This window comes from Micromonospora sp. NPDC005205, assembly GCF_040608275.1.
GTDB lineage: Bacteria > Actinomycetota > Actinomycetes > Mycobacteriales > Micromonosporaceae > Micromonospora.
The window spans coordinates 456,547-514,217 of sequence record NZ_JBEXHV010000002.1; the positions used below are offsets into that span (position 1 = coordinate 456,547).

The following is a 57,671-nucleotide window of genomic DNA, read 5'->3' on the forward strand; positions in this document are numbered from 1 at the left end:
CGTCGGCGAACAGTCGCACGAGATCCCGTGCCGACGCTTCGTCCAGGCCCGGAACCAGCCGACGAAGGGTGGGGCTGTCGACCGCCGTCGCAAACTCAACGGGAGTCACCCCCGCCGCGAAGACGTCGTCCACACTGTTGGCCGACAGAACGGTGCGGGCACTACCGCCATCCGGTGTGGGCTGGCTGAGATCGGCGCTCGCTGGAACGTTGGCGTCGGGCGACGGCGGGGCCGAGCCCGGGCCGTCGAGGAGCAGGTACATCCGGTTGATGTACGGATCGCCGTGGCCGCCGTCGTCGTGTGTCGGCGGGTGATCCGGCAGGTCGGGCCGTTCGCTGAACCGGCCCCGGGGCAGTCCGCCGAGCGGCATCGGTCGGCCGTCTCCGCTCAGCACCAGCGCGTCGATGCCGACCACGTCGGGGTAGAGCGGCCGGTCCCGGACCACGCCGTTCTGTGGGTCCACGTAGAGCACTGTGCCGTTCTGGTTGAGCGCCACCCAGGCGTGCGAACCGCCGTGCGCCCACTCGGTGACCAGGAACGAGTAGCTGCCGTGCCCGCCCAGCAGCAGTTGGTCGTGCAGGTTGCGGTAGCCCCGGTCGGCGGCCTGCCGCGCCTGTGCGGAGTCCGTGCGTTGGCCGGACGCCGGTGCGAGGAGTTTCTGGAAGCGCCCGCCGGTCACGTCCTCCACCCGGCCCGGGCCGCCCGCCTCGCCACGGATGGGGCGCCGGATGTCACCGTCGAGGTAGCCGTCGAAGGTTCGTGGCGCCGACACGCGGGGGCGCCCGTGCACCCACGTCTCGAACAGCGACAGTGTGCAGTCCAGGCAGTTGATGCCCCGGGTGGCGTCGGCCACGGGACCGCCGTCGTTGAGCAGCCCGAACCAGCCGCCGTGTCGGGGGTCGGCGGTGCGGGTGACGGTGCCGTCCGGTCCACGGGGCATCTGTCGTTCGACGTCGACCTGGTGCAGGGCGAGCGGTGGCCGGAGTCCTCCGGGCTGCCCGTACGGCCGGGAGTCGTCGATCGGCGGCGGATCGTCGTCGCCGGTGAGCCTGGACGGGCCGGTGGTCTCCACCGCGCCGAGCGCGAGCGCGCCCACGTCCCGGTTGGCGTGCTCGAAGGTGGCGCTGATGTCCACGACCGGCGGGGCCGTGGTGCCGGCCAGCACCGCGTCTGCCAGGTCACGCCATTCGGAGTACGCGCGTGCTTCCTCGTTCGCGGCGCGCTGCCAGCCGTCGGCCCACTGCCGGTTGCCGGCCTGGTGCAGTTGGCGGGCGTAGGTGGCGTACTCGACGGCTCGGCGATCGTGCTCCACGGCACGGGTGCGCAGTCGGGCGGCCTCGGCCTGCCGGCGGTTGTTCTCGAACCCGATCCGCAGCGACTCGTAGTGGTCCTGGTAGCGCCGCCGCTCGGCGGCTTCGGCTGCTGCGGCCCACTGCGCCGCGTACGCGTCGTCGGTTTCGGGCTCGCGCACCGACGGGGCACCGAACGCGGCCACGTCGACGGGGATCGACGCCCTTCCCCGGGCGGGATGGTCGGGCGCGCGCACCGGTGCGGGCGTCTGCCGGGTCGGGACACGCGCCGGCACGGTGAATCGACCCACCACCGGTGGGGTGGAGGCGACGGGCAGCGGCCCGTTGGCGGTCGTCGGGGCGCCGAAGGTGATCGGTGCCGCCGGGCCTGGGGTGATCGTTGGTGCGGAGGGGCCGGTCGCCGGAGGCCAGGCGGTCGGTGCGGAGGGGCCGGTCGCCGGAGGCCAGGCGGTCGATCCGGAGGTGGTGACGTGCGGGGAACTGCCGGGCTGGACCGGCGGCACACCGGTGGCAGCCGGCCCGCTGCCCGATTCGAGGGGACCGACCACGGGCGCGGACGCCGACGAGAGCCTCGGATCAGCACCCACCACAGATTGACTCGGATCGCCTACCGTCGACGTGGCCGGGTTGGTGGTCGCCGCCGACAGCACGGGGTCGGCCGTGACCGGGTGCGGGACGCCCGCTCTGTCGCCGAACGACCCATCCGTCTCGGAGGCGCCGACCGGACTGTGCGCCACGTCCACGTCGGACAGCGCGCCAACCGGTGTCGGGGACGACGTGTGCACCTCGGGCACGACCGGAGACGCCGGCCCGGCTCCTCGTGACTGCTCGGCAATCGGTGGCGTCGGCGCAGCCAGCTGGTCCGGCGTAGTGGCGGCGACAGCCTCCGTCGCCTGCATCGGAACGCCCGCAGCCGTCACCAGACCACCCGAAGCCACACCGCCGACAGCCCCTGCGGAAGAAGCACTCGCGGCAGACGAGACCCCGAAGGAGGGAGCTGCTCCGGTAGCGGCCGCATCCCCCGCGACGGGCAACACTGGCGGAAGGGAGGGGCCCGTGAACGATGCTCCGGTGAGGGCGTTGGCCTGCGCGTCGAGCCGGGCGCGTAGCGCGTGGTCGGTCTGCCCGGTCGCCGAACCGGTGGCCCCGGACGCGGCGGCGCGCGCCACGTCCTCCATCGAGGTCAGGCCCTGACCGGTGGCCAGGCTCGCCGCGCTGTCGGCGAGCACCTCGCCGGTCATCTCCCGCCCCAGGTGCTCCCCGACCTTCGCCGCCCGCCCGGTGGCGTGCCGGCCCAGGCCAGCCAGCGGTGCCACCGCCCCGCCGGCCAACCCGCCCACCGCCGACGCGCCGAGATCGGTCAGGTCCAGGCCGTGTGCCCGCCCGGTGGAGTTCTGGTACGCCTGGGTGGCCAGGGTGACCCCGGCCTCCTCGGTGGCCTCCTCCAGCCCGCCCCGGGCGGCCCGCTTGGCGAGCCCACGCGCGCCACCTCGGGCGACCTCCTTGGCGGCCCGCTCGCCGGCCTCCTTGAGCCCGTGCTTGAGGGACTTGCTGGCCAGTTGGCCCATCAGCCGCTTGAAGATCTGTTGGACCAGCAGCCGGGTCGCGGTGATCGCCACGCCGGCGGCCGGGGTTGCCGCACCGGCGGTCAGCACCGCCGCCACCGCAACGGTGAGCAACTCGATGACCAGGATGCCCAGCTCGATCCAGACTTCCAGCTTGGCGCCCTCGATGTCGCAACCGCACTCCTCGACCAGTCGGCCCAGGTCGGCCGTGACCGCGAGCAGCACGGGCAGCGGGGCGTCGGCGCTCTCGGCGATCCCCCGCCAGGCCGCCTCGAACGCCGCGTCGAAAGCTCCGACGCCGCCGTACCCGTTGTGCACCTCGACGGCGGCGGTGGCGGCGTCGGCGTGCGGCCCGGCGAGCACGGAGGCGACCGCGTACCACTGGTCGGCGACGTCCCAGACGGCCCGCTCGTTGCCGTCCGGCCACTGCACGCCGACCACCCAGTCGAGTGCCTCGTAGATCCAGCCGGGCACGTCCCACGGCGCGTGGTCCAGGGGGTGCGGGATGGGGCTCGGCAGCACGCTCATCTCAGCTCGTCGGCCGTCAGCGCCGGTCGGCGGCCCGGCCGACCCGGGCGGCGTTGGCCCCGTCGGTCTGCACGCTCGCGTCGACCGCCTCGACCACGTCGCTGCCCAGCTCGGTGAGCCGGTGCCCGACGCCGGCCCAGGCCCGCAGCACGGTCTGCTCGAACCCGCGGTAGTTGCGCTCGAAGGCGGCGCCGATGTCGTCGCGACCCCAGGGCCGGGCACCGCTGGCGGCCTCGATCGCGCCTCCCTCCGCCGCACGTCGGGCCGTCACCGCCTCGCCGGCGAGCGCCAGGTCGGCACCGCCCCGGCGGGCCCGGGACGGATCAAGCCAGAGCTGCCCGTCGGTCATGGCTTCGCCTCACCTGTGCCGAGGACGGCGTCGGCCCGACCGAGCAGCGTGGCGTAGTCGCCGGTCCTGAGGAAGTCCGTCGCCCCGGAGCCGGCCGGCATGCTCTCGGCGACGAGGTCGCGGGTGGCGTCGGCGGCGGCGGTCGCGGCGGCCCGGATCGTCTCGGTGACCTTTCGGCCGAGCGCGTCGGCGTCGCGGGCCCGGTAGATGGCCGGCGTCAGCTCGACCTCGATCACCTGGCCCTGCGCACCAACTGTCACCGTCACCTGCCCGTCGGCCGAACGGCGGGTCACCCGCAGCGCGGCGAGTCGCGTCTGGAGGGTGTCCAAACTGGATCTGAGCTGCTGGTATTGCCCATAGACGTCGTCGAATCGGGCCCGTAGCTCGCGATTGACGCTCCGGTCCGCCTGTTCCCCCACCGCCGCCCTCCCGTCACCGTCGGTAGAGCGAAACAATACCGGCCGCCATCGATCCGTGTAGTCCGGTAGTTTCATAGCGTGATCGACCGTCAACAGGCCGAGCAGCTCGCCGCCACCTGGGCCCGCCGTGACTCGCAGCGTCTCGGCCACGAGTGCACCGCGATGGTCGACGAGTTCGACCTGGGGTGGGTCATCACGTCCGTCGTGCCCACCGAGGTGCCCACGGTGCCGGGTGACCTGCCGACGACAGTCATCGACAAGCAGACCGGCACTGTCACCACCTGGCCCCGGGTGCCGAGCGCCGTGGTGGCCGAGCTCTACCGGCGTAGCCGGCCCCCCGGGCCGACCGCCCTCCGCACTCTCGACCCGTCGAGCCTGCTGGTCCGGGAGATCCATCGGGGTGCCACCCCGAACACCGCCGCGCACCTGACCATCGACGGACGGATCTGGACGGCCCAGGGCACGAAGGCCGACGTGCCACTCAACCATCACCCCCTTGTCCGCGACTATCTCGACCAACTGCCGCCCGGTGAGTTGGTTCGCGGCGGGGCGGCGCACGCCGAGCTGATCGTGGTCTCCGACGTCCTGCACGAGTACGACCACCGCCGCGCCGCCGAGGGCATCGCGCCGATGGGGCGGGCCGAGGCGGCGGCGCTGCTGGAGGGGGCCCGCTTCGAGATCTTCCGGGTCCGTGAGCCGGGCGACCCCGCTGGCGGGCCCGCCGAACGGCCCTGCGACTCGTGCATCTCCTTCCTGGTCCGGGCGAACGTCCTCCCGGAGTCGACTCGCGCCTGGACCGAGACCTGGAACGCGCCGGAGGCACCCGACCCTGATCCTGGGCGGTTCCCGGCGGAGGTCGCGAACGCACTGGTCGCGGCCGGTTGGCAGCCACACATCGGGGATCAGATCATGGCCGCCGCCGCCGTACGGGACGTCACGTCGGTGCCGGGGCGCAACCATCGGCACGAGGTCTTTCCCGCCGCGGTGGAGGCGCTCACCGCGTTCCCCAGCCTGGTCGGTGCGCGACGCGGCCGGGGCGAGCAGGTGTGGATCTCCCGTTTCGACATCCGCCCGCACACCGTCGCGCACACCGCCGACACCCTCGCGGACTTCGGCGCGGTGCTCGGCGTACGCCTCTTTCCGATCGGCACCGAGCAGCAGGACAGCATCCTGGCGGTGGACGAGCGCGGCCGGGTCTTCGCGCTCGACCAGGCCGGCGAGTGGTTCCTCGGCGACACCATCGACGCCGCGCTGACCACCCTGCTGCTCGGCCGCGCACCCGCCCGGGTGCGCGACGACGGCACCTGGCCGGCCGACCCGAGTTAGAGCGCGAGGCCGGTCAGCACCATGACCCGCGCCTCGGTGTAGTCGTCCATCGCGCTGCGCAGCCCTTCCCGGCCGACGCCGCTGCCCTTCACTCCGCCGTAGGGCATCTGGTCGGCGCGGTACGACGGCACGTCACCGATGATCACCCCGCCCACCTCCAGCGCGCGGGCGGCGGCGAAGGCCGCGTCCAGGCGCCGAGTGAAGACGCCGGCCTGCAAGCCGTACGCCGAGTCGTTGACCGCTGTGAACGCGGCCTGGTCGTCGGCGACCGGGGTGACCACCAGCACCGGCCCGAACACCTCCTCGGCCACGACCTTGGCGTTCGCCGGCACGCCGGTGAGCACGGTCGGGGGGTAGGTCGCGCCGTCGCGGAGGCCGCCCACCTCGACGGTGCCGCCGGCGGCGACCGCCTCGGCCACCCACGTCTCGACCCGGCGGGCCGCGTCCTCGGACACCATCGGCCCGACGTCGGTCAGCTCGGACGCGGGGTCACCGGTCCGCAGCCCCCGCACCGCCGCCACCAGTCGGGGCAGGAAGTCGGCGTGCACGGCGTGGTGCACGTACACCCGCTGGACGGCGATGCACGACTGGCCGGCCTGGTAGTTGGCGAACGTCGCGATGCGCCGCGCGGCGAAGTCCAGGTCCTCGTCGGCGGTCCAGTCCGCGCAGAGCACCGCGGCGGCGTTGCCGCCCAACTCCAGTGTCACGTGCTTCTGGGGCGCGGCGCGGCGGATGGCCGCGCCGACCGGCCCGGAGCCGGTGAACGACACCACGGGTAGCCGGGGTTCGGTGACCAGTTCGGCGGCGCGGTCGTTGGGCAGCGGCAGCACCGAGAACATCCCGGCCGGGAGGTCGGTCTCGGCCAGCAGCTCGCCGAGCAGCAGCGCGGTCAGGGGCGTCGCGGGCGCGGGTTTGACGATGATCGGCGCGCCGACGGCGATGGCCGGCGCCACCTTGTGGGCGACGAGGTTGAGCGGGAAGTTGAACGGCGTGATGCCCAGCACCGGCCCGCGCGGCACCCTGCGGACCAGGGCGATCCGCCCCTCGGCGGCCGGGTCGGTGTCGAGTCGTTGCAACTCGCCGGAGAAGCGGCGGGCCTCCTCGGCGGCCCACCGGAACGTCGACACCGCACGCCCGACCTCGGCGCGGGCCCACTTGAGCGGCTTGCCGTTCTCCGCGGTGATCAGGGCGGCGATCTCGCCCGCGCGCTCGGCGAGCCGCCGGGACACGTGGTCGAGGGCCGCCGCGCGGGCGTGCGCGGGCAGGGCCGCGGCCTGCGCGGCCACACCGGCCGCCGCGGCGACGGCGGCGTCGACCTGCTCGGGCGTGGCGACTGTGGTACGCCCCACCGGGCGGCCGTCGTACGGGTGGTGGACTGTCAACTCACCCTCGCCGGTGGCGGGGCGGGAGGCGACGAAGATGGGTACGGGCTCCACGCGGAGCAGAGTAGCCGAGCGACTGGCCGACGGAAACAGTCGCGATAACCCTTGTCTGCCGCGAATTCAGTAGCGAAGATGGCAGAGAGATTGCGATAACCGCCGCAGAACCGCGCCCCCGGCCCCCTCGGAGTGATCCCTCATGAGTGACCAGCAGCAGCTGCGCAACTTCGTCAACGGCTCCTACGTCGACCCGTCCGATGGCGGTTACGCCGACCTGGTCGACCCCTGCACGGGTGAGGTCTTCGCCCAGGCCCCGGTCTCCGGCGCCGCCGACGTGGACGCGGCGATGAACGCCGCCGCCACCGCCTTCGAGAGCTGGCGGGAGGTCACCCCGGCCGAGCGGCAGCGGGCTCTGCTCAAGCTCGCCGACGCCGTGGAGGCGCGCGCCGCCGAGCTGGTCGACGCCGAGGTGCGCAACACCGGCAAGCCCCGCCAGCTCACCGCCGAGGAGGAGCTTCCCCCGGCGGTGGACCAGTTCCGGTTCTTCGCCGGTGCCGCCCGGATGTTGGAGGGGCGGTCCGCCGGGGAGTACCTGGCCGGGCACACCTCCTACGTGCGGCGTGAGCCGATCGGCGTCTGCGCGCAGGTAACCCCCTGGAACTACCCGCTGATGATGGCGGTCTGGAAGATCGCCCCCGCGCTCGCCGCCGGCAACACAGTGGTGCTCAAGCCGTCGGACACCACCCCGGTGTCGACGCTGCTGCTCGCCGAGATCGCCGCCGAGTTCTTCCCGCCGGGGGTGTTCAACGTGGTCTGCGGCGACCGGGACACCGGTCGTACCCTCGTGTCGCACCCGACCCCGCAGCTGGTGTCGATCACCGGCTCGACCCGCGCGGGCATGGAGGTGGCCGCCGCGGCGGCCCCCGACCTGAAGCGCACCCACCTGGAGTTGGGCGGCAAGGCCCCCGTGGTGATCTTCGACGACGCGGACGTGGCGGCGGCCGCCGAGGCCATCGCGATGGGCGGCTACTTCAACGCCGGGCAGGACTGCACGGCGGCCACCCGGGTGCTGGCCGGCCCCGGCGTCCACGACGACTTCGTGGCGGCGCTCGCCGAGCAGGCCCGCAACACGAAGACCGGCGCACCGGACGACGCCGACGTGCTCTACGGTCCCCTGAACAACGCCAACCAGCTCGCTCGGGTCAGCGGTTTCGTGGACCGCCTGCCGGACCACGCCGCGATCCAGACCGGCGGGTCCCGGCAGGGCGAACGCGGCTACTTCTACGCGCCGACAGTGGTCTCCGGGCTGCGTCAGGCCGACGAGATCATCCAGGACGAGGTGTTCGGGCCGGTCATCACCGTGCAGCGCTTCTCCGACGAGGACGAGGCGGTGCGCTGGGCCAACGGCGTCGACTACGGCCTGTCCGCGTCGGTCTGGACGCGCGACCACGGCCGGGCCATGCGGATGACCCGTCGACTCGACTTCGGCTGCGTCTGGGTCAACACGCACATCCCGTTCGTCTCCGAGATGCCGCACGGTGGCTTCAAGCACTCCGGGCACGGCAAGGACCTCTCGGTCTACAGCCTGGAGGACTACACCCGGATCAAGCACGTCATGCACAACATCGAGGGCTGAACCATGCCGACCAGTGAGGAGCTGCACAAGCGGCGCGGCGACGCCGTGGCCCGAGGTGTCGGCAGTGTGATCCCGTCCTACGTGGACAGGGCGTCCGGCGGGACGATCACCGACGTGGACGGCCGGGAGTGGATCGACTTCGCCGCCGGCATCGCCGTGACCAGCGTGGGCAACTCGGCCCCGAGGGTGGTCGAGGCGGTCCGGGCGCAGGTGGAGCGGTTCACCCACACCTGCTTCATGGTCGCGCCGTACGAGTCGTACGTGGCGGTGTGCGAGCAGCTCAACGCGGTGACGCCCGGCGGGTTCGCGAAGCGCTCGGCGTTGTTCAACTCCGGCGCGGAGGCGGTGGAGAACGCCGTCAAGGTTGCCCGGCACGCCACCGGGCGGCCGGCGGTCGTGGTGTTCGACCACGCGTACCACGGCCGGACCAACCTGACCATGGCGTTGACCGCGAAGAACATGCCGTACAAGCACCGGTTCGGGCCGTTCGCCGGGGAGATCTACCGGGTGCCGATGTCGTACCCGCTGCGTGATGGTGGGCTCTCCGGCGCGGAGGCGGCGGCCCGGTCGATCGAGATGATCGAGAAGCAGGTCGGCGCGGAGAACGTCGCCGCGCTGCTGATCGAGCCGATCCAGGGCGAGGGTGGCTTCGTCGTACCCGCGCCGGGTTTCCTGCCCGCGTTGCGCGGGTGGGCGACGGCGGCCGGGGTGGTCTTCGTCGCCGACGAGATCCAGACCGGTTTCTGCCGTACCGGTGACTGGTTCGCCTGTCAGCACGAGGGCGTCGAACCCGACCTGGTGACAGTGGCCAAGGGCATCGCCGGTGGTCTGCCGCTGGCCGCGGTGACCGGTCGGGCCGAGCTGATGGACGCGGTGCACGTCGGTGGGCTCGGCGGCACGTACGGCGGCAACCCGATCGCCTGCGCCGCCGCGCTGGCCACCATCGAGACCATGCGCGAGCTGGATCTGGCCGGTGCGGCCCGACGGATCGAGTCGGTGCTGGCCCCCCGGCTACGGGCCATCGCCGAACGGGATCCCCGGGTCGCCGAGGTACGCGGGCGGGGCGCGATGCTCGCCGTGGAGCTGGTGCTGCCGGGCACCCTCACCCCCGACCCGGCCGCCACGGCGGCGATCTCGGCGGCCTGTCACGCCGCCGGCCTGCTCACACTGACCTGCGGCACGTACGGCAACGTGCTGCGCTTCCTGCCCCCGCTGGTGATCTCCGACGGGCACCTCACCCGAGGCGCGGACCTCCTCGACGCCGCCTTCGGGTGAGCGGCGGAGGGGCCCGGTGCACGGGCCCCTCCGGCGACGGGCCCGGGTGTGCCGGGCCCGTCCGGCGATGTCAGCGAAGCACCTCGACGGTGTTGCGGCGCACCAGGTTCTTGCCCGGCTCGCGGATCTGCTCCATGGCGGCGGAGTTGAGCAGCACGCAGCTGCCCGACGGGCCGGTGACCGTCACAGTGGTCGCCCGGTTGTTGTCCAGGTTGGTCACCCGCAGCCGGGTGCCCACCGGGAACTGCCCACTGGTCGCCGCCGGACCGGCCGCCTCCTCGAAGAAGGTGATCGCCCCGGAGCACACCGACCGGGGCGCCGGGCCGGGCACGCCGGGAGACGCGACGCCGGGACGGACCGTGCCGGGGGCCGGAGCGCCGGCGGGCGGGGCCGCGCCGTCGACGCGTTCCACCACGTTGCGGCGGATCACGTTCTTGCCCGGCTCGCGGACCAGCTCCATGGCAGCGGCGTTGAGCAGCACGCAACTGCCCGACGGGCCGGTCACCGTCACAGTGGCCGCCCGGTTGTTGTCCAGGTTGGTCACCCGCAGCCGGGTCCCCACCGGGAACCGGTCGCTGGTCGCCGCCGGCGCCCCGCCCTCCGCGGAGAAGGTGACCGATCCGGAGCAGACCGACGACCGTGCCGGGGCGGTGTCGGCGAACCCGAAGCTGGTCCCCACCGACACGCCCACCGCGGCGAGCACCGCCACACTCGCTGCCAGCACGTGCCTGCGCTGCACCCTCATCGCCGTCACTCCCGTCCTCGGTGGTGTTCTTCACCCACCGGTACGGACCGGAGCGTCCTACCGTTCAGCCGGCACGGGTATCGATCGTGCGGCGGCCAGGTCCACCGGCCCGTACCGGGTGCTCGGGGCCCTGGTGACCAGCGCCCAGTAACGGTCGCCGTACGACCAGTGCCACCACTCGGTCGGGTAGTTGACCATCCCCGCGCCACCGAGGGCGTCCACCATGATCTGCCGGTGCCGGCGGGCGGCGCCCCCGATCGTCGGCGCGTCGGTGAAGCAGGCGTCGGCGCTGTCCTCCGGTGTGGCGTCGATGGCCGTGCCCAGGTCCAGCTCCACACCGTCGTCGGTGCAGAGCGTCAGGTCCACCGCGCCACCCGTGCTGTGCGGGGCCACCTCGACCGGTGACACGAACTTCGTGGTCTCCCGGTGCAGCCGCTGCGGCGACCAGTCCGGGTGCCGCCGGCGCAGCTCGTCGCGGTAGCCGGTGAAGATGGCCAGCTGCGCCTGGTACGGCCGGTAGCCCTCGACCACCAGCAGCCGCAGCCCACCGGGCAGGGCACGCTGCGCGGCAAGCAGGCGGTCCACGACACCTGCGCGCAACCGGGCGTACGCCCCGGCCGGGTCGGCCGCCCGGCCGTCGAGCCGCAACTCCGACACCTCACGCAGGTCGACGAACTCCTCGCCGTCGTCGGCGCTGGGCACCGCCGCCACCCGGGGGTCGGAGAGCAGGATCATCGGATGCTCCCCGGCGTGCCCGCAGACCGTTCCGCATGCCGGACCCGGGCCAACTCGACGAGTCGGTCCACCACCTCCCGGTAGCCGACCCCGACGGCGGCCCACACCTTCGGGTACATCGAGTGCGCGGTGAAACCGGGCATCGTGTTCAGCTCGTTGACGTAGAGCTCACCGGCGTCGTAGAAGAAGTCGACCCGGGCCAGACCCCAACCGCCGATCGCGGCGAACGCGCGCAGCGACGACTCGCGGACCCGCGCGGTCACCTCGTCCGGCAGCACGGCGGGAACGATCATCGGGTCGGCGTCGCCGAAGTACTTCTGCTGGTAGTCGAACCAGCCGCCGCTGACCTGCACCTCGCCCACCGCCGACGCCTCGGGACGCCAGCCACCGAGCACCGCGCACTCCAACTCCCGGCCGACGACCCCCTGCTCCACAATGACGAGTTGGTCGTGGCGAAGCGCCTCCTCCACGGCGGCGGCCAGGTCGTCACCCACGTCGACGCGGGAGATGCCGATCGACGAGCCCATGCTGGCCGGCTTGACGAACAGTGGCCGGCTCAGCCCGGTCACCAACTTCTCCGGGTCGTCGACCTCCCGGTAGGTGTGCGCGTCGAACGACACGTACGGGGTGACGGGGATGCCCTCGGCGCGCAGCGCCCGCTTCATCGCCACCTTGTTCATGCCGACGGCCGAGGCGAGGATGCCGCACCCGACGTACGGCACGTTCAGTGACTCCAGCAGCCCCTGCACCACGCCGTCCTCTCCGTACGGACCGTGCAGCACGGGGAAGACCACGTCCAGCTCGGCGTGCACCGCGCCGGGGGCGTTACCGGCGGACACCTGCACGACACCCGCACGCGGACCGGCCCGCAACTCGACGGCCGGCCCGGTCACCACCAACTGGTCGTCGATGGCCCGCTCGCCGGCCGGTCGGTCGCGCAACTCGGCCAGCAGCGCGTCGGGCATCAGCCGGAAGCCGCCGCTGCGGGTGACACCGATGGCCACAGTGCGGTAGCCGCCACCGGCGAGCGCCCGGGCCACCCCGAGCGCGGAGGCACAGGAAACCTCGTGCTCCGCCGACGGCCCACCGAACAGGATTCCGATCCGAACCGGCGCGCTCACGCCGCCACCCCTTCCTCAGCCAGGTCGGCCGATCGCGAGGCCATCAAGCGGGCCACCAGCGCCGCCTCCACGTTCCCGCCGGTCAGCACCACGCCAACCGTCCGCTGCCGGTCGCTGTCCGACGCCCCTCGGCCTTCGCCGGCCGGTGGAAGCCGGAGGGCTCCGGCCAGGCCCGCCGCCCCGGAGGGCTCGGCGAGCACCTTGAGCTCCGTCAGGATCAGCCGGAACGCCGCCGCGATCTCGTCGTCGTCGACCCGGACGACCCCACGCAGCGTGTCCCGCACGATGGCGAACGGCAGCTCCCCCACGCAGGACGGCCGCAGACCGTCCGCGATGGTGGACGCCGGCGCTACCGGCACGCGTACACCTGCCTCCAGGCTGCGGGCGAGCGAGTCGCAACCCACCGGCTCCACGCCGTACACCTCGATGCCGGAGCCAGCGGCGGCCAGGCACGCGCCAGCCACCCCGCCACCACCACCCACCGGTACGACCAACGCGTCCAACGGCGTCCCCACGCGCTCGGCGTCCTCGATCAGCTCCAGGCTCGCGGTGCCCTGCCCGGCGATCACGTCCGGGTGGTCGTACGCGTCGACGACGGGGTGACCGCTCTCGTCGCTGAGCCCGTTGGCCACCGCCACCCGCTCCTCGACGCTGGTGCCGGCGAACACCACCCGCGCCCCCGCCGCGCGCGCCCGGTCGACCTTCGTCGACGCGGCGTCGACCGGCAGCACCACTGTCGCCGCGAGCCCGTGCTGCCGGGCCGCCAACGCCACCGCCACCGCGTGGTTGCCGGTGCTCTGCGCGATCACCCCGGTGTGGCCGGCCACCGCGAGGCGGCCGACCGCACGCAGCGCACCCCGCATCTTGTACGAGCCGCCGTGCTGGAGGTTCTCCGCCTTGAGCAGCACCCGTGCCCCGGCAAGCTCGTCGATCACCGGGGAACGCAGCACTGGGGTGCGGACCACGTGGCCGGCCAGCCAGCGGCTGGCCTCCTCGACATCGGCCCGGACCTGACCAACTGTGCCTGTCATCGTCTCTCCTTTTCGGGCACGCCACAGGCAGGGTCCAGCGGTACGTGGACCCCGGTGACTGTGGGTGGAAGTGTCAGTTCACTGTGGGTAGCTGGACGTCGACCCGCAGGCCGCCGTACTCGGCGGGCCGGGCCGCGATGATGCCGTCGTGGGCCTGGGTGATCGAACGGGCGATGGCCAGGCCCAGCCCGGCCCCACCGCCCTGCGAGGTCCGGTCCCGGGCAAGTCGGCGGAACGGCTCGAACAGACCGGCGACCGCCTCGGCCGGCACGGGCTGGCCGGTGTTGACCACTGACAGCGCGGGCACGCCGCTCACCACGACGGTCAGCGAGCCGCCCGGCCGGTTGTACTTGATCCCGTTCTCCACCAGGTTGGTGACCAGTCGTTCCAGCAGCACCCGCTCGCCGACGACCATCCGGGGTTCGAGATGGGTCTCCACGGTGACGCCGGCCTCCCGGGCCCGGTCCAGGTAACCGGCGAGCACCGCCTCGACGATCGCGTCCAACCGCTGCGGTATCCGCGAACGGAGACCCTGGTCGCTCTCGCTGAGCGCGAGCAGGCCCTCGATCAGTCGTTCGTTGCGCTCGTTGGTCTCCAGCAGCTGACTGGTCAGCAACTCCAACTGCTCGCCGGTGAGCGCCCTGGCCATACCGACCTCGATGAGCGTCCGCTGCACGGCGAGGGGCGTACGCAGCTCGTGCGAGGCGTTCGCGGCGAACCTCCGCTGCCCCTCGTAGCCGGCGGAGACGCGTTCCATCATCTCGTCGATCGCCCTCGACAGCCGGGCCAACTCGTCGCCACCCCGGGGCCGGATCCGGTGACCGAGGTTCTGCGGGCCGAGCTGCCCGATCGGCCCGGCCAGGTCAGCGACCGGGCGCAGGCACCACGCCGCGGCGAACCAGAGCCCCACCAGGACGGCGAGGGTCACGAGCAGGACGGCCAGCAGGGGCAGCATGAAAGCCCCCGGCCGTACGTTGCGGCACACCGCCGACATCCCCGGCACGGGCAGGTCACAGAACTGCTGTCCCCAGTTCCAGGTCACCCCCGACAGCCACTTGCCCATCGCCGGCAGTACCGGGCCGGCCAGCAGCGCCAACAGCCCCACCAGCAGCACCCGACGTCGGGGCGTCCAGCTCACGCCGTGCCGCCGATGCGGTAGCCGGCCTTCGGGACGGTGTGGATGATCGCGGGATCGCCGAGCTTCTTGCGCAGGGTCATCACGGTGACCCGTACGGCGTTGGTGAACGGGTCGGCGAACTCGTCCCAGGCCTGCTCCAGCAACTCCTCGGCGCTGACCACCTGGCCGTCCGCGCGCAGCAGCACGTGCAGCACCGCGAACTCCTTGGGGCTCAACGCGAGAGGACGGCCGTCCCGGGTGGCCAGGTGCCGACCCACGTCCAGGGCCAGGCCGTCCTGGGCGAGCACAGGTGGCAGCGCCGGCGTGGACCGTCGCCCGAGGGCCTGCACCCGGGCCACCAACTCGGCGAAGGCGAACGGCTTGGTCAGGTAGTCGTCCGCGCCGAGGCCGAGGCCCTCCACCCGGTCCCGGATGCCGGCCGCCGCGGTGAGCAGCAGCACCCGGGTGCCGACCTGTGAGTCGGCGATGCTGCGGCACACCTCGTCGCCGGTGTGGCCGGGCATGTCCCGGTCCAGCACCGCGACGTCGTACCGGTTCACCCCGACCCGCTCCAGCGCACCGTCACCGTCGTAGCAGACGTCGACGGCCATCGAGAGGCGGCGCAGCCCTTCGGCCACCATGTCCGCCAACAACCGCTCGTCGTCCGCCACCAGCACCCGCACGTTTTCCCGCTCCCCCAGTTCGGCTTGCCCGGCACACCGTCGCAGGCCCGGGTTAAGGGTTCTGTAAGCACCCGCCGCAGCCATCCTCCACGCGGCTGTCCAGCGGGCAAACCATCGCAACCCAGCCCCCGCCCCCTTCGTCCCCGTCTCACACGCCCCGCGCCAAACGTCCCAACACCACGAAGAGCCAAAGCAATCAACAGTGACCCGCGTCACGAGGCCCCCGAAAGTCACCCACCCCCGCCCCGCCCCGCCCCGGCCCGGCCGAGCCCCGCCGAGCCCCGCCGAGCCCCGCCCCGCCCCGCCGATCTTGCACTTTGTGTTGCCGAAATATGAGTAAGGCGTTTTTTGTCGGGGCAGAAAGTGCAAGATCGGCGAGGACGCGAGGGCGAGGGCGAGGGCGAGGGCACGGGGGCACGGCACGGGGGGTGGTTAGGAGAGGGCTGCGCGGATGGTGGCTTTGATGTGTTCTGGGCGGCGGTAGAGGTCGCGGTCGGTGAAGTAGCGCATCCGCCAACCCGCTGCGGCCAGCCAGTTGATCCGCTCACGGTCGTGCCTGAGTCGATCGCGGCTCAGGTGCGACAGCCCGTCGTACTCGATGCCGATTCGGCGTTCGCGGTAACCCAGATCGAGCCGGTACAGAGGGATGCCATGGCGGTCGGTAACCCATAGTTGCGGCTCCGGCGGCGGCAGGCCTCCGTCGATCAGGATCAGTCTCAACTGGCTTTCTTGTCGGCACTCCGCCCTGCCGTCTGCCAGCGGTATTAGTTGGCGGGCCTGGCGGACACCCCGCAATGAGTTGTGGGCCGCAACCTCGACCAGCAGGTCATCCTGGGTGACCAAGCCCGACCGCAGCGCGGCGTCGAGCACTGGGAGTGCGTCGACCCGACGAGCGGCGCGAGCGAGGTCGACTGCACAGCGCGCCGGCGGCACGCAGGGTATGCCTGCGACAAAGATCGGCCAAGCAGGTAGAACCGTCCGGTGAACGACCACCCCGGGCAGACGGGGCTTTGGCACCTCGGCGGGCAACTGGATGTGGATCAGATCGTCGCGCAGGACCCCGAAGCCGTATCGGCGGGCGGCACTCTGCCGCGCCAACATCGCTCCGTCGGGCAGCCGGAGCATCAGGGCACGCAGTTCGTCGTCGTCGTCGCAGGGCTTGTCGGCGTAGACCCCTCTGCGCACACGCAGGATTTCCTCGCGGTCGAGCCGAGTACGTATCCGTCCAACGGTGAGCTGCCGCATCAGCGCGTCCGTACGCCACAACTGAGTTGCCATGGAGGGAGGCTGACCGACCCGAATCTCCGCGAGCGCCCCGTAAGAACGACCTGTGGAAAACCAACTCCCCTGTGGACAACTCCCATAAGACCCTCAGCCGTGCTAGCACCAACCCCCAAGATCCCACCCCAAAGCCCTCACCCTCGCGATCTTGCACTTTCTGTCGAAGATATGTCCGATAGGGGGCATAAGTAACCGCAAAAAGTGCAAGATCGCGGGGGTGAGAGGGGTGAAAGGGGCGCGACGCAGGTCGGGGGGGTTCAGGACTAGTCGCAGGCTATGCCGTCGCCGTCTCGGTCCAGGTCGTAGATGTCGTCGCCGATGACCCTGATCGGCCCGCTGACGTAGGCGGGGCCGTTGCCACTGCCACCCGCGCAGTCGACGTCGCTGGCGATCGGGACGCAGCCGCTGTAGTTCGGGTCGCACTTCGACGACTGCGGCTTCTTGGTGCCGACGGCCACGACCTGGGTCACCGGCTGCTTCGTCACTGCGGATTTGACCAGCTTCCTGGCCGTCCGCACGCCGTCGGTGGTGGTCACCTCGTAGGTCATGGTCCGGACGCCGTTCACGCCCTTGGTCCGGACGACCCGCTTGCCCTCGGCCAGTGACGAGTCCTTGACGGTCCGCTCGCCGTACCGGATGGTGGCCTTCTCCGTCACGGTCGTCACCTGCACCACCGGCACGGCCGCCGCCGACGAGGGCGCCGTCGCAGGCACCGACGAGGGCACTGTGGAGGGCGCGGCGATCGGCGACTCCTCCTGGGCCGGGGCCTCCTCGGTCGGCTCGCCGGGCGCGGCCAGGATCGGCTGTTGTGGTTGCTCGGCGGCGGTGCCGGTCCTGGTCGGCTCCGGCTCGCCGGTCAACGCGCCGACGATGGCGGTGCCGGTGCAGCAGAGCAGCAGGATCGACAGCGTGACCGAGCCGAGGATCACGGCGACCCGGCTGGCGGGAGTGGCCCGGCGGAACCAGTTCGGTCGGGGCGTCTGGCCGAACGACGGCGGGTACGGCGGCCCCGGGTGCTGTGGTGGTTGCATCGTCACGGCGATGAGTGTCGTCGCAAACACAGCGTGCAATATCCTCCGTCGCGTTCGTCACCTGCGCCTTTCGCTTCGCGGGAAAGATCGGTGGGCGCGTTGGCGGGCGACGAGTCGGCAGGTGCGGCAACCCTCCAGGCTGGCCGGGCAGGGCCGATCGTGCGGGTATCAGCACCAACAAAAGCCGCAGATCACCACGCACCGCATCGGCAGCGGCCGGAGATCGAACGGCGGTGACGGAACTGTCGCTATGCCGTCAGCGGGGTGGGCTCACCGTTCCTCCATCGCCCATGGTGAGCCGTAACCGTTCAGCAGGTCGAGGAAGGGCATCGGGGGCAACGCCTCCGGTCCGAGCACGCCCACGCCGGCCCACGCGCCGCTGGCGAGCAACTCCAAGGCGACGACCGGGTTGACGGCGGTCTGCCAGACCACCGCCTGGTGCCCGTACTCCCGCATCGACCATTCGTTGTCGACCACGTGGTACAGGTAGACCTCGCGGGGTTGCCCGTCCGGGCCGAGGCCGCGTACCCAGGTGCCGGCACAGGTCTTGCCGCGCATCCGGGCGCCGAGCGTGGCCGGGTCGGGCAGACTCGCGGCCACCACGTCGCGCGGGGAGACCTCGACGCCGCGTACCAGCACCGGGGAGACGGCGTCCAGTCCGAGCTTGTGCAGCGTCTTGAGCACCTCGATGAACTCGTCGCCCAGGCCGTACTTGAAGGTGACCCGCCGGGCCTTGACCCAGCGCGGGATGAGCAGCACCTCCTCGTGCTCGACGTTGACGCACTCGACCGGCCCGATCCCCTCGGGGAAGTGGAAGACCTCCGGCTCGGAGAACGGTTCGGTGGTGAACCAGCCCCGGTCCTTCTCCCAGATGACCGGCGGGTTGAGGCACTCCTCGATGGTCGTCCAGATGGAGAACGAGGGCGCGAAGTCGTACCCGTCGACTGTCAGGTTCGACCCGTCCCGGACACCGATCTCGTCGATCTCGCTGAACAGTTCGTCGGCGGCGTAACGGGCGAAGACGTCGGAGAGGCCGGGCTCGACCCCGATGCCGCACAGCGCCAGCCGACCGGCCGCCGACCAGGTGTCGGCCAGCGCGAACTGTTCGTCGCCGAGCTTCACGCCGGTCTCGACGTGTGACAGCGACATCGCCATGTCCAGGTAGTCCGCGCCGGCCGCGAACGCGCCGTCGAAGATCGGCATGACGAACCGCGGGTCGACGGCGTTCAGCACGTGCGTGATCCGGTGCTCCCGGCACAGTGCGGTGACCGCGTCGGCCGAGGAGGCGTCCACCTGGGCGGCGACGAAACGGTCACCGTGCCCGGCGACCGCCCGTTGGGCCCGAACGGGGTCGTGGTCGGCCACCACGATGGTCTCGAAGAAGGTCCGTCGGGCGGCGATGGCTACGGCGGCGGAGCCGACGCCACCGGCGCCGACGAGGAGGACACGCATCAGGAATCAAACCCCAAACCGAAACGATCGAGAGTACGGAGCCAGAGGTCGCGCCGACCCTCGCGCGCGTCGGCGCGGGCCAGTGACCAGCGGGTGAGATTGATGCCGACCGCGCGGACGGGTTCCGGTGGGAACGGCAGTGGCTTGCGGCGAACCAGGTCGAGCCGGGTCAGCGGGGTGTTCCCGCCGTCGAGCAGGTCGAGCAGCACCCGGGCTCCGAAGCGGGTGGCTCCGACGCCGAGGCCGGTGTAGCCGGCCGCGTACGCCAGCCGACCGCCGTAGGCGGTGCCGAAGAAAGGGCAGAACCGGGTGCAGGTGTCGATGACTCCGCCCCAGCGGTGGCTGAACCGCACGTCGGCGAGCTGCGGGAACGTGGTGAAGAAGTGGCGGGCGAGGGTGGTGAAGGTGGCCTGTCGTTGTTCCAACTCGGGCGCTACCCGGTTGCCGTAGTGGTAGACGGCGTCGTAGCCGCCGAAGAGGATCCGTCCGTCGGTGGTGATCCGGTAGTAGTGGAACTGGTTGGCGGTGTCGGCGAGCCCCTGCCGGTTGCGCCACCCGATGGCGTCGCGCTGGGCGGGGGTGAGCGGCTCGGTCATCAGCACGTGGTCGTAGACCGGCACCAGGTACGCCCGCAGCCGGCGTAGCAGCGGCGGAAATGCGTTGGTGGCCAGCACGACCCGACGCGCCCGGATCGAGCCGGGCAGGCCGGCGGCACTGGTGTCGGCCCGGCCACTGTCGGCCGGGTGGGCGGTGGGACCGGTGCCCAGGGTGCTGGCATGCAGGGCCGCACCGGCGGCGCGCAGTCCGGTGACCCGGGTGTGCTCGTGCACGCGTACGCCGAGGTCGAGGCAGGCGCGGCGCAGCCCCCAGGCCAGCTTCGCCGGGTCCACCATGGCCACCCGGTCGGCGTCGAACATCCCACCCAGGTACGTCGGTGAGTGCACTTCGGCGCGCACCTCGTCCCGGTCGAGCAACCGCACCCGGTGGCCGTACCGGCGGGCCAGGTCCGCGTCGGCGGCCAGCCCGTCGAGTTGGTACGGCTCGACGGCGACGGCCAGCTCACCGGTGCGCTCGAAGTCGCAGTCGATGTCGAACTTTTCGACGGTGGCGGCGATGGCGTCCAGGTTGTCCCGGCCGAGGCGTTCCAACTCGCCGACCTCGTCGGGGAACCGGTCGACACCGTTGGCGAGGCCGTGGGTCAGCGAGGCGGCGCAGAAACCACCGTTGCGCCCGGAGGCCGCCCAACCGCAGGTCCCGGCGTCGACGAGCAGGACGTCCCGGTCCGGGTCCGCCTGTTTCGCCAACAGCGCGGCCCACAGTCCGCTGTAACCGCCGCCGATCACCAGCAGGTCGGCGGAGTGCCGACCGCTCAGCGGCGGTAGCGGGTCGGGGCGGTCCGGGCGGTCGAGCCAGTACGGCACGGGTGCCGCGTCGGCCAACGCCCGGCCGGTATGTGGGAGCGTCATGACGGCCCGCCCGCCGGGTGGTCCGGAGCATCGGGGCGGGTCATGACGACCGACGCGGGTGACCCGACGGCGCGGACAGCAGCGCGGCGCGGCGGGCCCGCCGACCGCGCAGCGAGCTGAGCCCCACGAGCAGCAACGCGACCGCGAACATCGCCGTGCCGATCACGTTGACCTGCGGTGGGATGCCACGCTGGGCAGCACCCCACACGTACATCGGGAACGTGACGGTGGTGCCGGCGTTGAAGTTCGTGATGATGAAGTCGTCGAAGCTGAGCGAGAAGGCCAGCAACGCGGCGGCCACGATGCCGGGCAGCACCAGCGGCAGGGTGATCCGCCGGAAGGTCTGCCACTCGTTGGCGTAGAGGTCCATGGCGGCCTCCTCCAGCCGCCGGTCCATCCCGGCGAGCCGCGCCTTCACGGTGACCACCACGAACGACACGCAGAACATCACATGCGCGATCACGATGGTCCAGAAACCCTGCGGTACGCCCGCCGACACGAACAGGGCCAGCAACGACGTGCCCATCACCAGTTCCGGGGTGGCCATCGGCAGGAAGATCAGCACGTTGATCCCGGATCGGCCACGGAAGCGGTGCCGGACCAGCGCGAACGCCATCAGGGTGCCGAGCACTGTGGCGACCACCGTGGCGATGAAGCCGATCTGCACACTGCGGACCACCGCGTCGCACATGTCCGAGGTGGCGCACGGCTGCCGCCAGTTGTCCAGTGTGAACTCGTTGAAGTCGTACGACAGTCGGCTCGACGGCCGGTTGAACGACAGCCCCGCCACCACCAGGATCGGCAGCGCCAGGTAGCCGAGCACCAGCAACGCCACGATCATCACCCAGCGGTCCGCGAGCCAACGGGAAACCCTCATCGGAGCCGCCTTTCATTCGCGACTGCGGGGCTCCGCTGCGCTGCACTCCTCGCGCTCATCAGAGGACCTCCTCCGTGCCGGCTCGACGGAGGTAGCCGAAGACCACCGCGAGGATCGCCGCCATCAGCAGGAACGACAGCGCGGCGCCCTGCGGGTAGTCCAGTCGGACCAGGAACGCCGAGTCGATGACGTTGCCGATCATGTATTCGTTCGGGGTGCCGAGCAGCTCCGCGTTGATGTAGTCGCCGCTGGCCGGGATGAAGAACAGCAGCGTGCCGGCGACCAGACCGGGCATGGACAGCGGCAGCGTCACCCGACGGAACGCCTGCACAGGGCTCGCGTACAGGTCGGTGGCCGCCTCCAGCAACCGCGGGTCAAGCCGCTCCAGGCTCGCGTACAGCGGCAGCACCAGGAACGGCAGGAAGTTGTACGTCAGGCCGAGCACCACAGCGAACGGGGTGGCCAGCAGTCGACCGTCCGGGGCGAGCAGGTGCACGTCGCGCAGCAGACCGACGAGCGCGCCGTTGTCCGACAGGATCGTCTTCCAGGCCAGCGTGCGGACCAGGAAGCTGGTGAACATCGGCGCGACGACGCACACCAGCAGCAGGTTCTTCCAGCGGCCGGCCTTCTGCGCGATGGCGTATGCCAGTGGGTAGCCCAGCAGCAACGCCAGCACCAGGGCCAGCCCGGCGTAGCCGAACGAGCGCAGGAACTGCGGCCAGTACGCCTGGAGCACGTCCGGGTAGTTGCCGACCGCCCAGGTCATCGCGTACCCGGTGGAGAGCGAGCCGCTGGGGTCGTACAGGCTGGCCGCCGCCAACTGCACGAGCGGCACACCGAAGAAGATGAGCAGCCAGGCCGCACCCGGCAACAACAGGAGGTACGGCAGGAGTCGGCGTCGCCCGGACCGGGCTGCCGGTGGCGCGGCGGGCGGGCGCCCCGACCCGGTGGGGGCCAGCAGGGTCACGACGACACACCCACCGGCTCGTCCAGCACCGGTGCCGTCCGGTCGGTGTCGGCGGCATCCCGGGGCAGCAGGAACGCGTGCCGCGGATCCCAGTACGCCACGGCCTCGCTGCCGACCGCCACTGTCGTCGACGTCCCGCTGTTGGCGGCGAAGACCGACAACTCGGTGCCCCAGCCGGTGCGCAGCAGGTACTGCGTGCTGACTCCCACGTAGGAGGCGTCGGTGACCACTCCGGTGACGTGCTGATGCCCGGCGGGCACCTGGTCGGCGGAGCCGACCAGAATCAGCTTCTCCGGGCGTACCCCCAGGTGGACCGGACCGCTCTCGGCCCGTGCGCGGCCGGCGGGCACGGAGAAGCGCGTGCCGTGCGCCGTCACCGCGACGTCGCCGCCGCCGACGCCGGTGGCTTCGCCGGCGAGCAGATTGGACTGGCCGAGGAAGTTCGCCACGAAGGCGGTGGCGGGAAACTCGTAGATGTCGGCCGGGGCACCCAACTGCTCGATCCGGCCGGCGTTCATCACCGCGACGGTGTCGGCCATGGTCATGGCCTCCTCCTGGTCGTGGGTGACGTGCACGAAGGTGATGCCGACCTCGGTCTGGATGCGCTTCAGCTCGATCTGCATCTGTCGGCGCAGCTTGAGGTCGAGTGCGCCCAGCGGCTCGTCGAGCAGCAGCACCTGCGGCCGGTTGATCAGCGCGCGGGCAAGCGCGACCCGCTGCTGCTGCCCGCCGGAGAGCTGGGCGGGTCGGCGGCTGCCATAGCCGTCGAGCTGCACCAGCGACAGCATCCGGGAGACCTCGTCGTCGACCGAGCGGATGCCGCGTCGGCGCAGCCCGAAGGCCACGTTCTCGAAGATGGTGAGGTGCGGGAAGAGCGCGTAGCTCTGAAAGACGGTGTTCACCGGCCGCTTGTACGGCCGCAGCCGGGCGATGTCGGTGTCACCGAGCAGCACCTGGCCGCTGGTCGGCTCCTCCAGGCCGGCGATCATCCGCAACGTGGTGGTCTTGCCGCAGCCGGACGCGCCGAGCAGCGCGAAGAACGAGCCCTGCTCGATGGTCAGGCTCAGGTCGTCCACAGCGGTGAAGACGCCGAACCGTTTGGTGAGGTCGGCCAGGCGCAGGTCGCCGGCGGGTGTCTCGCGCGCCATCCTCATCACGCCCCGATGACCTGTTGGAACTTGCCCTCGTACTCCTTCTCCTGCTTCTCGTCCAGGGCCATGAACACCTTGGACTTCGACAGCAGCGCCTCGTCCGGGAAGATCAGCGGGTTGGCGGCCAGCTCGGGATCGATCTTCTCCATCTCGGCCTGAGCGCCCTTGACCGGGCAGATGTAGTTGACGTACGCAGCGAGCTTCGCCGCGACCGCCGGCTCGTAGTAGTAGTTGATCAGCGCTTCGGCGTTGCCCTTGTGGGTGGCCTTGTTGGGGACCATCATGTTGTCGCTGTAGAGCATCACGCCCGAGTCCGGCGCGACGAACCGCACCTTCTCGTCCTCACCGGACAGTTGGATGACGTCGCCGGACCAGCCGATGCACGCGGCGATGTCGCCCTTGGCCAGGTCGGGCGCGTAGTCGTTGCCGGTGAACTTGCGGATCTGCCCGGAGTCGACTGCCTTCTTGAGCTTGTTGAGGGCGTCGTCGAACTGGGCGGCGGTGAAGTTGGCCGGGTCGTGCCCGTTCGACCCGAGCAGCAGGCCCATGGTGTCGCGCATCTCGCTGAGCGCTGTCACCTTGCCCTTGAGGTCGGGGCGGGTGAGCAGTTCGTCGACGGTCCGCAGTTCCTTCGTGACGTTGCCGTTGTACGCCAGTCCCGCCAGGCCGGACTGCCACGGGATGGAGATCCGGTTCTCGGTGTCGAAGGGGCGGTTGAGCAGCGACGGAAGCAGGTTGGCCTGCACGTTCGGGATCTTCGCCGGGTCCAGCTTCTGGATCCAGCCGAGCCGGATCATCCGGGCCGCCATCCAGTCGGTCAGCACGATGATGTCGCGGTCGGTGCTCTGACAGGCGGCAAGCTGGTTCTGCACCTTGCCGAAGAACTCGTTGTTGTCGTTGATGTCCTCGGTGTAGGTCACCTGGATGCCGGTCTTCGTGATGAACTCGTCGAGGCTCGGCCGCTTGGACTCGTCAGCGTCGTCAACGTCCATGTACTGCGGCCAGTTGGCGAAGGCGAGTTTCTTCTCGGTGCCGGAGAGGTCCTCGCTGACACAACCAGCTTCGGTCTGCTGCGCGCCCTTGGTGCCGCAGCCCGCGAGGCTGCCGCCCATGGTGAGCAGGGCGGCCGAACCGAGAGTGCCGGTGAGCAGTCCACGCCGGGAGAGGGGCCGGAGGGGAGTACGCATGACGACTCCTAGGGGGTCATCGTCGGCGGGCGGGACGGGGGAGGCACGCCGGCGGGAATGTCGGGAGGGTCAAGTGCCATGGACGACTGATCCTGACATGAGGTGACCTCCCTTACAAGGGATTCCGTTGCGGGAATAGCGATGCACGACGAAATACGCCAGACTACGCGGTGATACACGCGCGACATCACGATTCGGGACATGGGGAGCGGGCAATGACAAACCGGCAGCACGAGAACAGCAACGGGAGTCGACGCGTCGCTGTCCGTGAAGGCGCCAATCACGCTCTGCTGGATGACGTGGCCAAGCAGATCATCGAGCAGCTCCAGGAGGACGGCCGCCGCCCGTACGCGACGATCGGCAAGGCGGTCGGGCTGTCCGAGGCGGCGGTCCGCCAGCGGGTGCAGCGACTGCTCGACTCCGGGGTGATGCAGATCGTGGCGGTGACCGATCCGCTCCAGCTCGGCTTCAACCGGCAGGCGATGATCGGCCTGCGCACCGACGGCGACCTGGAGGCGGTCGCGGACCGGCTGGCCGAGCTGGACGAGGTCGACTACGTGGTGATCACCGCCGGGTCGTTCGACCTGCTCACCGAGGTGGTCTGCCGCAACGACGACCACCTGTTGGAGATCCTGCAACGACTGCGCGCGGTGCCAGGGGTGATCTCCACCGAGGCGTTCGTCTACCTCAAGCTGCGCAAGCAGACCTACACCTGGGGTACGGCCTGACGCCCCGGTTTCACCATGCCGACGAACGACGCCCAGGCGGTCGGCGCGAAGGCCAGGGTGCCGCCGTCGCGGTCCTTGCTGTCGCGCACCAGCACCCAACCGGGCAGGTTGTCGGCCACCTCGACGCAGTCGCCGCCGTTGTTGCTGCTGCGGGTCGCGGTGCGCCAGCGGGCGTCGGTCATGTCCATGTCGTGGCCACTTCCCTGATCAGCTCGATCGACCGGCGTTGGGGGAACGCCTCGCCGGTGACGCTCTCCCACCTGCGTCCCAGGTTAGCGACGTCGAGGGGATCGGTCACGACCTGACCGCGGAGCTGATTGTCGAGGTACGCCAATTCCGTCCCGTCGGGCAGCCGGCCCAGCACAAAAGGGCCGGCCAGCCCGGTGTGCCACGGGCTCTCGGCCGGAATGACCCGGACCTGCACGTGTTCCCACTCGGCCACTCTCGCGAGGTGGGCCAACTGGTCGGCCATCACGGCACGGTCGCCGACCGGCCGGCGCAGCACCACCTCGTCGATCACCGCCACGAGTTGCGGTGGGGCGTCGCGGCACAGGACCGCCTGCCGTTCGAGGCGGCTCGCCACGATCTGGTCCACCTCGGACGGCGCGACCAGCCCACCGGTGCCCAGGATCGCGCGGGCGTACCCCTCGGTCTGGAGCAGGCCCGGCACGAGCAGCGGCTGGTAGGACCGGAGCGACGCGGCGTCCTGTTCCAGCTCGGCCCACGGCCGGAACCACGGCAGGTCACGGCGGCGGAACGGCTCCGGCCAGAGATCGGCCGCCTCCCGGCGCAGCACCTCGGCCACCGCCACCCGGGTACGCGGATGCGGAATGCGCCCAGAAGCGAGCCACCGCGCCGCCGTCTTCGGGTCGACGCGGACCTTCTCGGCCAACGACTCGACAGTCTCCCCCGCCTCGGCCATCGCCACCCGCAACGCCTCGTTCGCCACTGGGCCCTCCCGCCGCTCATCCGTGCCCGCTTCCCCGTGCCGCTACTGCTCCCCGTGCCGCTCGTCCGCGCCGCTCGTCCGTGCCGCTCGTCTGTGCCGCTCGTCCGTTTCGCAGCTTCCTCTGGTCAGCAGACGGGCCGCTCGATACACATCGCGGCGGACGTTAGTCACGCTGAGTGTCGATGTCTTCGCACTACCGGCGTGTTGCGGTGTGACGTGTTGGCGCGCATTCCGGACGCCCCCAGGCCGTCCCCGAAGTGCCCCACAAGCGTCCCGAAGGCCGCGCGTCCCCCGACCCAAGACCCCACCCCTCCCGGCCTTCAGCCCTCGCCTACCCGGCCCCGCGAGGCCCCCTCCCCCACGCTTGATCCACTCGACTTCACCGACACGGCGGTATCCACCACGTCCGGACACCGCGATTTCAGCGAACCGGTGTGGATCGATCCGGCGGCCGTGGGAGGCACCACCACCGGGCGGGTCCCTTGGAGCTGATGTCGCAAACGATTCGGCGATCGGCAGGGCGAACCTGGGCGGGCAACTGACACGAACCAGGCCCAACCCCGACCGGCGGCCGTGATGCCCCAAGAGATCCGGCGATCCGCAGGGCAAACCGGAAGGACAACGGACACCGAACCAGGCCCCACCCCGATCGGCGGCCGTGATGTCGCAGACGATTCAGCTCCAAAGGCAGCCACCAGCACACCTCCGGCCCCTCCCGACCACCGATCGACCGACCAATAGTGGTGCGGATTCCGTTGCATCAGTGGCGCACGTGCGCTGAATCCGTCGCCAACTGACCGTGATACCGCCGATAACACTTGCCCCGGAGGTCTCGACTGTGCGATAACCGTTGGCAGAGCGGCCGGCCTCACCCCTTTGACCGGCCCGACGACCGATGGGGCTGACATGGCCAACGCCACCGACCACCTCTGGATGCACTTCACCCGGATGGCGAGCTACTCCGCCGGTGAGGTGCCGACCATCGTGCGCGGCGAGGGAGCATACGTCTGGGACGCGCAGGGTCGCCGCTACCTGGACGGGCTCGCCGGGCTCTTCGTGGTCAACGCCGGCCACGGCCGCACCGAGCTGGCCGAGGCCGCCGCCAAGCAGGCCGGCGAGCTTGCCTACTTCCCGCTCTGGTCGTACGCGCACCCGAAGGCCGTCGAGCTGGCCGAAAGGATCGCCGCGCTCACCCCCGGCGACCTCAACCGGATCTTCTTCACCACCGGCGGCTCCGAGGCGGTCGAGGCGGCGTGGAAGTTGGCCCGCGCGTACTTCAAGCGCACCGGGAAGCCCAACAAGTACAAGGTGATCAGCCGCTACATCGCCTATCACGGCACCTCGATGGGCGCTCTGTCGATCACCGGCCTGCCCGGCATCAAGAGCGACTTCGAGCCACTGGTGCCGGGTGCGATCAAGGTGCCGAACACGAACTTCTACCGGGCGCCCGAGCACGGCGACGACCCCGAGGCGTTCGGCCGCTGGGCCGCCGACGAGATCGGACGGGCCATCGAGCGGGAAGGCCCGGACACTGTCGCCGCGGTCTTCCTTGAGCCGGTGCAGAACTCCGGCGGGTGCTTCCCACCGCCGCCCGGTTACTTCGAGCGGGTACGGGAGATCTGCGACGCGTACGACGTGCTGCTCGTCTCGGACGAGGTGATCTGCTCGTGGGGGCGGTTGGGCGAGTACTTCGGCGCGGTGCGCTACGGCTACCAGCCGGACATCATCACCACCGCCAAGGGCATCACCTCCGGCTACGCCCCGCTCGGTGCGATGATCGCCAGCGACCGGCTGATGGAACCGTTCCTCACCGAGACCGGCATGTTCGCCCACGGCGTGACCTTCGGTGGGCACCCGGTCTCCTGCGCGGTGGCGCTGGCCAACCTGGAGGTGTTCGCCCGCGAGGACCTGGTGGGGCACGTACGCGCCAACGAGGATGCCTTCCGCGCCACTCTGGAGAAGCTGCACGACCTGCCGATCGTCGGCGACGTGCGCGGCGACGGCTACTTCTACGGCATCGAACTGGTCAAGGACAAGACCACCCGGGAGACCTTCACCGAGGCCGAGTCGGAGCGCCTGCTGCGCGGCTTCCTCTCCACCGCCCTGTTCCAGGCGGGCCTCTACTGCCGGGCCGACGACCGGGGCGACCCCGTCATCCAGCTGGCCCCGCCCCTGATCGCGGAGCAGCAGCACTTCGACGAGATCGAGCAGATCCTCCGCACAGTCCTAACCCAAGCCTGGACCAAGCTCTAACCCCCACCCCCACCCCCACCCCACCCCCACTGCCGCCCCCGTTGATCATGAAGTTATTGCCACGACACGCCGAGGCGCGGGGCAATAACTTCATGATCAACGCCGGAAGGGGGCGCGGCCGGGCCGGCCGGGCCGGGCCGGGGGCGCGGCGGACTGGTGGGGCGCGCGGGGTTTTAGTGGTTGGGGGGGATTACGCGGAGGTGGCCTCGGCGGCCGGTCTGGTGGGGGTGCTCGGGACGGTTCTGGTCCGGCTCCGGAGGGCGGGGGGCCGGGCGGGCGGCTTCGCGGACCGCTTCGGCCAGCGCGACGAGGTCGTCCGTGGTCGGCGGCGGCGGTTCGAACTCGCCCTCGTGCCGGACGACGTCCCAGCCCCGCGGCGCGGTCAGGCTGCGGGCGTGCGGCTCGCACAGGTCGTACGTGTGCGGCTCGGCGAATGCCGCCAGCGGCCCCACCACCGCTGTCGACTCGTTGTAGACATAGGTCAATGTGGCGACCGCTTGCCGGGGGCAGCCGTTACGGGAGCAGCGCCGTGGTGACCTCACGTGCGGCAGGGTATCTCCATTACCGGGTCCCGCGCATCGCTTCGCGTTGCGACACGCCCGTCATGGTGATCACAGTCGAACGTTCTGGGCGCGCCGCGCCACGGGAGCGGCGCTGCCGCTGACCAGCCCGACACGGGCGCTACCCTTTGCCTCATGACGAGCCCGGAACACCGCCGCCCCGCCTCTGGCCGGCGTGGGCATCGTGACCGGCACGGGCGCGGCCTGCGTGGGCGGCTGGTTCCGGCCACTGTGCCGCTGGCGCGGACCAAGGCCGAGGTCTTCGACGACCTGGTCCTGGACACCGTCGAGACGCTGGAGCGTCGGTTCGCCAAGGAGCTGGCCGGGGTCGAGTTCGCTGTCGAGGACGTCCCGCCGGACTTGAACGTCTACGACTCGGACGTGCTGGAGGATGGCGAGGTCCCGTTGGCCCGGCTGCTGCCCGGCCGCCCGGGCCGGCAGGAGGTGCCGCCGCGGATCGTGCTGTACCGGCGGCCCCTGGAGTTCCGGGCGATGGACCGTGAGGACCTCGCCGATCTCGTCCATGACGTGATCATCGAACAGGTGGCGAACCTTCTCGGGGTGGATCCGGACGAGCTCGCCTGAGCCGAGCCCAACCGCCGACCGCGCGGGAAGCGGACGGTCGGGCGGCCCCCGCCGCCCCGACCTCAGGCCGCCCCCCGGCAGCCCGCCCCGACCCGCACACCGCTGAGGCAGCCCTCGCCTCGACCCTCGAACCACGCAGGCCCCTCACAACACGCAGGCAGCCCCGCGCACCGCTCAGGCGGCCCGCCGCTTCAACTTGCGCCGCTCCCGCTCGGAGAGCCCACCCCAGATGCCAAACCGCTCGTCGTGACCCAGTGCGTATTCGAGGCACTCGGTCTTGACCTCACAACGCGAGCAGATGCGCTTCGCCTCGCGGGTCGAGCCGCCCTTCTCGGGAAAGAACGCCTCGGGGTCGGTCTGCGAGCACAACGCCCGCTCCTGCCACTCCGGCGCGTTTCCGAGCAGGTCGGCCACCTCAAGCTGGCCGTCCATCAAATGCCTCCTTGTCGCGCACCGGCGTCATCGCCGCTGCAACCCCCCACGCGAAAGGCGTGCTTGTCCATCCCGTCCCGTTTTGTTGCGTTCCGCGCGAACAACCCCATTCAAATTACACGCGTGTAATGCGTGCGCCGTCAAGCCAAACTTGATAATGGAGTCGCCCTCCCGACACCCCCGGTCGGCCACTCGGGCCGTCCAGCCTCGCAACCTGCCCTATCGATTCAGACCCCGGCCGAGTAACGCCCTCTCCGGCGAGTTGCCCGACTTTTCTGCCGTGGCGCTTCTCCGACGAGTCGCTGAGCGGCCGGCACCAGAGACCGTCACCCCTAAGCTGATCTTGAATGGGGGACAGGTTAACGCGGTGCGGCGCAGACCGCCCGTCGAGCTGCGGACAGCACTCGCGCCCCGTCCACAATGTGGACGGGGCGCGGTGGTGAAACAGGTGCGTCGAGGTCAGCCGGCTGCCCCAAAACCGCTGCTCGGCCAGACAAACTCGGCCACCGCTCCACCATGGACGGTGATGGTGCCGGCAGACGTATGATCATCCCACCAGACGGTATAGATCCCGCTCGGCAGGTCGGGATAGACCGCGCTGTGGAACGAGCCGTCGCGCACCAGGCGCTCACGCACCGCCGAGTGGACCCGCCGGTCGTCGTCGCGGCTGATCTCGATCTCCCGGCCGTGCAGATCCCGACCCGTGTAGACGATCAGGGCACCGGTGTCGCCGCCCAGATCGAGGACGACGGTCCCCGTCTCCGTCGGCCCGTACGCGTGCTCGTGCATTTGTGCTCCCCGCCCCGGTCAGGACGCCGCCGACGGGTTGTTGAACCCGTCGTACGGCGTACCCAGGTAGGGGAAGTTTCCAAGGAACGGCGCGGTCACGTCGGCGGCGCTCAGCCCCGGGGTGACCGCGGCGGCCGCCGCGTCCGGTCGGAAGGTCTTGTCCACCAACGGGACGGTGACCCCGGCGATGGCCCGCAGGGCGATGCTGACCACGTCGTCGCCGACCCGCCGCCCGTTCGGGAATCCGGCCAGGTCGCCGCCGAGCACCCCGAACCGGTCCGGGCGCCCGGTCGGCGGGATCGCGGTGTTCAGTCGCAGCATGTCAGCCTGCACGTCACCTGTGGTGTTGGTGAAGCCGTCGATCAGCCCGGCCGGCACGCCGGTGAGCAGGATCGCCACCAGGTCGGCCCGGGCCTTCTTCGCCTTGGTGAGCTTGTCCAGGTTGGGGAAGACGTCCGGGTAGAGCGCCGGCAGCAACGCGGCCAGCTCGGGCTGCTCGACGAACTGGGCGAACCGCTTGTCCTCCGACGGCGGCAGCGAATTCCACAGGTCCTTCTTGGACATCGGCACGATGACCTCGTTGAACAGGGGATTGCCCAACCGCGAGACCTGGGTGAACGGGCCGGTGCTGGTGTCCGCCGCACCCCGGTCGCCGAGCACCCGCACCTGCCGGCGCGACGCCGACGTCCACACCCCGATCACCGACGCCCGATCCGCGGCACCGTAGCGGTTGGCGCGCCGACGAACCCGCTCCAACGGCACCTGCACGGCGATGCTGTGCACGTTCATCCGGTCGGTGGCGTTGACCGGCTCCCCCTCGGCCTTGAAGATCTTCTTCCCCGCGACGTGCAGTTGCTGGAACGGCCGCAGCGTGCCGAGGTCGAAGATCGCCCCGAGGTCGACGAAGAACCCGTCGGCGCGCTGCCCGGCGAAGACCCGCTCCCCAGTGGAGAGCGAGAAGGTGGCCTGCCGCACCAGGTCGGCGTACGTCGGCGTGGACAGCGGACCGACGTTGCACGGCGGGCACTGCAACTTGTGCGCCAGCCGGTGCTCGCGGCCGTCGGCCACCCGGGTCAGGCTGTAGAACTGCCGCCGGTTCCAGTTCTTGCTGTCCAGCGAATCGATCGGACCGGTGTTGTAGAGAAAACTGTTCGGGTTGGTGATCTCGGTGGTGAATTCGAACCGGTAGGTGACATCCGGGCGACCGTCACCGTCGTTGTCGATATGGATCTCGTAGCGCACGTCGTCGCCGAACTCGAAGAAGTTCGGGCCCCCGGAGGGGAGCTGCAACGGCACGTAGTTGGCGATCAACGTGACCGTGTCGCGTTTGTCGGGGCTGACGAACGCGTACAGGTCGGAGCTGTCGGCGACCGGATCCTTGGCTATCTCCGGGGCCTCGCGGTGGGAAGACATGACGGACCAACCTCACTGGGCGGGGACAGGATGGCGGGGCAGAAGGTCGGGTCAGCGCCGGGCGGCGCGCCGCAGCCGGTCCGCCAGGCCGCGGTCGCGTACCTCGATGCGCCTCTCACCGACGAAGACGTCCATCGTTCCGGAGTCGGCGTCACGCAGGTGCACGACGATCGGCTCGTCGGCTCGTCCGGCCGCTCCGGGGGCGTTCTGCGCGGCCGACAGGCCCGGCACTGTGAGCGCGGCGGCACCGAGGGTGGCGCTCGCCGCGGCGGTCAACGTCTGCCGGCGGGTCAGTCGCGGCCACTGCCGCTTCCGCTGATCACTGGTCATGGGCAACCTTTCCGGCGGTGGCGCGAACGCGCCCGCGGAGACGGACGGGTCCGGTGCCGTCTCGCGACGCCGCCGGGCCCCTGAGGGGACACCGGCGGCGGTCCTCGCCGCGACCGCCACCGGCATCGCGTGGTACGGCCGGTGGCGGGGAAAGGTTCGACGTCAGGGCCGGGCGTGACCGTACGCAGTCGACCGCTTGCGCGCCGGACGACCGGCGGCCTTCGCGATGGCCCGCAACTGCTCCTCGGTACGCGCCGAACCGTTGTCGGAGCCCGCCATCCGGGAGATGGTCTCCTCCATCAGCGTGCCGCCCAGGTCGTTGCAGCCGCCCTGGAGCATCGCGACGGTGCCCTCGTCGCCGAGCTTCACCCAGGAGCACTGGATGTTGTCGATCCGGCCGTGCAGCAGCAGCCGGGACATGGCGTGCACCACCCGGTTCTCCCGCCACGTCGGCCCCGGGCGGGCGATACCCGCCAGATAGATCGGAGCATTCGTGTGCACGAACGGCAGCGCCACGAACTCGGTGAACCCGCCGGTGCGGTCCTGCACCCCGGCCAGCACCCGGAAGTGCGCCAGCCACTGCCCAGGGTGGTCGACGTGGCCGTACATCATCGTGGAGCTGGACCGGATGCCCAGCTCGTGGGCGGTGCTCACCACCTCGACCCAGGCGGCGGCCGGGAGTTTGCCCTTGGTCAGCACCCAGCGCACGTCGTCGTCGAGGATCTCGGCGGCGGTGCCCGGAATGGTGTCCAGCCCGGCCTCGCGCAGCTGGAGCAACCACTCACGGACCGGCACCCCGGCCTTCGCGGCGGCGGTGACGATCTCCATGGGCGAGAACGCGTGCACATGCATCTCGGGCACCCGGGCCTTGATCGCGCGCACGATGTCGGCGTACCCGGTGACCGGCATCTTCGGGTCGATGCCGCCCTGGAGGCACACCTCGCTCGCACCGGCGGCCCACGCCTGCTCCGCCCGGTCCGCGACCTGCTCGACGGAGAGCCGGTACGCGTCGGCGTCCCGCTCACGCTGCGCGAACGCACAGAAGCGGCAGCCCACGTAGCAGACGTTGCTGAAGTTGATGTTGCGGTTGACCACGTAGGTGACATCGTCGCCGACCGCCGCACGGCGGACGTCGTCGGCGAGGCGGCACAACTCGTCGAGCGACGGGCCGTCCGCGCCGAACAGCGCCAGCGCGGCATCGGTGTGCGCGGGGTCGAGCAGCGCCGCCGGGTCGTCGGCGGCGAGCCGCAACCCGGCCGCCAGGTCACGGTCCGCGCCGACCCCGGCCGACACCGGGGGTACGCCCGCCCGGCGGGCGGTCGCCTCCGGGGTGACCTTGCCAGCGACCTCGGACCAGTCGCCGTAGACGCTGTCGAAGTCGCCGCGCCGGTCGTCGGTGCGGCCGGTGGTGTCGATGGTGGCGTGCAGGTCGACCCGCCCGCCGAACACCTCCTCCGGCTCCTGCCACGGTCGTCCCTGCGGCATCGCCGACTCGACCGCCATGCCCGTCGACGGATCGGCCAGGGCGCCGACGTGCGGCAGCAGCCGAGGATCGAGCCACGGGTCACCCGCGCGCACGTACTCCGGGTAGATCGTCAACCGCTCCCGCAGCGTGAACCCCGCCAGCTCGGTGTGCCGGGCCAACTCGTCGATCTGCGGCCAGGGGCGCTCCGGGTTGACGTGGTCGGGGGTGAGCGGGGAGACGCCACCCCAGTCGTCGATGCCGGCGCGCAGCAGCAGGTCGTACTCGCCGGCGATGAGGTTCGGCGGGGCCTGGATCCGGGCCTTCGGGCCGAGCAGCAGCCGGGCCACCGCCACCGTGGCGGCCAGATCGTGCAGCTCCGCGTCCGGCATGCCGCGCATCGCCGTGTCCGGCTTGGCGCGGAAGTTCTGCACGATCACCTCCTGGAGGTGGCCGTACTCCCGGTGGACGCGGCGGATCGCGAAGAGCGCGTCCACCCGCTCCCCCGGGGTCTCCCCGATGCCGATCAGGATGCCGGTGGTGAACGGCACCCCGACCCGGCCCGCGTCCTCGAGCACCCGCAACCGGACCGCCGGCTCCTTGTCCGGTGAGCCGAAGTGCGGGCCACCCGGCTCGGACCACAGCCGCGTCGCGGTCGTCTCCAGCATCATGCCCATGCTCGGCGCGACCGGCTTGAGCCGTTGCAGCTCCGACCAGGACAGCACCCCGGGGTTGAGGTGCGGCAGCAGGCCGGTCTCCTCCAACACCGCCACCGCACAGGCCCGCAGGTAGTCGAGTGTCGAGTCGTAACCGCGTTCGTCCAACCAGGTCCGCGCCGCCGGCCAACGCTCCTCCGGCCGGTCACCCAGGGTGAACAGCGCCTCCTTGCAACCCTGCGCGGCACCGGCCCGGGCGATCGCGAGGACCTCGTCGCGGTCCAGGAACGGCGCCGGCAACCGGTGCGGCACCGTCGCGAAGGTGCAGTAGTGGCACCGGTCCCGGCAGAGCCGCGTCAGCGGGATGAAGACCTTCTTGGAGTACGTGACCACACCTGGCCGTCCGGCGTCCCGAAGCCCGGCGTCGCGGACTCCCCCGGCGAGCCGGAGCAGCTCGTCCAGCGCGTCGCCACGAGCGGACAGCAGCGCTGTCGCCTCGTCGAGATCCAGCGCCCGCCCGTTCGCGGCCCGGCCCAGGGCCCGCCGCACGCTCGCATCGCTCGGGCCGGAGTGGGTGCGATCAACCATCCACTCACCCTATGCGCAGCCCGACGCCACCCAACCAGTCCCCACCGAGCCCCGCCCCATGCCGTGCTCCGTGCCCGGTCGCAGCCTCCCGCGCGGTGCGCCCCGTCGATCAAGGAGTTGTGGTGGGTGACAAAGTGCCTCGTAGAACGCGAATCCGGCACCATAACTCCATGATCGACGGAGTTGTGGTGCCGGAGCCTCGCGATCTTGCAGTTTGTGTCCCGACTTAAGGGATATCTCGCTCGTTTCGACTACCGAAAGTGCAAGATCGGCGCAGTCTTCGCGTCAGCGGGGCTGGTCGGGGTGGTCGTTGGGCTTGATGTGTTGGGTGCGGTCGTTGTCCGGGTCGGTGGGGTGGGAGATGACCTCGGTCGGGTCGGCGGACTGGCGCGGGATCGCCTGAGTGGGGTCGGCCGACGGCGGCTGCCCGAACGGCGGCACGGCCGGGGACGGCGGCGCGGACTGCGGGGCGGGGTTCGCCTGGGGCGCGGACTGCGGCGCCTGGAACGGCGGGGCCGACTGCGGGTGCGGCGGGGCCGACTGCGGAAACGGTGGGGCCGACTGCGGGGCCTGGAACGGTGGCGACTGCTGGCCGTACTGGCCGGCCTGCGGGTAACCAGCCTGCGGGTAACCACCACCCGGCTGGCCAGCCTGCGGGTAGCCGCCGCCGGGCTGGCCGGGAGCGGGCCAGCCACCCTGCGGCTGGCCGCCGGGCTGACCCGGGGTCGGCCAACCGCCCTGCTGCTGCGGCCAGCCCGGCTGGGGCTGGCCGTAGACGCCTGACTGCGGCTTGGCTCGCGGCACGTAGTAGTGGGCGCGCCAGATGGTGTAGACCACCCAGGCGGCGATCGCGAAGATCACCATCCAGGCGAACCGGGTGAGCACACCGAGCAGCGCGTCGAGCACCTCGGCCTCGGCCAGCCGGCCCACCGTCCAGATCAGCATGGTCAGCGTGCCGAACAGTGCGCTTACCGCGTACTCGACGAGAGCTGCCTGCGTGATCAGCTTCGCCTTCGTCAACACCGGCGAGATGTGCGTGGCCAGCAGTACCGCCAGCAGCGGGAGGCCCACCGCCTCCACCCCGACGAACGCGTAGAAGGCACTACCCGCGCGGTCGGTGAAGGAGCTGTAGTCGTTCGGGGCGATGAGCCGGAGCAGGCCCACGAAGAGGAACACGGCGTTGGCGCCGAGCAGCGCGAGCGCGGCGAGCTCCCGTAGTGGCTTGGTCAGCTGGCGGGCCTGCGTCGCGTCGGCGGACGCGGGCTCGGCGGGGCTGGTCACGAGCTCCCCCTCGGGGCATCAACGGACAGGTGACCGTGACTCTAGTCTCCCGGGCCACCCGCCGATCGGAGGCGTCACGTGCGCGAGGATGGTCGACATGCGCATCGTGGTTCTGGCCGGCGGCATCGGCGGCGCCCGGTTCCTGCTCGGCGTCCGGGCGTACGCCCGTGACGTCGGCGCTGAGGTGACCGCCGTTGTCAACGTCGGCGACGACCTGTGGCTACACGGGTTGAAGATCTGCCCCGACCTGGACAGCGTCATGTACACCCTCGGCGGGGGCGCCGACCCGGAACGGGGCTGGGGTCGGGTCGGCGAGAGCTGGACGGTCAAACAGGAGTTGGCCGCGTACGGGGCGGAGCCGACCTGGTTCGGCCTCGGCGACAAGGACATCGCCACCCACCTGGTCCGCAGCACCATGCTCAACGGCGGTTATCCGTTGAGCGCGGTCACCGAGGCGCTGGCCAGCCGCTGGGAGCCGGGCGTACGGCTGCTGCCGGCGACGGACGACCGCCTGGAGACCCACGCCGTGGTGGAGGACGACCAGGGTCAGCGGGCGATCCACTTTCAGGAGTGGTGGGTGCGGTACCGCGCCGACATCCTCACGCACCGTTTCGTGTTCGTGGGCGCGGAGACGGCGAAGCCGGCCCCCGGGGTGCTGGACGCGATCGCCTCGGCCGACCTGGTGCTGATCGCGCCGAGCAACCCGGTGGTGAGCGTCGCGCCGGTGCTGGCCGTACCGGGGCTGCGTGCGGCGGTGGCGGACGGCCCGGCGCCGGTGGTGGGTGTCTCCCCGATCATCGGCGGCGCGCCGGTGCGGGGGATGGCCGACCGTTGCCTGGCCGTGCTCGGTGCGGAGTGCAGCGCGGCGGGGGTGGGTCGGCTCTACGGCGGCCGGGCGAGCGGCGGCCTGCTCGACGGTTGGCTGGTGGCCGAGGAGGACGCGGGCACCGTGGTGCCCGAGGTGACGGTCCGCGCGGTGCCGCTGCGGATGACCGACGAGGCGGCGACGGCGGCCATGGTCCGCGCCGCGGTGGAGTTGACGTGAGGCTGGAGATTCTGCCGGTGCTCGGCATCGGTCACGTGACCGAGGGTGACGATCTGGCTGCGGTGATTGCGACTGCCGCGCCGTGGCTGCGCAACGGCGACGTGCTGGTGGTGACCAGCAAGATCGTTTCCAAGGCGGAGGGGCGGCTCGTCGACGTGCCGGCGGACGGGCCGGAACGGCTGGCCGCCCGGGACGAGGTCCTGGACGGTGAGACCGCCCGGGTGGTGGCCAGTCGGGGGGCGACCCGGATCGTGCAGACCCACCACGGATTCGTCATGGCCTCGGCCGGGATCGACGCGTCGAACGTGGACAAGACCCAACTTGTGCTGCTGCCTGTCGACCCGGACGCCTCGGCGCGGGCTCTTCGGGACGCGCTTCGGGAGCGCTACGACCTGGACCTGGCCGTGATCATCAGCGACACGATGGGCCGGCCCTGGCGCAACGGGCTCACCGACGTGGCGCTCGGGGTGGCCGGCATGACGGCGATCCGGGACCACCGGGGCGAGGTCGACCCGTACGGCAACGAGTTGCAGTTGACCCAGATGGCCGTGGTGGACGAGCTGGCGGGTGCCGGCGAACTGATCAAGGGCAAGTGCGATCAGGTCCCCGTCGCTGTGGTGCGGGGCTATCTGCCGGCCAGCAACCCGGACGACGCCGGTGGCGCGCGGGCGCTGATCCGCGACGCGGCGCAGGACCTGTTCTCGCTCGGTACCGCCGAAGCCCGCGCCGCCGGGCTCTCCGACGCCGCCACCCTGACCGACGGTCCGGGCCCGACACCGGCGGACCTGACCGCGGTGCGACGGGCGATCGACGCGGTCGCCGGGGTGGTCGCCCCCGGCACGGTCTTCACACTGGTCGACGAGGCCGAGGTACGCGCCGGTCTGGTCGCCGAGATGCCCGGGTGGCCGGACGGCTCCGACCTGGTGCTCGGCTCGGCCCCGACGCCCGTCGAGCCGTTCGGTCTGGTCCGCTTCGGCGCCGACCTGCACCGGCTGCGGGTCGCCCTGGCCGCCCAGGGTGTCGGGTCGACACTGTTGCCGCCGCCGCCCGGCAGCCCGGCGAGCGCCGCGCTCGCCCTGTAGAACCGCCCCTAAGGCCTGTGCGAACGGCCGGGTCACGCGTCCAGCATGGCCCGGCCCAGCGGGGTCAACGTGTGCAGCACGCTGTTGCGTTCGCGGTGGCTGACCAGCAGACCGGCGTTGCGCAGGACCGTGGCGTGCTGGCTCGCCGCCGCCGGTGAGATGTTGAGTTGGCGGGCGACCTCCCCGGTGGTGCAGCCCTCGTCGCTGGCCTGCAACACCGCCGCCCGGGTGCGGCCCAGCAGCGCGGCGAGTGATTCGCGGGCAGCACCGGACGCGGCGTCGGCGTCGGCGGAGACCAGTGCGCCCAGCCGGTCCACCGGGTAGACCAGCACCGGTGGCAGCGCCGGGTCGAGCAGTGCGACCGGGGTGGCAGCGCAGAAGAACGACGGCACCAGCAGCAGCCCACGGCCGTCCAGGTGCAGCTCCCTGCTGTGCGGGTAGCTGTGGACCTCCAGAACCCCGCTCTCCCAGCGCATCGTCGGCCGGAGGCTGGCGAGCAGGCCCTCGACGCCGCCGTCGAGCAGCGCCCGCGCCCGCCGCGTGCGGTCCGCCGCAACCGCGGCCTGGATCCGGCCCCAGTACGGGCTGATCGCCAGCGACCGGTACTGCTCCATCGACTCGGCCAGGTGGTGCAGCGCCGACACCTCACCGCGAGCGAGCGCTGCCGCGGAGGAGGGCAGCTGGTTCTCGGCGGCCAGCACGCTCAGGTCCCGGTGCAGCAACTCGGCGGGGGTCCGGCGGAGCGCGTCCAGCCCGGCCTCGAAGCCCTCGACGCTGGCGTACGGGGTGAGGAAGTCGGGGAAGTAGCCACGCGGCGGGTTCAGCGCGAAGAGCAGGCGGAGTTGCTCGGAGGCGGAGTCCTGGCGCAGATCCCGGGCCACGCTGCGCCGCCAGTTGGCGGTCAGCGGATCGCGGGTGCGGCCGCGCAGCACGTGCAGGCTGAGGACCAGCTCCCAGACCGGGTCCGCCGCCGGCGCCACCCGGGTCCGGAGGATGTCCTCCCCGGAAAAGTGGATCTTCAGCATGGAGCGCTCCTGTGTCGCCGACAGGGGGATGCCGGATGACCGTTCGACTCTACCTGGCCGGCAGTAATCTCCATCTTTAAGCCTGGACTGAAAAACCTCGACGCCTCCGGGGCCGGTTAGGCATGCTTCCCATGCCCGAACACGGCGCCGTGCGTCCTTGACGCCCGTGCTGCCGGGGCGCCGGGACCGGGGAGGCCCCGGTGATCGGACGGCACCACGAGGGTCTGCGGCCCTTGCTCCGCGGAGGTGCCGTCCGGTCATCCGCCCCCCGGTGCCGGCTCAGCCGACCCAGAGCGCGACCCGATGGTCCTCGTCCGTGACGTAGAACGACCGTCCGTCCAGCTCCGCCACGCCCTCGACGTGGTGAAACGGGGCCAGGTCCGCCACCTGCTCCCCGACGAGCCGCCGCCCGTCGCCGGCCTCGCCACCGGTGAGCCGGAAGCGGACGTGCCGGGAGGTGACCTCACCCCCACCCGGATGGTCGTCGAGCAGGACCGACCCCTTGCCCAGCGCGTCGATCGAGCCGATCACGGCCGCGTACCCGCCGTCCGCCGTCGGGGTGATCGCGCGGAAGCCGGTCAGCTGCCCCGGCGCGGTGACTCCGGTCAGCACGTACGCGCCCAACGCCCGCGGCCAGGCCCGCTCGCCCGTGAACATGCCCGGCACACCGGCCACCTCGACCAGGATCGGCTCACCGGCGTCGGTGACCGGAAACCGCAGCCCGAGCAGCACCGTCCCGGCCGGGGTGAACGCCGCAGCCTCCACGTTCAACGGCAGGTCGTCCGGGGCCAACCGGCTCACCCAGCTCTTCTCCCGGACGGTCCCCCGAGCCAGCGTCTCCACGATGAACCGCTCCCGCACCCGCTCCCCCGCCGGCAGGAGGGTCAGCGGCGCCGCGGCGAGAGCGTCGTTCACCGCCCGGTGCAGGCGAAACGAGTTGCGTACCACGTGCACCGGCACCGGCACCGGCCCGGCCGCCGCGTCGTCCTCGCGGAACCGGGCCACGAAGGCGCGCCGAGGGCGCAGCGGGCCTGCCTTCGAGCCGAAGTGGGAGCCGAACACGTACACCCAGCCGTCGTGGTGGGCGAGCGCCTCACCGTCCTCGGTCCGCCCGTTCTCCACACCGGCATCCGCCAGCACGTGCAGGGCCGTCCACTCCCCGTCGTCGCGCTCCAGCAGCAGCGCGAGGCAGCGCTCCACCGGCCCCTCGTCCAGCACCGTCCAGAAGCCCCGCCGGGCACCGTACGCGCGCAGCAGCGCCGCCGACCGCACCGGCAACAGATCGCTGGCCTCGTTACCGGCCACCACGAATTCGACGAGTCGCAGGGTCACCGAGCCAGCGTACGGAGCACACGCTCGTACAGTGGCGGGGTGCCCGACACCGTGATGACCGGCCCGACCGCCCAGCCGACCGACCCTGAGACGTACCAGGCGCTGCACGCCGACGCCAGCGCGTTGCTGGAGGGCTGGCAGCCCACCAGCCCGGACGCGGCCAGCGCGCGGGACCGGACGCTGGCGCTGCTCGCCGCCGGCCCGGTCGCGATGAGCCGGCAGCACATCCCCGGGCACATCACCGCGAGCGCGTTGGTGCTGGACGCCACCGGCTCCCGGGTGCTGCTCTGCCTGCACGGCAAGTTCGGGCGTTGGGTGCAGCTCGGCGGGCACTGCGAGCCGACCGACCAGACCCTGGTCGGCGCGGCGCTCCGCGAGGCGACCGAGGAGTCCGGGATCGCCGGCCTTCGCATCGACCCGGTGCCGATCGACGTGGACGTGCACCAGGTGCAGTGTCAGGGCGGCTCGGCGCACTACGACGTCCGGTTCGCGGTGATCGCCCCGCCCTCGGCCGTGGAGCAGGTCAGCGACGAGGCCGAGGAGCTGGGCTGGTTCCCACCGGACCAGCTGCCCGAGCCACTGGCCGGCGGGACCGCACAACTGGTCGCACCGGCCCTCGCCGCTCTCAGACGTAGCCCTCTTCGCCTCGCCCCTTGAGCTCGTCGACGAGGCCCTTGACGTCCTGCGCCCGGTCGCGCGGGCAGACCAGCACCGCGTCCGGGGTGTCCACCACGATCAGGTCGCGCAGACCGAGCACGGCCACCAACCGACCCGACTGCGGGACGACCACGAGGTTGCTGCTGTCCCGCAGCAGCACGCCCGGCTTGGCCTCCGAGCCGAGCACCACGTTGCCCGCGTCGTCGGCCGACAGCACGTCGCCGAGGGTGTGGAAGTCACCGACGTCGTTCCAACCGAAGTCGCCCGGCACCGTCGCGACCCGACCCGCCGTGGCCGCACCCTCCATCACCGCGTAGTCGACGGAGATCTTCGGCAGGGTCGGCCAGATCGCGCCCAGGACGTCGTCCTGCTCCGGGGTGCCCCAGGCGGCGGCGATCGCGGCGACGCCGGCGTGCAGCGCCGGCTGCTGGCGGGCCAGCTCGGCGAGGAAGACGTCCACCCGCCACACGAACATGCTCGCGTTCCACAGGTGCCGGCCCGAACGGACGTACGCCTCGGCCACCTCGGCGGCCGGCTTCTCCTTGAACTCGGTCACCGGCCGCCACGGCACACCCTCGGTCGGATCGCCGGTCTCCAGGTAGCCGTAGCCGGTCTCCGCACGGGTCGGAGTGATCCCGACGGTCATCAGCATGCCCTGCTGGGCCCCGTGGACCGCCTCCTGGACTGTGCAGACCCAGCTGTCCGGGTCGCGGATCAGGTGGTCGGCCGCGAAGCTGCCCATCACCGCGTTCGGGTCACGTGCCGCGATGACCGCGGCGGCCAACGCGATCGCCGCGCAGGAATCCCGGGGGGAGGGCTCGACCAGGATGTTCTCCTCCGGCAGCACGGCCAGCTGCCGTGCCACCGCCGTGACGTGCGCGGCACCGGTGACCACGAGGATCCGATCCGGTGTGGTCAGCGGCGCGAGCCGTTCGACCGTCGCCTGGAGCAGTGAGGCGCTGGTGCCGGTCAGCGGGTGGAGGAACTTGGGATGGCCGGCGCGGGACAGCGGCCACAACCTCGTGCCACTGCCACCTGCCGGAATGACCGCATAAAGCATCCGCACATCATGCCCGACGTACCTGCCCAAAGTGGCACGGGTCACCCGCAGTGGTGCGGAGGGTCAGGAGCGGGCGCGACTCCACGCGGAGATGTGCACCTCGGCGCTGGACTCCCAGGTGAACTCCTTGGCCCTGTCGAACCCCGCCTTCGCCAGCGACAACCGTCGCTGCTCGTCGTCGAGCAGGGCGGCCAGGTCGATGCTGATCTGCTCCGGGTCCTCCGAGGTGTACGCGACCGCGTCGCCGCCCACCTCGGGCAGCGAGAGCCGGGGCGTGGTCAGCACCGGGGCGGCGCACGCCATCGCCTCCAGGATCGGCAGCCCGAACCCCTCGCCGTAGGACGGGTACGCGGCGACCAGGGCACCGCCGAGGAAACCTGGCAGGTCGCCGTAGCGGAGGTAGCCGGGGCGCAGCAGACGCAGGTGCGACGGCACCTCGGCCACCGCCCGGTCGATGTCCTCGTCGTGCCCCTGCCCACCGGCGATCACCAGGGCCGGCGGGTCGACCCGGTCGGCCACCGCCCGCGCCCACCCACGGATCAGGTTGGGCACGTTCTTCCGAGGCTCCTTGGCACCGAGGAAGGCGACGTAGCTGCTGTTGCCCAGCCCCAGGCGCGCTCGCACCCGAGCCTTCTCCTCCTCTGTGGGAGCGTGGAAGGCAGCCTGGTCGACGCCGTGGTAGGCGACGTCGATCCGCGTCGGGTCGGCGTCGAGCAATCGGATCAGCTCGTCCCGGGTGGCCTTGCTGGGCACGATCACCCGGTTGGCGCGGCGCAACGAGGTCTTGATGGCGCTGCGGAAGAACGTGCGGCGCGACTTGTCGTAATGCTCCGGCTCGGTGAAGAACGTCGCATCGTGCACGGTGACCGTGACCGGACATCCGGCCCGCAGCGGGCAGGTGTAGAAGGGCGAGTGCAGCACCTCTGCGCCGACCTGCTGGGCGAGCAGCGGCAGGCCGGTCTGCTCCCAGGCGAGCCGGGCCGGGCGGTGCGCCACGGCGGCCGGGGCCGGGATGATCTCCGCGCCGGGCAGCATGCGAGTGTACCGCTCAAGATCGGTGCGGAGACTGACCACCGCCAGCTCCACCCCCGACCCGCACACCTTGCCGAGGGCGCCGAGCAGACCGTCGACGTATCGACCGACACCACCACGGTCGGTGGGGACACTCGTGGCGTCGATGAGCACGCGGGGCGGGCGACCGGCGGTCACGGGGCGACTCCTTGTACTGGCGAGACTGTGGGGAACAACACTCCGGGGGTAAAGCCTACGCCGGGGCGCGGGGCCGACGCTGACTGCGACCCGACGGTACGCCGACTTGTCATCGTCATCGAGTACGGCCCGCACTGGCGTATCGTTCGCGCCGATGGCCGACAACATTGCCCGGGTGTTCGCCGACGCGATCGCGTCCGACCCGACCCGACCGCTGCTCACCTGGTACGACGACGCCACCGGCGACCGCACCGAACTCTCCGGCGTCACGTTGGCGAACTGGGTGGCGAAGACCGCCAATCTCCTCGTCGACGAGGTCGGCCTCGCGCCGGGCACCCCGGCCGGCGTGGTGCTGCCGCCTCACTGGCAGACCGCGGCGGTGTTGCTGGCCTGCTGGTCGGCCAAGCTGAGCGTCGTCGACACGCCGGGCGAGGTGGGGGTGCTCTTCGCCGCCGCCGACAGGTTCGACGAGGCGCAGTCCTGGTCCGCCGACGAGCGGTACGCCCTCGGGTTGGCCCCGCTCGCCGCCCCACTTCGACAGGTGCCGCCCGGATTCGCCGACTACGTCGTCGAGGTACGCGGACACGGTGACCACTTCACGCCGCAATCCGGCCCTGGCCCCACCGACGCGCACCTGCTGAGCCGCGCCGAGGCCCGCGCCACCGAGTTGGGCATCCTCCCCGGCGCCCGGGTCCTCATCGACGCCGCCCGGCACCCCGACCCGGTCGACTGGCTGCTGGCCCCGCTGACCCGGGCCGCCACAGTGGTCCTCTGCGCCAACCAGGACCCCGCCCGCCTACCCGCCCGGCTGACCGCGGAAAAAGTCACGCACTCCCTCTCCTGACCACACCCCGCCCCGCGGGTCAGGACGTCGTGCGGGCCTGAGCGAGGGCCGCGAAGGCGGTCAGGGACTCGGGGTTGACGAGGGCACCCTTCGCGGCGGCCTGGTCGACCGGGGTGCCGGTGAGGATCTTCTTGACCGGCACCTCCAGCTTCTTCGCCGAGAGGGTGCGGGGCACCGAACGCACCTGGTGGATCTCGTCGGGCACGTGCCGGGGTGAGAGCGCCGTGCGCAGTTCACGGCAGATCTTCGCGCGCATCGGGTCGTCCAGCTCCAGACCCTCGGCCAGCACCACGAAGAGCAGCAGCTCACCGGCGCCGCCCTCGTCGTCCTCCAGGTGCACGACGACCGAGTCGACGACCTCGTCGAGCCCTTCCACCACCGAGTAGAACTCGGCGGTGCCGAGACGCACCCCACCACGGTTGAGGGTGGCGTCGGAGCGGCCGGTGATCACGCAGCCACCCCGCTCGTTGATGGTGATCCAGTCACCGTGTCGCCAGACGCCCGGGTAGACGTCGAAGTACGCCTCCGCGTAACGGGTGCCGTCCGGGTCGTTCCAGAAGCCCACCGGCATGCTCGGCATCGGTTCGGTGATCACCAGCTCGCCGAGTTCACCGATGACCGGTGTGCCGTCGGCGGAACGGGCCTCCACCTTGGCGCCCAACGCCCGGCAGGCGATCTCACCGGCGTACACCGGCAGCAGCGGCACCCCGCCGACGAAACCGGTGCACACGTCGGTGCCACCGGAGAGCGACTGGAGTTGGACGTGGTCGCTGACGGTCTCGTACACCCAGCGGAAGCCCTCGGCGGGCAGCGGCGCCCCGGTGGAACCCACGCCGCGCAGCGCCGACAGGTCGGCGACCTCCCGGGGGACCAAACCGGCCTTACGGCAGGCCAGCAGGTACGGCGCGGAGGTGCCGAAGTACGTCGTCCCGGTCTCCGCCGCCAGCCGCCACAGTGCGCCCAGGTCAGGCTCGGCCGGCCGGCCGGGTTCCGCCCGCACCCCCGGGTTGCCGTCGAAGAGCACGATGGCCGCCCCCACCGCCGGGCCGGAGACCAGGAAGTTCCACATCATCCAGCCGGTGGTGGTGAACCAGAAGAACCGGTCGTCCGGGCCCAGATCGTGGTGCAGGGCGAGCATCTTCAGGTGCTCCAGCAGGATGCCGCCGTGGCCGTGCACGATCGGCTTCGGCAGGCCGGTGGTGCCCGACGAGTACAGCACGTAGAGCGGGTGGTCGAACGGCACCGGCGTGAACGTCGACGGCTCGTCGGTGGGTGCGGCCAGCTCGGCCCAGCCCAGCGCGCCCTCGGGTGCGGGGCCCGTCGGGTCGAGGTAGCCGATGCTGACGGTGTGGCGAAGCGACGGCAGGGCGGCCCGGATCGCGGCGACCTCGGCACGCCGGTCCACCGGCTTGTCGCCGTACCGGTAGCCGTCCACGGCGACCAGCACCGTCGGTTCGATCTGCTGCCAACGGTCGGTGACGCTACGGGTGCCGAACTCGGGCGCGCAGGACGAGAAGATCGCGCCCAGGCTGGCGGTGGCCAGCAGCAGGACGTACGTCTCGGCGATGTTCGGGGCGTACGCCGCCACCCGGTCACCGACGGTGACGCCGAGCCGGCGCAGCCCGGCCGACACCCGGCGGACCTGTTGGCGCAACTCTCCAGCAGTGAGCGTGACCGGCGGGCGGGTCTGCCCGTGCGCGATCACCACCGGGTCGTCGTCGGCCCGCCCCGGCATCCGCAGCACGTTCTCCGCGTAGTTGAGCGTGGCGTCGGGGAACCAGCGGGCGCCGGGCATCCCCCGCTCGGCGAGGGTGGCGCTCGGCGGTGTGTGCGCGATCACCTCGAAGTGGTCCCAGATCGAGCGCCAGAACCCGTCCAGGTCGGTGGTGGACCAGCGCCACAGCGCGTCGTAGTCGGCGAAGTCCAACCCGCGGTGCTCCCGCAGCCAGCGCAGGTAGGCACCGATCCGGGACCGCTCGCGTACGTCCGCCGGCGGCGTCCACAGCATGTCACCCACTGCTCCACCCTCCCCCTGGCCCGACACGACACTGTGACTGGGCCGTGGCGCCATCTTGCCCTACCTCGAAGCGCCATTCTGCGCACCGGGTGGGCCAACCGACGCGTGCCCGTCCCACACTGCAACCCGCCACCTCATGTGGGTCAGCCGGCGCGGTGGGCCTGGATGGCGCGGCGGCGGGCCAGCCGGTGCGCTCGGCGGATCTCCGCCTCCTTGTACCGGCGTTCGTCCTCCGCCGTCTCGGGCAGCACCGGGCGGACCGCCCGCGGCGCCCCACCCACGTCCACGCCGACGAACACCAGGTACGCGGTGGCGACCCGGACCGGCGCGTCCTCGGCCGAGTCCCACCGCTCGGCGACCACCCGCACGCCCACCTCCATCGAGGTCTGGCCGGTCCAGTTCACCTGGGCGTGCGCGTGCACCAGGTCGCCGACCCGGACCGCCTCGGAGAAGACGATCTCGTCGATCGCCGCGGTCACCGCGGTCCCTCCGCTGTGTCGGGCGGCAGCCGCCCCGGCCACGTCGTCGACGAACTTCATCAGGACCCCGCCGTGCACGGTGCCGTACAGGTTGACGTCCACCGCGGTCATGATCTTGCTGAGAGTGACGCGGGAGTACGACGTCGGCTTGCCGGTTGGAGGGGCGGAGAGGTGCTCAGTCATGCCGAAAACGGTACGGTGCGCGGATGCGACATCTCTGGAGCTTCCTCGCCGGGCTGGTGGTGGCGCCCATCACCTGGGTGCTGGTCACACTGGGGCAGGACGGGTCGAGCCGGACGGTCGACCGCTGGGTGGAGATCGGCACGTTCAACACCGCCAACCTGATCGAGCCGGCCGTGTACCTCGGTGTCGGCGGTGTCCTGCTGGGCCTGCTCGGCACGCTGCGCTTCTCGCCGCTGGGCCCGTTGGTGGCCGGTGCGCTGCTGGTCACCCCGTACATCGGGATGTTCGTGGCGCCCTTCTCGGTGCGCGACGCCATCCCGCACGAGTGGAAGGTGTTCGGCGATCCGCTGCCGCTGCGACTGCCCGTGGAGAACGGCACGCTCTTCCTGCTCGGCCTGCTGCTGCTGATGGCGACCTTCAGTCAACAGCGTTGGCGGCAGTGGCCGAGCCCGTCGACCGAACCGACCGTGGCACCCACCCCGGCGTCGGACGGAGGCCCCCGCGACGACGACTTCACGTTGACCGACTGGACGCCTCCCGCGCCCACGGAGCGCGACACCGCGCCCCTCACTCTGGGTTACCCGGCCGACCCGACATCGACCGAGCCGCTGCCCCGCCGGGTGGGTGGCGAATCACCCTGGTCCGCCCCACCGCGCGGCCAACCACGACCCGAGGACACCACCGAGATCCGCTGATCGCCGGGGCGGGCCGGGTTACCGGCCCGCCCTCCGTCTCTTGCGGGCTAGTGCAGCGCGATCGCCAGGTCCCTGTCGACTGTGCCGAGGTCGGCGCGGGGCACGACGAGGAGCATGACGATCAGCGCGGCGGCCATGCCGCCCGCGATGACTATCGCCATCGGCACGCTCCCGGTGCCGAACAGACCGGCCAGTGGCGCCGACAACGCACCGATGCCGAACTGCACCGCGCCGAGCAGCGCTGCGGCGGTGCCGGCGGCCTCGCTGTGCCGGCTCATCGCCAGTGCCGGCGCGTTCGGCAGGGCGAGACCGGCAGCGGCCAGGACCAGCCACAGTGACGCGAGCAGGGTGCCCAGGCCACCGATGCCGGTCGCCGCGAACATGACCAGCAGCAGTCCGGCTGCCGTTCCGGCGATCAGGGCGCCCACCAGGATCTGCTGCGGGGTGTAGCGGCGCAGCAGCCGCACGTTGAACTGGGTGGCCCCGATCAGGCCCACCGCGCCGGCCCCGAAGGCGATGCCGAACTGCTGCTCGTCGAGGCCGTACTCCTGCTGGAGCACGAACGACGAACCCGAGACGTACGCGAACAGGGCGGCCATCGCCAGCCCGGCGACCAGCACCAGGCCGACGAACGCCCGGTCGTTGAGCAGCCCTCGATAGTCGCGGAGGGTGGCGCTCACCCCGCCGTGCCGCCGACGCGCCACCGGAAGGGTCTCCGGGAGCCGGAACGCGGCCACGACGATCAGCAGCGCACCCAGCACCGCCAGCGCCGCGAAGACGCCCCGCCAGTCGGTCCAGCTCAGCAGGCCGCTGCCGAGCGTCGGCGCGAGGATGGGCGCCAGGCCCATGACGAGCATCAGCCGGGAGAAGATCCGGGCGAAGGAGGCACCGCTGAACAGGTCGCGGACCACTGCCGTCGCGACCACGGTGGCGGCGGCGACGCCGAGCCCCTGGAGTACGCGCAGCCCGCCGAGGACCTCGATGTTGGGTGCGAAGACGCACAGCACGGATGCCACGATGTGCGCGGCCAGACCGGCCAGCAGCGGCACCCGTCGCCCGACCACATCGGAGAGCGGCCCGATCAGCAACTGGCCCAACGCGAGACCGACGAGCGTGCCGGTCAGCGTCAACTGCACGGCGGTCTCGGTGGTCTGCAGGCCGGCCGTGATGGCGGGTAGCGCGGGCAGGTACATGTCGATGGTCAGCGGCCCGATCGCGATCAGGGCGCCCAGCACCAGGACGAGCTGCGCCCGCTGACGGTTGGTCATCAGGTCGCCGGGCAGCACCTCTGGCGCGACGGCTGATTCGTGACCGGTCTTGTCCACCAACTGCTTCATCATCTCGATCTCTCTGCGGAAGCTGGTGCGTCGTCACGAGCGGCGGCGCGGGCGTCACCGGCGCCGCGCGGACGCGGCGTCCCAGTGTGGGTGCCCGGCGGTGGGCAGCGTGGATGTGACGAGGCAGGGGTCGTGGCGGGGGTGGCCGGGTGGCGCGATGATCCGAGGGTGATTCTCTCGGTCGGCAACACCCCGGCGGTGTGTGACGTTCCCGGTGTGTGGGGAGTCACCCCACCCCGTCCGCCGCGCGACTCGCCTGCCGGACCATGCCGGGTGGGGCGGGCCGGGTGAGCGGCCCGCCCTCCGTCTAACTCCCCGCCGCGAGGGTGGCCCGGACGGTGCCCAGCAGGGCGTCCCGGGCCGTCATCGGAAAGAAGTGCCCGCCCGGCAGCACGTGCAGGGTGGACCCGGCCGACGTGTGCTCCCGCCACGGTGCGACCCGATCCGGCGGCACCTCCCGGTCCCGGTCCCCCGCGAAGGCGACGATCGGGCAGCTCAGCGGCGGCTCCGGCCGGTACTCGTAGGTCTCGCAGACCGCGAAGTCGGCGCGGATGGCGGGCAGGAGCAGGTCGAGCAGTTCGGGTTCGGCGAGGATCTCCTCGTCCAGACCGCCCAGCTCACGCAGCCGTTCGACGACCACCGCGTCGGGTTGGTCGTGGATGTTCGGCGAGGTACGCCGCAGCCCCGGCGCGAGGGCACCGGCAGCGAAGAGGACCCGGGGCGGCGGCACCGCGCGGCGACGCAGTTCGCGAGCCAGCTCGAAGGAGACCAACGCCCCCATACTGTGCCCGAACAGGGCGTAGGGCACCCCCAGCTCGGGGGCCAGCGCCGGGGCGAGGGCCTCCACCAGCTGCCGCACCCCGGTGTACGCCGGCTCACGCCAGCGGGACTGCCGCCCGGGCAGCTCGACCGGGCAGACCTCGACATCGTCGCCGAGCAGCTCCTGCCACCCGTGGTACGCCGAGGACCCACCACCGGCGTACGGCAGGCAGATCAGTCGGACGGCGGGGGTGACGCGGCGGCGCGGCCCGGCGGCCAGCCAGCCCTGGGCGCGGGCGGGCGCGTGGGTGGTGAGGCGGTTCACGGAACGGCTCTCCTAGTACGTCGGCTCGTCGGCCAGCAGGGCACTGGCCTCCTCGTCGGACATCTCCTCCAGCTCACTGAGCAGGTGGTCCTCGATGGCGAACGCGGCGTCCTCCAGGGTGGGACTGTCGAACAGCACCCGGATCGGCACCTGCACGTCGAACGCCTTGCGCAGGTGCACCACGGCCCGCATCGCCAGCAACGAGTCACCGCCGAGGGCGAAGAAGTTGTCGTGCACGCCGATCCGGTCGACCCGCAGGATGCCGGCCCAGACCTCGGCGATCGTCTCCTCCAGGGTGGAGCGGGGTGCCACGTACGGCACGTCGTCCGCCTCGACCGCGTCCGCCAACTCCACCAGTGGTCGCCTGTCGACCTTTCCGTTGGCGGTGAGCGGCAGCTCGTCGATCTCGTGGAACGCCGCCGGCACCATGTACCCCGGCAGCTTGCCCGCGAGGAACTCGCGCACGTCCGTCGGCACGGCACCGGCGACCCGGGGGACGACGAAGGCGACGAGACGCTTCGCGCCACGCGGCTCGCCCTGCGCCACCACCACCGCGCCGCGCACCTCGGGGTGCTGGGCGAGGGCGGTCTCGATCTCGCCCAGCTCGATGCGGTAACCCTGCACCTTGACCTGGAAGTCCTCCCGGCCCAGGAACTCGATCTCCCCGCTCGGCAGGAACCGGCCGAGGTCACCGGTGCGGTACAGACGGCCTCCGGTGGCCGGGTCCACGACGAAGCTCGCCGCCGTCCGCGCCTCGTCGTGCAGGTAGCCGCGGGCCAGGCCGACACCACCGATGTGCAGGTGCCCGGGAACCCCGGTGGGTCGGGGTCGCAACGCGTCGTCGAGGACGTGGAAGGTCTGGTTCACCATGGGCCGGCCGTACGGGATGCTCGTCCACTCCGCCGGGACCGCCCCGATCGGGTAGAGGATGGACCAGATCGACGCCTCGGTCGCGCCACCGAGGCTGACCACCTCGGGCCCGTCGAGCATCTGCCGGATCCGGTCCGGCAGGGCGACCGGGATCCAGTCACCGCTGAGCATGACCAGGCGCAGGCCGCCGGTCGCCTCCCGGACCGTGAGGTGCTCGACGAACAGCTCCATGAGGGCCGGCACCGAGTTCCAGATCGTCACGTTGGCCTTGGTGAGCAGGTCGAGCCAGGCGGCCGGATCCCGGTGTGCCGCCGCCTCCGGGAGCACCACCGCGCCGCCGACGGCGAGCGGACCGAAGACGTCGTACACGGACAGGTCGAAGCTCAGCGACGACAGCGCCAGGACCCGGTCGTCCTCGCCCACCCGGAAGCGCTCGTTGATGTCGACGACGGTGTTCAACGCACCCTCGTGTTCGATCATCACGCCCTTGGGCAGGCCGGTGGACCCGGAGGTGAAGATGACGTACGCGAGGTTGTGGGGCGTGGTGTCGATCGCCGGCAACGCGCCCGCCGGGAGGACCCGCAGCTCGTCCACCCGCAACACCTCGACCTCGCCGAACCGGTGCGCCCCGGGGCCGGCCAGGCGCCCCTGGGTCAGCACCACACGCACCCGGCCGTGCGTCAGCAGGAAACGCACCCGCTCGTCCGGCAGGTCCGGGTCGATCGGCAGGTACGCGGCCCCGGCGGCGAGCACACCGAGGACGGCGGCGCACTGCTCCCAGCCCTTGTCCATCACCACCGCGACGAGGTCGTCGGGGCGTACCCGCAGACCGACGAGGTGGGCGGCGATCGTGCGGGCGCGGTCCGCCAGCTCCCCGTAGGTGAGCGTCCGGGTCGGCGTGATCACGGCCGGGCGCTCGGGCACCCGGGCGGCGGTGGCGAAGAACGGCTCGTGCAGCAGGCCCACCGGCAACGGCGCCTCGGTGCGGTTGTACGCCGCCTGGGCGGCCAGCTCCGCGCGGGGCACCAGCGACGGCACCGGGTCGGCCCAGTGCGCCTCGTCGGCGGCGAGCCAGTGCAGCACCGACAGCGTCGCCGCGTGCATGGCAGCGACCATGCCCTCGGGGAAGAGACCCTCGACGGCGTCGATGTCCAGCACCAGGGCACCGTCCATCTCGTAAACCTGGGTGTCGATCCAGATCTGCGGTGTCTGCGAGATGGAATAGACCACCTCGCCGATCTGCGGGTGCCCGCCGATGCCCTGGAACAGACTGGTGAACACGACTGGCATGACGGCGGCGGCGTCACCGCGTACCCGCTTCAACTCCCGCGCTACCCGCACGCCGCTGAACAGTCCGTGGTCGAGGTCGGCGAGGAGTTGGTCCCGGATCGTCCGGGCGCGGGTCTCGAACGACGCCGCACCGCCCGCGTCGATCTCCAACAGCGTCACCGAGGTGAAGTCACCCAGGATCGCGTCGACCTGCGGGTGCAGCGGCAACCGGTGCGCCATCGGCAGGTTGAGGCTGAACCGCTGGTTCTTCGACCAGGTGGCGACCACCTCGCCGTACGCGGCCAGCAGCAGTGCGGTCGGAGTTAGGCCGCGCCGGGACGCGGCGGCCTTGACGGTGTCCCACTCGTCCGCCGGCACCTGCCCGGTGAGCCGGGCGAAGCGGGGCGCGGCGATGGTGTGCGGGTCGGCCGCAAGCGGCAACTCCGGGGCGAGGGCCAGTGTCGGCACCCGCTCCTGCCAGTACGCGGCGGCGCGCTGGTAGCGCTCGGTCGACTCCGCGGCCCGCGCGGCGAGCACGTAGTCGCGGAAGCTCAACTCCAGCTCGGGCAGGATCGCGTCCGGCTCGTGGTAGAGCAGTGTCAACTCCCGCATCACGATGCTCGACGCCCAGGCGTCGGTGATCAGGCCGTCGATGCTGTAGTGCACCCGCCCACGACCCTCGTCGAGCAGTGTGGCGCGCAGTTCGAACAGCGGCCACCGGTCCGGCACGAACACCTGGTGCGACATGGCGGCGCGGGTCCGCTCGAAGCTCGCGTCCACCTCGGCGGCCGGGCGACCCCGCATGTCCTCGGTGACGACGACGTAGTCCGGTACCTCGTCGAGGACCTGCTGCTCGCCGTGCGGCAGCACGACGGTACGCAGCGACCCGTGCCGCTGGATCAGCAGGCGCAGTGCCCGCTGCAACCGCGACACGTCCAGCTCGGGGACGTCGAACTCCTCGTAGCCGTGCATGCCGACGTTGCCCAGCTCGAACACGCCGGTGCGGCCGATCCAGTACGCCTGCTGCACATCGGTCAGCGGGAACGGCAGGTGCGCCGACGCCGGGTCCGGCACGACGGCCGGCAACGACTCGGGGCCGCTGACACCGACCTCGGCGCGGGCCGCGCGTACCGCGGCGGCGAGGCCACGGACCGTCGGGTCGGCGACGAAGGCGCGCAGCGGGACGTCCGCCCCGCACACCCGGCCGACCTGGGCGACGAGCTGAGCTGCGAGCAGGGAGTGCCCACCCAGCTCGAAGAAGCCGACGGTGGGCGCGACGTCCCGTTCGCCGAGCAGGTCGGCGAAGATCGCCGCCACCTCGCGCTCGGTGGGGTCTTCGACCGCGTGGACCTCGGCGGGGTAATCCGCCGTGCCGCCCTCGGTCTCGTCGAGCACGGTCACCACCACGTACCCGGTGGAGGTCGCCGCGCCCACCACCCGGGCGGCTGTCCGTTCGACGGCCGACAGGTCCGCCACCGGCCACCCGTAGGTCACCCACTCCGCGTCGGACTCCCGGCCGAGCGCCGCCGTCTGCGCGACAAGGTGGCCGGCGAGCGGGTTGTCCGGCGTACCGCCGAGCAGGTGCACTTCGACGGCGGTGACCGGCTCCCGCGCGCCGACGCCCACCGCGGCCAGCGTGGCCAGGGCCTCGTCGGCGGACGTGCGGGCGTCCACCGGCACCAGCACGGTCACCGGACCGGGCTGACCGGCACCCCCGGGTTCGTCGACGCTCGCACCGGCGGTGGTGAGGGCCCGCCGGAACGCGGCACCGACCACCGTGTCGCCGGCGAGCTGGTATCGGGCACCGGTGTGCCGCTCGGGGGCGGCAGCCGGAGCCGCGGTGACGTGCGGCAGGAAGCGGTGCCCGCCACGCACTGCCACCACCGGCTCGGGGGCCGCGCACCTGACCTCCCGGACCACCGAGGCGGCGAGGCGGCGGGCGGCCACCGGCGTCGTGGCCGGGAGCACGTCGAGCAGCGTTCGGGTGCCGGACCCGCCGCCGGTCGCCCAACCGGCGAGCACGCCGCGCGGCGGCACCAGCGTCTCGGTGCCGGTCACGTCGAGCGCGCCGTCGGTGACGACGACCACCCGGGCGTACGCGTCGCCGCGCCTGCTGAGCGCGTCACCAAGGGCCGCGAGCGTGGGTGCCGGGTCGCCCTGTGGAGCCGCCAGCAGCACACCGTTGACCCGCTCCTGCGGCGACAGCGATGTGCGGAGCTCGCCGGTGGCCGGATCGAGGTCAGCGGCGACCACCCGGGCCCCCGCCGCGCGTAGCTCGTCGACGACGCCGTCCGGCAGACCGGCGTCGACTGCCAGCCAGGCACCGCTCACGGTGGTCGCCGGGCCGGCACCGCCGGCCCGGCGGTAGCCGCGCACGACGAGCCCGTCGGCACCCGCCCGGCTCGTCACCGCGTCCCGGGGAGGATCGACCCAGCAGCGTTCCCGCTCGAACGGGTAGGCCGGCAGAACCGTCCGCCGGGGCGGCACGTCACCGTGCAGCGCCTCCCACCCGATCGCGACGCCCATCCGCCACAGCGCACCGGCGGCGGCGAGAAGCTCCGTCTCGGCGTCGGCGTCCCGGCCGGCCGACGGCAGCGACGCCACCGCGCGGGCGGCCGATCCACCGGCGAGGCGGGTCAACACCCGCCCGGGACCGACCTCCAGCACCACGGCGTCGGCGTCGGCGTCGCGCAGCGCCGCCAGGCCGTCGCCGAAGCGGACGGTCGACCGCAGTTGCCGGGCCCAGTACGCGGGGTCGGTGGCCGACTCGGCGGTGATCCAGGTACCTGTCACGTTCGACACGAAGGGGATCTCCGGCGCCGAGCGCGGCACCTGGGCCACCTCCGCCTCGAACGCCGACCCGGCGGCGGCCATCGACCGGGAGTGGAACGCGTGCGAGGTGGCCAGCCGGGTCGAGGCCACCCCCCGCTCGCGCAGCCGGGCCTCGAGAGCCGCCACGGCCTCGGGCGGCCCGGAGACGGTGCACTGCCGGGGGCCGTTGACGGCGGCGAGGTCCAGCACATCGTCGAGCAGCGGCAGCAGCTCAGCCTCGGCCAGCGGCACCGCGACCATCACGCCCGGCTCCGCCGCCTGCATGAGCCGACCGCGTGCCGCGACCAGGCGCACCGCGTCGGGCAGTGCGAACACCCCGGCCAGGCAGGCGGCCACCAGCTCACCCACACTGTGTCCGAGCAGCTCCGCCGGTCGTACGCCCCAGTGCGCCCAGAGCTTCGCCAGCGCGTACTCGACGACGAACAGCGCCGGCTGCGCGTACCGGGTCTGCTGGAGCTGTTCCGCAGCGCTCTCCCGCTGGTCGTCGGCGGGGAACAGCAGGTCCCGGATGTCCGTGTCGAGCAACGGCGTCAGCAGGTCCGCGGCCCGGTCCACCTCGGCGCGGAACACCGGCTCAGCGACGTAGAGGGCGTGCGCCATGCCGGTGCGCTGCGCGCCCTGACCGGGGAAGGTGAACAGCACCGCGCGGTCGGTGGCGGTCTCGGCCGGCCGGGTCGCCGGTCGCCGCAACACCTCGACCACCTCGGCGGGGCTGCCGCCGACGACCGTCCGGCGGTACGGCAGCGTCCGCCGGCCGCGTTGCAGGGTGTACGCCACCTCGGCCAGCGGTGTGTCCGGGTGGGCGCTCAGGTGCGCGGCGAGCCGCTCGGCAGCCGTGTCGAGGGCGGTGGGTGTGGCGGCGGACAGGGGCAGCACGTGCCGCCGGCGGCTCTCCTGGCCCGCCACGCGGGTCGGGGCCTCCTCCACGACGACGTGCGCGTTGGTGCCACCGATGCCGAACGAGCTGACGCCGGCACGGCGCACCCCGCCCGGCCACGGGGTGCGGGCTGCGACGACGTGGAAGGGACTCGCGTCCAGACCCAGCTCGGGGTTGGCGGTGCGGAAGTGCAGCGACGGCGGGATCTCGCCGGCCCGCAGCGCCAGCACCGTCTTGATCAGACCGACGACCCCGGCGGCGGTGTCGAGGTGCCCGACGTTCGTCTTGACCGAGCCGAGCCCGATGCGGCCCGGCGGCAGGTCACCGAAGGCGCTCGTCAACGCGGCCACCTCGATCGGGTCACCGAGCGGGGTGCCGGTGCCGTGCGCCTCGACGTAACCGATCGTGCTGGGGTCGACCCCGGCGACGGCGAGCGCCTCGGCGATGACGTCGGCCTGCCCGTCCACGCTCGGGGCGGTGAAGCCGACCTTGCGGTCGCCGTCGTTGTTCACTGCCGAGCCTCGGATCACGGCGTGCACCAGGTCGCCGTCCGTCATCGCGTCGGCGAGCCGCTTGAGCACGACGACGCCGGCGCCGCTGCCGGCCACCGCGCCGGTCGCCTCGGCGTCGAACGCCCGGCAGTGACCGTCGGCGGAGAGGATGCCGCCCTGGGTGTGCCGGTAGCCACGGCGGCGGGCGATGACCGTCGCGCCGCCGGCCAGCGCGACGTCGCACTCGCCGGCAAGCAGCGCCTGCGCGGCCATGTGCACGGCGACCAGGGAGGTGGAGCAGCCGGTCTGCACGCTGATGCTGGGGCCCCGCAGGTTGACCTTGTAGGACACCCGGGTCGGCAGGAAGTCCTTGTCGTTGCCGATGGAGGTCTGGAACGCCCCGACCCGGGCCACCAGGTCCGCGTTGGGCAGCAGATTGTGCAGCAGGTACGAGCTCTCCCCCACCCCGGCGTAGACGCCTGTCACCGGTGTCGTGGAGTCGAACGGGTGACCGGCGTGCTCCAACGCCTCCCAGGCGCACTCCAGGAAGATCCGGTGCTGCGGGTCGAGCAGCTGCGCCTCACGGGCCGAGAACCCGAAGAAGCGGGCGTCGAAGCCGGCCGGGT

Annotated in this window: 47 protein-coding genes (2 of these 47 only partly in view); 11 read left to right on the forward strand and 36 right to left on the reverse strand. The window is 71.7% G+C overall.

Going from position 1 to position 57,671, the window contains the following annotated elements; all coding sequences use genetic code 11:
* The 3 genes in view from ABZU43_RS06805 to ABZU43_RS06815 are tightly spaced (at most 16 nt apart) and all read right to left on the reverse strand, a layout consistent with a single transcriptional unit that may run on beyond the window.
* Positions 1-3,403, reverse strand: partial view of a toxin glutamine deamidase domain-containing protein gene (locus ABZU43_RS06805; RefSeq protein WP_355005571.1) — the 5' portion only. 977 nt of this gene lie to the left of the window's left edge; 3,403 of the gene's 4,380 nt are visible here — the first part of the coding sequence; it begins with the start codon at positions 3,401-3,403; its stop codon lies beyond the left edge, outside the window.
* A gap of 16 nt (positions 3,404-3,419) precedes the next feature.
* The gene (locus ABZU43_RS06810) at positions 3,420-3,752 is read right to left on the reverse strand and encodes a hypothetical protein (protein ID WP_355005572.1); all 333 of its coding nucleotides are present in this window, start codon (positions 3,750-3,752) and stop codon (positions 3,420-3,422) included.
* Complete coding sequence (locus ABZU43_RS06815) at positions 3,749-4,171, reverse strand: YbaB/EbfC family nucleoid-associated protein (RefSeq protein ID WP_355005573.1); 423 nt, start codon at positions 4,169-4,171, stop codon at positions 3,749-3,751. Before ABZU43_RS06815 ends, ABZU43_RS06810 begins: the two co-directional genes overlap by 4 nt.
* Positions 4,172-4,249: 78 nt before the next feature.
* On the opposite strand from ABZU43_RS06815, the gene ABZU43_RS06820 reads away from it, so the two are divergent.
* Complete coding sequence (locus ABZU43_RS06820; protein ID WP_355005574.1) at positions 4,250-5,497, forward strand: SUKH-3 domain-containing protein; 1,248 nt, start codon at positions 4,250-4,252, stop codon at positions 5,495-5,497.
* On the opposite strand, the gene ABZU43_RS06825 is transcribed toward ABZU43_RS06820, so the two are convergent.
* A complete protein-coding gene (locus tag ABZU43_RS06825; RefSeq protein ID WP_355005575.1) occupies positions 5,494-6,933 on the reverse strand; it encodes an aldehyde dehydrogenase family protein in 1,440 nt (479 codons plus the stop codon). The genes ABZU43_RS06820 and ABZU43_RS06825 overlap by 4 nt on opposite strands.
* 142 nt (positions 6,934-7,075) lie before the next feature.
* On the opposite strand from ABZU43_RS06825, the gene ABZU43_RS06830 reads away from it, so the two are divergent.
* Together ABZU43_RS06830 and gabT are read left to right on the forward strand one after the other, a co-directional pair.
* A complete protein-coding gene (locus ABZU43_RS06830) occupies positions 7,076-8,512 on the forward strand; it encodes a gamma-aminobutyraldehyde dehydrogenase (protein ID WP_355005576.1) in 1,437 nt (478 codons plus the stop codon).
* Between the two features lie 3 nt (positions 8,513-8,515).
* Positions 8,516-9,787, forward strand: a complete 1,272-nt coding sequence (gene gabT, locus ABZU43_RS06835; RefSeq protein ID WP_355005577.1) for a 4-aminobutyrate--2-oxoglutarate transaminase — start codon at positions 8,516-8,518, stop codon at positions 9,785-9,787.
* 70 nt (positions 9,788-9,857) lie between these two features.
* On the opposite strand, the gene ABZU43_RS06840 is transcribed toward gabT, so the two are convergent.
* The 14 genes from ABZU43_RS06840 to ABZU43_RS06905 form a co-directional block, all read right to left on the reverse strand.
* Complete coding sequence (locus tag ABZU43_RS06840) at positions 9,858-10,532, reverse strand: hypothetical protein (protein ID WP_355005578.1); 675 nt, start codon at positions 10,530-10,532, stop codon at positions 9,858-9,860.
* Positions 10,533-10,589: 57 nt separating this feature from the next.
* Complete coding sequence (locus ABZU43_RS06845) at positions 10,590-11,267, reverse strand: M15 family metallopeptidase (RefSeq protein ID WP_355005579.1); 678 nt, start codon at positions 11,265-11,267, stop codon at positions 10,590-10,592.
* A complete protein-coding gene (locus ABZU43_RS06850) occupies positions 11,264-12,388 on the reverse strand; it encodes a D-alanine--D-alanine ligase family protein (RefSeq protein WP_355005580.1) in 1,125 nt (374 codons plus the stop codon). Before ABZU43_RS06850 ends, ABZU43_RS06845 begins: the two co-directional genes overlap by 4 nt.
* Positions 12,385-13,419, reverse strand: coding sequence for a pyridoxal-phosphate dependent enzyme (locus ABZU43_RS06855; RefSeq protein WP_355005581.1), 1,035 nt, complete (start codon positions 13,417-13,419; stop codon positions 12,385-12,387). Before ABZU43_RS06855 ends, ABZU43_RS06850 begins: the two co-directional genes overlap by 4 nt.
* Before the next feature lie 73 nt (positions 13,420-13,492).
* Positions 13,493-14,557 (reverse strand): HAMP domain-containing sensor histidine kinase, encoded by a 1,065-nt coding sequence (locus ABZU43_RS06860; protein ID WP_355005582.1) that lies wholly within the window; start codon positions 14,555-14,557, stop codon positions 13,493-13,495.
* On the reverse strand, positions 14,554-15,219 hold the full coding sequence (locus ABZU43_RS06865; RefSeq protein ID WP_355005583.1) for a response regulator transcription factor: 666 nt from the start codon (positions 15,217-15,219) through the stop codon (positions 14,554-14,556). Before ABZU43_RS06865 ends, ABZU43_RS06860 begins: the two co-directional genes overlap by 4 nt.
* Positions 15,220-15,651: 432 nt before the next feature.
* Positions 15,652-16,497, reverse strand: a complete 846-nt coding sequence (locus ABZU43_RS06870; protein ID WP_355005584.1) for a DUF559 domain-containing protein — start codon at positions 16,495-16,497, stop codon at positions 15,652-15,654.
* A 266-nt stretch (positions 16,498-16,763) separates the two neighbouring features.
* A complete protein-coding gene (locus tag ABZU43_RS06875; RefSeq protein WP_355005674.1) occupies positions 16,764-17,531 on the reverse strand; it encodes a G5 domain-containing protein in 768 nt (255 codons plus the stop codon).
* Between the two features lie 270 nt (positions 17,532-17,801).
* A complete protein-coding gene (locus tag ABZU43_RS06880; RefSeq protein ID WP_355005585.1) occupies positions 17,802-18,983 on the reverse strand; it encodes a saccharopine dehydrogenase C-terminal domain-containing protein in 1,182 nt (393 codons plus the stop codon).
* A complete protein-coding gene (locus tag ABZU43_RS06885; RefSeq protein WP_355005586.1) occupies positions 18,983-20,449 on the reverse strand; it encodes an FAD-dependent oxidoreductase in 1,467 nt (488 codons plus the stop codon). Before ABZU43_RS06885 ends, ABZU43_RS06880 begins: the two co-directional genes overlap by 1 nt.
* Before the next feature lie 40 nt (positions 20,450-20,489).
* On the reverse strand, positions 20,490-21,326 hold the full coding sequence (locus ABZU43_RS06890; RefSeq protein ID WP_355005587.1) for an ABC transporter permease: 837 nt from the start codon (positions 21,324-21,326) through the stop codon (positions 20,490-20,492).
* A 58-nt stretch (positions 21,327-21,384) separates the two neighbouring features.
* Positions 21,385-22,293, reverse strand: a complete 909-nt coding sequence (locus tag ABZU43_RS06895; protein ID WP_355005588.1) for an ABC transporter permease — start codon at positions 22,291-22,293, stop codon at positions 21,385-21,387.
* On the reverse strand, positions 22,290-23,447 hold the full coding sequence (locus ABZU43_RS06900; protein ID WP_355005589.1) for an ABC transporter ATP-binding protein: 1,158 nt from the start codon (positions 23,445-23,447) through the stop codon (positions 22,290-22,292). Before ABZU43_RS06900 ends, ABZU43_RS06895 begins: the two co-directional genes overlap by 4 nt.
* Positions 23,447-24,631, reverse strand: a complete 1,185-nt coding sequence (locus tag ABZU43_RS06905; protein WP_355005590.1) for a spermidine/putrescine ABC transporter substrate-binding protein — start codon at positions 24,629-24,631, stop codon at positions 23,447-23,449. Before ABZU43_RS06905 ends, ABZU43_RS06900 begins: the two co-directional genes overlap by 1 nt.
* Positions 24,632-24,846: 215 nt before the next feature.
* On the opposite strand from ABZU43_RS06905, the gene ABZU43_RS06910 reads away from it, so the two are divergent.
* Positions 24,847-25,359, forward strand: coding sequence for an Lrp/AsnC family transcriptional regulator (locus tag ABZU43_RS06910; RefSeq protein ID WP_355005591.1), 513 nt, complete (start codon positions 24,847-24,849; stop codon positions 25,357-25,359).
* On the opposite strand, the gene ABZU43_RS06915 is transcribed toward ABZU43_RS06910, so the two are convergent.
* Entirely contained in the window at positions 25,338-25,547 is a 210-nt protein-coding gene (locus ABZU43_RS06915) for a DUF397 domain-containing protein (RefSeq protein WP_355005592.1), read from the reverse strand. The genes ABZU43_RS06910 and ABZU43_RS06915 overlap by 22 nt on opposite strands.
* Positions 25,538-26,281 (reverse strand): DUF5753 domain-containing protein, encoded by a 744-nt coding sequence (locus ABZU43_RS06920; RefSeq protein ID WP_355005675.1) that lies wholly within the window; start codon positions 26,279-26,281, stop codon positions 25,538-25,540. Before ABZU43_RS06920 ends, ABZU43_RS06915 begins: the two co-directional genes overlap by 10 nt.
* A 933-nt stretch (positions 26,282-27,214) precedes the next feature.
* Between ABZU43_RS06920 and ABZU43_RS06925 the strand changes: the two genes are divergently transcribed.
* A complete protein-coding gene (locus ABZU43_RS06925) occupies positions 27,215-28,561 on the forward strand; it encodes an aspartate aminotransferase family protein (protein ID WP_355005593.1) in 1,347 nt (448 codons plus the stop codon).
* Positions 28,562-28,734: 173 nt separating this feature from the next.
* Here ABZU43_RS06925 and ABZU43_RS06930 read toward each other — a convergent pair whose 3' ends face one another.
* A complete protein-coding gene (locus ABZU43_RS06930; protein WP_238691079.1) occupies positions 28,735-29,103 on the reverse strand; it encodes a DUF3499 domain-containing protein in 369 nt (122 codons plus the stop codon).
* 153 nt (positions 29,104-29,256) lie between these two features.
* Here ABZU43_RS06930 and ABZU43_RS06935 point away from each other — a divergent pair, with 153 nt between their 5' ends.
* Positions 29,257-29,706 (forward strand): metallopeptidase family protein, encoded by a 450-nt coding sequence (locus ABZU43_RS06935; RefSeq protein WP_355005594.1) that lies wholly within the window; start codon positions 29,257-29,259, stop codon positions 29,704-29,706.
* Between the two features lie 174 nt (positions 29,707-29,880).
* Here ABZU43_RS06935 and ABZU43_RS06940 read toward each other — a convergent pair whose 3' ends face one another.
* The 6 genes from ABZU43_RS06940 to ABZU43_RS06965 form a co-directional block, all read right to left on the reverse strand.
* Positions 29,881-30,138, reverse strand: coding sequence for a WhiB family transcriptional regulator (locus ABZU43_RS06940; RefSeq protein WP_007455784.1), 258 nt, complete (start codon positions 30,136-30,138; stop codon positions 29,881-29,883).
* A 459-nt stretch (positions 30,139-30,597) separates the two neighbouring features.
* Positions 30,598-30,927, reverse strand: coding sequence for a phospholipase (locus tag ABZU43_RS06945; RefSeq protein WP_355005595.1), 330 nt, complete (start codon positions 30,925-30,927; stop codon positions 30,598-30,600).
* A gap of 18 nt (positions 30,928-30,945) precedes the next feature.
* Complete coding sequence (locus ABZU43_RS06950; protein WP_355005596.1) at positions 30,946-32,340, reverse strand: DUF4331 domain-containing protein; 1,395 nt, start codon at positions 32,338-32,340, stop codon at positions 30,946-30,948.
* Between the two features lie 51 nt (positions 32,341-32,391).
* Positions 32,392-32,670 (reverse strand): hypothetical protein, encoded by a 279-nt coding sequence (locus ABZU43_RS06955; protein ID WP_355005597.1) that lies wholly within the window; start codon positions 32,668-32,670, stop codon positions 32,392-32,394.
* A gap of 162 nt (positions 32,671-32,832) precedes the next feature.
* The gene (locus ABZU43_RS06960) at positions 32,833-35,376 is read right to left on the reverse strand and encodes a bifunctional FO biosynthesis protein CofGH (RefSeq protein ID WP_355005598.1); all 2,544 of its coding nucleotides are present in this window, start codon (positions 35,374-35,376) and stop codon (positions 32,833-32,835) included.
* Between the two features lie 285 nt (positions 35,377-35,661).
* A complete protein-coding gene (locus ABZU43_RS06965) occupies positions 35,662-36,657 on the reverse strand; it encodes a hypothetical protein (RefSeq protein ID WP_355005599.1) in 996 nt (331 codons plus the stop codon).
* Between the two features lie 97 nt (positions 36,658-36,754).
* Here ABZU43_RS06965 and cofD point away from each other — a divergent pair, with 97 nt between their 5' ends.
* Complete coding sequence (gene cofD / locus ABZU43_RS06970; protein WP_355005600.1) at positions 36,755-37,702, forward strand: 2-phospho-L-lactate transferase; 948 nt, start codon at positions 36,755-36,757, stop codon at positions 37,700-37,702.
* Positions 37,699-38,784 carry a coenzyme F420-0:L-glutamate ligase gene (locus ABZU43_RS06975; protein WP_355005601.1) on the forward strand — a complete coding sequence of 362 codons (1,086 nt, stop codon included), beginning with the start codon at positions 37,699-37,701 and terminating at the stop codon, positions 38,782-38,784. The genes cofD and ABZU43_RS06975 overlap by 4 nt, the downstream gene beginning before the upstream one ends.
* A gap of 32 nt (positions 38,785-38,816) precedes the next feature.
* Here the strand turns inward: ABZU43_RS06975 and ABZU43_RS06980 are convergent, their stop codons facing one another.
* Together ABZU43_RS06980 and ABZU43_RS06985 are read right to left on the reverse strand one after the other, a co-directional pair.
* A complete protein-coding gene (locus tag ABZU43_RS06980) occupies positions 38,817-39,809 on the reverse strand; it encodes a winged helix-turn-helix domain-containing protein (protein ID WP_355005602.1) in 993 nt (330 codons plus the stop codon).
* A 279-nt stretch (positions 39,810-40,088) separates the two neighbouring features.
* Positions 40,089-41,141: a hypothetical protein gene (locus ABZU43_RS06985; protein WP_355005603.1), complete on the reverse strand. Its 1,053-nt coding sequence runs from the start codon at positions 41,139-41,141 to the stop codon at positions 40,089-40,091.
* Positions 41,142-41,195: 54 nt separating this feature from the next.
* Between ABZU43_RS06985 and ABZU43_RS06990 the strand changes: the two genes are divergently transcribed.
* Entirely contained in the window at positions 41,196-41,798 is a 603-nt protein-coding gene (locus ABZU43_RS06990) for an NUDIX hydrolase (RefSeq protein ID WP_355005676.1), read from the forward strand.
* Here ABZU43_RS06990 and ABZU43_RS06995 read toward each other — a convergent pair.
* Together ABZU43_RS06995 and ABZU43_RS07000 are read right to left on the reverse strand one after the other, a co-directional pair.
* Entirely contained in the window at positions 41,767-42,858 is a 1,092-nt protein-coding gene (locus tag ABZU43_RS06995; protein ID WP_355005604.1) for a sugar phosphate nucleotidyltransferase, read from the reverse strand. The genes ABZU43_RS06990 and ABZU43_RS06995 overlap by 32 nt on opposite strands.
* 63 nt (positions 42,859-42,921) lie before the next feature.
* Positions 42,922-44,067, reverse strand: a complete 1,146-nt coding sequence (locus ABZU43_RS07000; RefSeq protein ID WP_355005605.1) for a glycosyltransferase family 1 protein — start codon at positions 44,065-44,067, stop codon at positions 42,922-42,924.
* A gap of 154 nt (positions 44,068-44,221) precedes the next feature.
* Between ABZU43_RS07000 and ABZU43_RS07005 the strand changes: the two genes are divergently transcribed.
* Positions 44,222-44,911: a TIGR03089 family protein gene (locus ABZU43_RS07005; protein WP_355005606.1), complete on the forward strand. Its 690-nt coding sequence runs from the start codon at positions 44,222-44,224 to the stop codon at positions 44,909-44,911.
* A gap of 19 nt (positions 44,912-44,930) precedes the next feature.
* Here the strand turns inward: ABZU43_RS07005 and ABZU43_RS07010 are convergent, their stop codons facing one another.
* Together ABZU43_RS07010 and ABZU43_RS07015 are read right to left on the reverse strand one after the other, a co-directional pair.
* Positions 44,931-46,928: an acetoacetate--CoA ligase gene (locus ABZU43_RS07010; protein WP_355005607.1), complete on the reverse strand. Its 1,998-nt coding sequence runs from the start codon at positions 46,926-46,928 to the stop codon at positions 44,931-44,933.
* A 143-nt stretch (positions 46,929-47,071) separates the two neighbouring features.
* Positions 47,072-47,590 (reverse strand): hotdog domain-containing protein, encoded by a 519-nt coding sequence (locus ABZU43_RS07015; protein ID WP_203125586.1) that lies wholly within the window; start codon positions 47,588-47,590, stop codon positions 47,072-47,074.
* Positions 47,591-47,613: 23 nt separating this feature from the next.
* On the opposite strand from ABZU43_RS07015, the gene ABZU43_RS07020 reads away from it, so the two are divergent.
* Positions 47,614-48,285, forward strand: a complete 672-nt coding sequence (locus ABZU43_RS07020; protein WP_355005608.1) for a hypothetical protein — start codon at positions 47,614-47,616, stop codon at positions 48,283-48,285.
* 47 nt (positions 48,286-48,332) lie between these two features.
* Here the strand turns inward: ABZU43_RS07020 and ABZU43_RS07025 are convergent, their stop codons facing one another.
* The 3 genes from ABZU43_RS07025 to ABZU43_RS07035 all read right to left on the reverse strand — a co-directional run.
* Positions 48,333-49,625, reverse strand: coding sequence for a multidrug effflux MFS transporter (locus ABZU43_RS07025; RefSeq protein WP_355005609.1), 1,293 nt, complete (start codon positions 49,623-49,625; stop codon positions 48,333-48,335).
* Positions 49,626-49,929: 304 nt separating this feature from the next.
* Entirely contained in the window at positions 49,930-50,706 is a 777-nt protein-coding gene (locus ABZU43_RS07030) for an alpha/beta fold hydrolase (protein ID WP_355005610.1), read from the reverse strand.
* 12 nt (positions 50,707-50,718) lie between these two features.
* Positions 50,719-57,671, reverse strand: partial view of an amino acid adenylation domain-containing protein gene (locus ABZU43_RS07035; protein ID WP_355005611.1) — the 3' portion only. It continues 217 nt past the right edge of the window; the window shows 6,953 of its 7,170 coding nt (coding positions 218-7,170); its start codon lies off the right edge, out of view; its stop codon occupies positions 50,719-50,721.

Coding starts and splice junctions, on each gene's coding strand:
- ABZU43_RS06880 (WP_355005585.1), bottom strand. CDS start 18,983: ATGCGTGTCCTCCTCGTCGGCGCCGGTGGCGTCGGCTCCGCCGCCGTA.
- ABZU43_RS06870 (WP_355005584.1), bottom strand. CDS start 16,497: ATGGCAACTCAGTTGTGGCGTACGGACGCGCTGATGCGGCAGCTCACC.
- ABZU43_RS06890 (WP_355005587.1), bottom strand. CDS start 21,326: ATGAGGGTTTCCCGTTGGCTCGCGGACCGCTGGGTGATGATCGTGGCG.
- ABZU43_RS06920 (WP_355005675.1), bottom strand. CDS start 26,281: ATGGCCGAGGCGGGGGAGACTGTCGAGTCGTTGGCCGAGAAGGTCCGC.
- ABZU43_RS06830 (WP_355005576.1), top strand. CDS start 7,076: ATGAGTGACCAGCAGCAGCTGCGCAACTTCGTCAACGGCTCCTACGTC.
- ABZU43_RS06900 (WP_355005589.1), bottom strand. CDS start 23,447: ATGAGGATGGCGCGCGAGACACCCGCCGGCGACCTGCGCCTGGCCGAC.
- ABZU43_RS06935 (WP_355005594.1), top strand. CDS start 29,257: ATGACGAGCCCGGAACACCGCCGCCCCGCCTCTGGCCGGCGTGGGCAT.
- ABZU43_RS07015 (WP_203125586.1), bottom strand. CDS start 47,590: ATGACTGAGCACCTCTCCGCCCCTCCAACCGGCAAGCCGACGTCGTAC.
- ABZU43_RS07025 (WP_355005609.1), bottom strand. CDS start 49,625: ATGATGAAGCAGTTGGTGGACAAGACCGGTCACGAATCAGCCGTCGCG.
- ABZU43_RS06915 (WP_355005592.1), bottom strand. CDS start 25,547: ATGGACATGACCGACGCCCGCTGGCGCACCGCGACCCGCAGCAGCAAC.
- ABZU43_RS07005 (WP_355005606.1), top strand. CDS start 44,222: ATGGCCGACAACATTGCCCGGGTGTTCGCCGACGCGATCGCGTCCGAC.
- ABZU43_RS06955 (WP_355005597.1), bottom strand. CDS start 32,670: ATGACCAGTGATCAGCGGAAGCGGCAGTGGCCGCGACTGACCCGCCGG.
- ABZU43_RS06980 (WP_355005602.1), bottom strand. CDS start 39,809: ATGCTGAAGATCCACTTTTCCGGGGAGGACATCCTCCGGACCCGGGTG.
- ABZU43_RS06875 (WP_355005674.1), bottom strand. CDS start 17,531: ATGCAACCACCACAGCACCCGGGGCCGCCGTACCCGCCGTCGTTCGGC.
- gabT (WP_355005577.1), top strand. CDS start 8,516: ATGCCGACCAGTGAGGAGCTGCACAAGCGGCGCGGCGACGCCGTGGCC.
- ABZU43_RS06925 (WP_355005593.1), top strand. CDS start 27,215: ATGGCCAACGCCACCGACCACCTCTGGATGCACTTCACCCGGATGGCG.
- ABZU43_RS06950 (WP_355005596.1), bottom strand. CDS start 32,340: ATGTCTTCCCACCGCGAGGCCCCGGAGATAGCCAAGGATCCGGTCGCC.
- ABZU43_RS06910 (WP_355005591.1), top strand. CDS start 24,847: ATGACAAACCGGCAGCACGAGAACAGCAACGGGAGTCGACGCGTCGCT.
- ABZU43_RS06885 (WP_355005586.1), bottom strand. CDS start 20,449: ATGACGCTCCCACATACCGGCCGGGCGTTGGCCGACGCGGCACCCGTG.
- ABZU43_RS06995 (WP_355005604.1), bottom strand. CDS start 42,858: ATGCTTTATGCGGTCATTCCGGCAGGTGGCAGTGGCACGAGGTTGTGG.
- ABZU43_RS06905 (WP_355005590.1), bottom strand. CDS start 24,631: ATGCGTACTCCCCTCCGGCCCCTCTCCCGGCGTGGACTGCTCACCGGC.
- cofD (WP_355005600.1), top strand. CDS start 36,755: ATGCGCATCGTGGTTCTGGCCGGCGGCATCGGCGGCGCCCGGTTCCTG.
- ABZU43_RS06945 (WP_355005595.1), bottom strand. CDS start 30,927: ATGCACGAGCACGCGTACGGGCCGACGGAGACGGGGACCGTCGTCCTC.
- ABZU43_RS06960 (WP_355005598.1), bottom strand. CDS start 35,376: ATGGTTGATCGCACCCACTCCGGCCCGAGCGATGCGAGCGTGCGGCGG.
- ABZU43_RS06990 (WP_355005676.1), top strand. CDS start 41,196: ATGACCGGCCCGACCGCCCAGCCGACCGACCCTGAGACGTACCAGGCG.
- ABZU43_RS06810 (WP_355005572.1), bottom strand. CDS start 3,752: ATGACCGACGGGCAGCTCTGGCTTGATCCGTCCCGGGCCCGCCGGGGC.
- ABZU43_RS06855 (WP_355005581.1), bottom strand. CDS start 13,419: ATGACAGGCACAGTTGGTCAGGTCCGGGCCGATGTCGAGGAGGCCAGC.
- ABZU43_RS06845 (WP_355005579.1), bottom strand. CDS start 11,267: ATGATCCTGCTCTCCGACCCCCGGGTGGCGGCGGTGCCCAGCGCCGAC.
- ABZU43_RS06840 (WP_355005578.1), bottom strand. CDS start 10,532: ATGAGGGTGCAGCGCAGGCACGTGCTGGCAGCGAGTGTGGCGGTGCTC.
- ABZU43_RS07020 (WP_355005608.1), top strand. CDS start 47,614: ATGCGACATCTCTGGAGCTTCCTCGCCGGGCTGGTGGTGGCGCCCATC.
- ABZU43_RS06940 (WP_007455784.1), bottom strand. CDS start 30,138: ATGGACGGCCAGCTTGAGGTGGCCGACCTGCTCGGAAACGCGCCGGAG.